The sequence below is a fragment of the Thermus scotoductus DSM 8553 genome (assembly GCF_000381045.1).
Classification (GTDB): Bacteria; Deinococcota; Deinococci; order Deinococcales; family Thermaceae; genus Thermus; species Thermus scotoductus.
Genome location: NZ_KB905731.1, coordinates 1 through 54,460, shown reverse-complemented (window position 1 = coordinate 54,460; position 54,460 = coordinate 1). Strand labels below are relative to the sequence as shown.

The following is a 54,460-nucleotide window of genomic DNA, read 5'->3' as shown; positions in this document are numbered from 1 at the left end:
TCTGGTCCAGGGCTGGGTAGAGAAAACCAGCGAACTGGATCTCCGCCACAGGTTGCATCCCTCCCATGGCGAGGCCAATGGCCAGGCCCAGGATGCCGCTTTCCGCCAGGGGGGTATCGAACACCCGGCCCTCGCCGTATTTGGCCTGGAGGCCCTCCGTAACCCGGAACACCCCCCCAAGCCGTCCCACGTCCTCCCCGAAGACCAAAACCCGCTCGTCCCCAGCCAAGGCCAGGTCCAGGGCCTCGTTGATGGCCTGGACCAGGTTCAGCACCCTGGCCTTTTCCGCTACCATAGCTCCTCCACGTGCTTCCCTTGCCTCAAGGCCTCCCAGGCCCGCTTCTGGTCAGGACCCATTTCCTTGTAAACGTGCTCCACAATCATCTCAGGGCTGGGCTCGGGAGCCTGGTCGGCCAAGGCCAGCTCCCGAGCAAACTCCTCCTCCAGCTCCCTCAAAAGAACCTCCTCCGCATCCCCATCCCAAAGCCCCGCCGCCTCCAGGGCCTTGCGGAGGCGCAGGATGGGATCCTTGGAGCGCCAGGCTTCCTCCTCCTCCCGGGTGCGGTAGCGGCTCGGGTCGTCGGAGGTGGTGTGGGGGGCCAGGCGGTAGGTGAGGGCCTCGAGGAGGGTGGGGCCCTCCCCCTTCCGTGCCCGTTCCACCGCCTTCCTGGCCTCCAGGTAAACGGCCACGGCGTCGTTGCCGTCCACCACCACCCCGGGAATCCCATACCCCTCCGCCCTCCTGGCGATGAAGTCCACCCGCATCTGCCGGCTCCGGGGCACGCTGATGGCGTAGCCGTTGTTCTGCACCAGGAAGAGGACCGGGGCATCAAAAACCGCGGCAAAGTTAAGCCCCTCGTGGAAATCCCCTTCGCTGGTCCCGCCATCCCCGATGGAGGTGGCCACCACCCAGTCCTCCCCCCGGTACCGGCCCGCCAGGGCCAGACCCACCGCCTGGGGAATCTGGGTGGCGATGGGGATATAGGGATTCACCGCCCGTACCTCCTCGGGAAAGCGCCAGCCTGCGGGGTGGGCCCGCCAGTAAAGGATCAGGACGTGGATGGGAAGCCCCCGGGCCAGGAGCAGGGCGGACTCCCGGTAGCTGGGCACCACCCAGTCCCTCTCCCCCAAGGCCAGGGCCACCCCCACCTGGGCCGCCTCCTGGCCCATAAAGGGGGCATAGACCCCAAGCCGCCCCTGGCGCTGAAGGGTCAAGGCCTTCTCGTCGAAAAACCGGGCCCGGCGCATGGCCCGGTAGAGGGCAAGGGCTTCCCCCTCCTTAAGGGGAAGCTCTCCCCTATCCAGGTACTGGACCACCTTGGGTTTCACGCAGGGGAGTTTACCACGGCGGCCAGGCGGTCCAGGGCCAGGGAGATCTCCTCCTCGCTCTTGCAGAAGGCAAAGCGGAAAAGCCCAGGAGGAGGGTCTTCCCGGTAGAAGGCGCTGGCGGGAATCAAGGCCACCCTGGCTGCTTCCACCAGCTGGAAGGCATCAAAGCCGGGAAGCTCGGCCATGAGGAAGTAGGTACCCTCAGGCTCGTAAGCCTTGAGGCCCATGGACCTGAGCCCGGAAAGGAGCAGGTCCCGCCTCTTCCGGTAGCCTTCCCGCAGGGCCTCGTAAAACCCCTCTTTCCGGGCCAGCCTCAAGGCCTCCGCCACCCCCGCCTGCAGGGGGCTTGGAGCGGAGAAGCTGGTCCACTGGCGCATCCCCGCCAGGGCGGGCATGAACTCCTTGGGCCCCACGATCCAGCCCACCCGGTAACCCGTGGCCTCGAGGCGCTTGCCGGCACTCCCCACGGTGAAGGTGCGCTCCGGGGCAAAGTCCCGCAGGCGCCTGGGCCTTTCCCCGTAGTAGAGCTCGTCGTAAACCTCGTCGGAGACCAGGAAAAGGTCGTACCTCCGGGCCAGCTCGGCCACGGCCCGAAGCTCCTCCTCGCCGAACACCAGGCCCGTGGGGTTCATGGGGGCGTTGAGGAGGAGGGCCCGGGTGCGCGGGGTGATGGCCTCTTCCAGGGCCTTTAGGTCCAGGCGGAAGCCCTCCTGGGTAAGCCCAAGGCGCACCAGCCGCACCCCGGCCCCGGCCAGGAAAGCGTCGGGCAGGTACACGTCAAAGAAGGGCTCCAGGACCACCACCTCCTCCCCCGGCCCCACCAAGCTCTGGAGGAGGACATAGAGGGCCTCCGTGGCCCCTGAGGTCACCACCACCGCCTCCGGCTCCACCCCGAACTCCTCGGCTAGGGCCTCCCGCAAGGGGGGAAACCCGGCGGGGGGAGCGTACTGGTCGTAGCGGCCCAGGGCCCGCCGCACCGCCTCGAGGAGGAAGGCAGGCGGTGGGTTGGAGGGAAAGCCCTGGCCCAGGTTTACCGCCCCAAGGCGCTGGGCGAGCTGGCTCATCCTGGGGAAGATGCTCTCCTTGGCCACCTCGGTGCGGGGGTGGAGGCGCATGGGGATAGGGTAGCGCAAAGTTATGCGCTGGGGGAAGGGCGGGCCTCCCCGAAGAGGTGGAGGAAGAGGGCCTCGAGGCTCGGCGTCCCCCGGGAGACCTCCAACACTTCCACGGGGAGGGTTCCCAAGACCTCCCGCAGCGCCTCCCACGGCCCCAGGAAGAAGAGGACCTCGGGGCCTTCCGCACTCCAGCCGGGGCCCAGGGCCTTGAGGAGAGCCTCCGCCTTGGGCTCGGCGAGGCGCACCCGGTACCCCTCCCCGGCCCAGTCCCGGAGGAGGGCCCGGGTGGGGCCCTGCCGCCGCACCTCCCCCCGGTGGAGGAAGGCCACCCGGTCGCTCACCCGCTCCACCACCTCGAGGTCGTGGGAGGTGAGGAGGATACCCCAGCCCTCCTTCTTAAGCTCCAGGAGGATCCCCTCAAACTCCCTCCGGCTCACGGGGTCCAGGCCCAGGGTAGGCTCGTCCAGGAGGAGGAAGCGGGGCTTGAGGGCCAGGGCCAGGGCCAAGGCCGCCTTCTGCTGCATGCCCCGGGAGAGGGAGGCGAGGGGGGCGTGGAGGCGGTCCTTTAGGCCGAAGCGCTCCAGCCAGGCCTCAAACCGGGGGCGGACTTCCTTTGGGGGAAGCCCCCGGATGCCCCCGAAGTAGAGGGCGTTCACCAGGAGGCTCAGGTTGACGTAGAGGTTGCGGCTTCCCTCCAGGAGGACGCCGAACTCGTGGCCCTGGGGCCTGCGCCGCGCCCCGCCCTCTTCCAGGACCACCTCTCCCGCGTCGGGGAGGAGGAGGCCGAGGACGACCTTGATGAGGGTGGTCTTGCCCGCCCCGTTGGGGCCCAAAAGGCCCAGGATCTCCCCGGCCCCAAGCTCCAGGCTCACCCCCTTGAGGGCCTCCAGCTTGCCGAAGCGCTTGTGGACGTTCTGCACCAAAAGCCGCATCAGTACCTCCCTAATAGGCCCCTCCGCCGCACCGCCGCGTAGACCCAGGCCATGGCGAAAAGCCCCGCCCCGAGAAAGAGGAGGGCCTGCACGAAGGCGAGGAGGAGAAGCCCGGGGAACGCCCCCTCCCCGGTGAGGGCGAGCTTCAGGAGCTGCGTCCCTGGGGCAAAGGGGAGGGGGGTCATCCAGGGAGCGAAGCGAACCAGGGAGAAGAAGTAGGGCAGGAAAAGGAACTGGACGATGGTGAAGAAGCCCTCCACCCGCTTGAAGTGAAGGGCGAGGGCCCCCATGCCCAGAGCGAAGCCTAGGGCGGCGAGGTAGAGAAGCAAAAGGCTCAAAGGCCACCAGGGGGCGGGGGCGAGCCGCACCCCGAGGAGAAGGGCGAGGGGAAGGAGGACAAGAGCGCTTGTGGTGATGCCCTGAAGTCCCCGTACGAGGGCGCGCAGGAGGAGCTGTCGGAGAAGCCCTCCCCGGGCCAGGCCCAGATGCTCCAGGGTGCCTAAGGCGGCCTCGGACTGGACGGAATAGGCGATGGACTGAAAGGTGCCCACCACCAGGTTGAAGGCGGCGAAGACCAGGAGGAGGGGGCCCAGGTCCAGACCTAGGCTCGCCAGCCCCTCGGGGGTCAGGTTCTCCAGGCCGAGGACCATGGAGTAGAAGAAGAGGACGGAGGCCAAAAGCCCCGCCAGGGTGTCAAACCAGTAGCGCCTGGTCAGGTTCCACTCCAGGAGAAACTCGCTCCAGAGTTGCCAGCAGAGCATCACACCTCCTAGAACCTCCCCAATATACCCCGCCTGCGCACCAGGCGGTACATGTAGGCCATGGCCCAAAGCCCCATGGCGAAGAGGAGGAGCCCTTGAAAGAGGGCCAGGCCCAACAGGCCCCAAGGCGCCTCCGCCCCTGAGAGGCTAAGCCGCAGGAGGTGCACCCCGGGGGCGAAGGGCAGGTGGGCCATCCAGGGCTCAAACCGGACCAGATAAAAGAAGTAGGGCAGGAAGAGGAACTGGACGATGGTGAAAAACTCGTCCACCTGCTTGAAGTACAAGGCAGTGGCCCCCATGAGGAGGCCGAAGCCCAAGGCGGCCAGGAAAAGGGGCAAGAACCCCAAAGGCCAGCGGGCCAGGGGGCCTAGGGTCACGCCGAAGGCCAAGGCCAAGGGTAGGAGGACCAAAAGGCTCCAGAGAACCCCGAATAGGCTTTGCACCAGGGCCCGAAGGAGGAGCTGGCGCAGGAGGCCTCCCCGGGCCAGGGCCATGTGTTCCAGGGTCCCCAGTTGCGCCTCGCCCTGGACCGTGTAGGCGATGGACTGGAAGGTGAACAAGGTGAGGTTGAAGGCCGTGAAGACCAGAAGCAGGGGGCCTGGGTCCAAGAAGCGGGCCTCCTCGGGGGTAAGCCGGCTAAAGCCCAAAAGGATTGCGTAGAAGTAGAGGAGGCTCCCCCCCAGGTTTGCCAGCGTGTTGAACCAGTAACGCCGGGTTCGGGCCCAAGAGAGCAGGAACTCGCTCCAAAGCGGCCAGAGCATGCAGACCTCGCTAAAGATGTGGACCCTGGGATAGCCTCTGGACGACATCCCAGGCCAGGGTGGGCTCACCGCCAAACCAGGTGACGAAGAACTTGCTGAGGCGGGGGGCTTTTTGAGCGAAGACCTCCAGGAGCTTGGCCTGAACCGCTTCGGTCATGCGGCTCACCCGGTGCCGCTGGAAGCAGTAGTCGCAGCCGAAGTTGCAGTCTATGGTGGGACAGATCGTTAGGCTCCAGGCCTCCGTGGTGTAGCGCTGCCGCAGGTGGAGGGTCTTAAGGTAGGCCAGCTCGTCAAAGTTCTCGGGAACGACGAAGCGGCCTTCCACGAGCCCCTGGTCTACAGGGTTCTTGGGGTCCAAGGGCTCCCCCTTGACCAGGGCCGTGTAGCGCGCCCATCCTTCTGAATCCAAGACGGCCAGGCCACCGGAGAGGGAGTTGAAGGCGAGCTTCTCGCCCGTGAGCAGGGTGTGGAAGTGGTTGAAGCGGCTCGGCTTATAGGCTGCCCCTCCCCGGGCTGGTGCCTGGGCGGGTTCATGGAGGTTCACCACGAGTAGCTGCAACATCCCGTCTTGCATGCCCTTTCACCCCTCTCGGCCATCCTCAGGCTGGCCTTAAGGTAGCAAGGGGATGGTAACGCTCGCGTAACTCAGAAGACTCTCATAAAGACCCCAGGGCGTTACGCGGAGGTTACGTAAGCCTGGGTAGCCTTTAAACATGCAGTTCCTGTGGCTTCTCCTCGCCCTCCTCGGGGGCTCTGGGGTCCTTCCCCAGTGCCTCGCCCCCCACTGCCCGCCCCCGGGGCTTGGGCTCTAAGCGCCACTTCGGCTTTGCAACATGGGATGCCCAAGCCGGGGCTGTGGGAATACCTTTTGGGGCCCCCACCGCGGCCAAAGCTGCGGTGGGGTACCTTAGAGGCCCCACTCCCTCCTGAGCCTTTCCACCCGGGCCTGGGCGATGGGAAGGCGGGGGTCTTGGGAGGGTAGCCTCTCCAGGAGGGCCTCCCAGACCCCCAGGTCCTCCCCCAGGCGCTCGGCCAGGAGGAAGAGGCTTTCCACCTCGCCCTGGGCCAAGACCGCCCGCCTCAGGGCCTCTTCCAGCTCCGCCCTCAGGGCCTCCACCCCCGGGGCCTGGCTCTGGGGGAGGAGGGGGCCCCGGTAGCGGGCAAGGGCCCCGCTCAGGTCTCCTTGACGCAGGGCCCCCCATACTTCCAAGAAGTCCGCCTGTAGGGCCTGGGCCAGGCGGTAGGGCCGGCTTTTCACGGCAAGCCCCCGTTGCCTCAGGCGGAGCACCTCCATGCGGAGGGCGGGCCCGTTGGCCTCCCCGTAGAGGGCCAGGGCCAGCTCCTCCCCCCTCCACCCCTCCTTCCGGGCGAGGAGGAGGACGAGGAGCTCCGCCTGGCGCAGGGGGAGGGGCTTGCCCCCAAGCCTTGGCTCTCCCAGGGCCTGGAAGTGGGCCGAGGGGCTTGCGGCCCAGAGGAGCTCCTGCCCCCTCCGGGAGAGCTCTCCCAGGAGGGGGTGGGGCCTTCCCAGGAAGAGGAGGCCCCGCATGGCCTCCTCCGCCACCTCCTCCAGGAGGAGGGGCAGGGTCTTGGCCACCCCTTCCTCGTCCTCCCGGTAGAGCCCTTCGGCCAAGGCGAGGAGGGCCTGGGTGAGGGGCTCCTTGGCCCAGGGCCTCGCCGCCAGGAGGAAGGGGAGGACCTCCTTCCCCAGGAGGCGCACCCCGGCGGGGGCGAGGTAGGGAAGGGCGGGAAGAGGGGCCTCGCCCAGGGCCTTCCGCAGGTAGGCCCTCCCCGAGGCCTCCTCCCCCTGGAGGAAGCGCAGGTGGGCCATGAGGAAGCGGGCGTAGAGCCCCGTGCCCCCCTCCAGGGCCAGGAGTTCCACCTGCCGGAGGAGGTCGGGGAGGGGAGGGTCCTCCTCGGCGAGGAGGGCGAGCCAGGCCCACTCCAGGAGGGCGAAGGGGCCAAAGCCCCGGGCAAGGGCAAAAGCGGCGTAGCCCAGGGCCTCCCTGAGGCGGCCAAGCCCCCTTAGGGCGCGGGCCAGGGCGAAGGCGAGGCGGGCCTCGGCCTTGGGGTCTCCCTGGAAGCGGTGGAGGGCCTCCTCCAGGGCCAGGGCCCCCGCCTTTGGAGGGAGGGCCAGGCCCAGGTGGTAGAGGGTGAGGGGGGTCTGGGCCCTTCGGGCGGCCTCCAGGGCCAGGGCGCGGTAGGCCCGAAGGTTCCCCTTACGGGCCTCTACGAAGCCTAGAAGGGCCAGGCGCTCGGCCTCCGGGAGGCCTTCTTGGGAAGTTTGGAGGAGGGCTTCCGCCTCCCGGTCCCGCCCTTCCTCCAGGAGGCGGAGGGCGGGGGCCAGGGGGCTTGCCGGGAAATCCAGGGCCATGGAGCCATTTTAGAGAAAGGAAGGGGTGTGGGGGAGCTATAATCCCCCGGTTTGCAAGATACGGGCTCTGCCCGTGACCAAACCGGGGATACATGGACTCCCCCACGTGCCCCTTTGGGGCACACAGCATGGTGGGCGGTCATTTTGTGGTATCATGTGTAAGTGCCGGAAGAGCGCACTACACGTCACAGCCATTACAACCTGAACTACCATCTGGTATTCACCCCCAAGTACCGCAGACATGCCTTCTTTGGCGAAGTGCGCGAACGGCTGATGCAGGTGTTGCGGGAGACGTGCTTGATGAGGGACTGGGTAGTGCTGGGAATGGAGGTCATGCCCGACCACGTGCATCTGTTCCTCTCCGTGCCGCCCAAGTGGGCCCCCTCGGACGTGGCGAAGATTCTGAAAGGCGTATCGGCTCGGCGCATCCTGCAAGAGTTCCCAAAGCTACGGCGGGGCAGGGGCGGCGGTCATTTATGGACGCCCTCCTTCTATGTGGGCAGCGCCGGGAACATCTCGGCTCAGGCCATCCAGCGCTACATCGAGTCCCAGCGCAAATACCAGGACGACGATGCTTAAAGCTTTCAAGTACCGCCTCTATCCGACCCAGCCCCAACTGCGGGACTTGGACCGGACGCTGATGCTGTGCCGCAGCCTGTACAACGCGGCCTTGCAGGAGCGTAGAGATGCCTACAAGAAGGCCGGGAGGACTGTCGGCTTCTACGAACAGAAGAGGTATCTGCCCGAGATACGCACCGAGCTGCCGGAGTACAAGGGCGTCCACTCCCAGGTCTTGCAGAACGTCATCGAGCGGGTGGACAGAGCCTTTCAGGGCTTCTTCCGGCGGGTCAAGGCGGGACAGAAAGCGGGCTACCCCCGCTTCAAGGGGAAGGGGCGCTACGACAGCTTCACCTTCCCCCAGGCGGGCACCACCGGGGTCAAACTCCAGGGGGGCGGGAAGCGGGTGCTCCTCTACGGCATCGGCTCGGTGAAGGTCAAGCTGCACCGCCCCTTGGAAGGCAGGCTCAAGACCGCCACGGTCAAACGAGAGGGAGAGCATTGGTACATCGTGTTTACCTGTGAGGTGGAGCCCAGACCCCTTCCCCCCAATGACCAGGCCATCGGGATCGACCTGGGCACCAACCCCCACTTCCTCGTCACCTCGGAGGGGGAGAGGGTCGAGGCCCCTCGGTACTTCCAAAAGGCGCAAGCCAAACTCGCCGCCGCCCAGCGCAGCCTTGCCCGTAAGAAGCGGGGCAGCAATCGCCGCAAGCAGGCCAGAAAGCGGGTTGCCAAACTGCACCGGAAAATTGCCAACCAGCGCAGGGACTTCCACCACAAGCTGGCCCGAAAACTCGTCAACCACTATGGAACCATCGCCCATGAAGACCTGAATATCCTCGGCTTGGCCCGCTCCCGCACCGCTAAGGGGGTGCTGGATGCAGGCTGGGCGCAGTTTCTTGCAATCCTCGCCTACAAAGCGGAGGAGGCTGGTAGGCGGGTCATTGGGGTAGACCCCAAACATACAAGCCAGGACTGTCCAGTGTGCGGTCATCGGGAAAAGAGGCCCCTGTGGGTCAGGGAGTACACCTGCCCCCAGTGTGGAACACTTCTCCATCGGGACGTGGCCGCAGCGCGAAACATCCTGGCTAGGGCTCGGACGGAGCCTGCGGGGACATGGGCGGCGTGGGCCGTCCCATGAGAACCGCGAAGCCTCGGACTTCAGTCCGAGGAGTCGTCACACGTGTGAGGGCCTGGGCTTCCGCCCCTGCGGCTCTGACCCTCGAGGTCCGCTGACGACACCTACCATATAAGGTGTACAGTGAAGACATGGAGAAGACGACCCTCTACCTCCCCCCTGAGCTTCACCGCGCCCTAAAGGAGGCCGCGCGGCGGGAGGGCAAAAGCCAGGCAGAGCTCATCCGGGAGGCCTTGGCCGCTTACCTTACCCAGCGCCAAAGACCCGCCTTTCGTTCCCTAGGCGTGGGCGAGGACGAGGAGCTCTCCGGGCGCGCCTCCGAGGGGTGGCTGGAAAGGGTCTGGTCCGAGCGATGATCACTCTGGACACCTCCGCCCTCTTCGCCCTCCTGAACCGGAAGGACCCGGACCACGGCCGCGTTAAGGCGCTCCTTCTTTCTGATCCAGGTCCCTACCTGGTGCCCATGGGCATCCTCGCCGAGATCGCCTACCTCGCGGAAAGGCGCCTGGGCCTTGGGGCCCTCGAGGCCTTCCTCCAAGACCTCGAGGCCGGGGCTTTCTCCCTGGAATGCGGGGAAGAAGACCTGCCCCGGGTCAGGGCGCTCGTGGCCCGGTACCGGGACCTGCCCTTGGGCTTTGCCGACGCCGCGGTCGTCGCCGTAGCCGAGCGGAACGGGGGCCTGGTCCTAAGCTTGGACCGGCACCTTCACGTGGTGGCGCAGGAGGGGACCATCCGGGTACTCCCCTAACCCGCGATCCGGAGGAGGGCGAGGAAGCTTTCAAGCTCCAGGCTCGCCCCGCCCACGAGCCCCCCGTCCACGTTGGGCATGGAGAGGAGGTCGGCGAAGTTCTTGGGGTTCACGCTCCCCCCATAGAGGATGCGCACCCGCTGGGCAAACCCCGGGCCGTACCGCTCCGCCAGGGCCTGGCGGATGGCCTGGTGCATGGCCTCGGCGTCCTGTGGGGTGGCGTTCCGCCCGGTGCCGATGGCCCAGACCGGCTCGTAGGCAATCACCAAGGCCTCAGGACCCGGGGGGTTCAGGCCCTCGAGGCTTCCCCTTAGCTGGGCCAGGGTATAGGGCACCGCCTCTCCCCTTTCCCTCACCTCCAAGGGTTCCCCCACGCAAAGGATGGGGGTAACCCCCTCCTCCAAAAGCCTTTTCGCCTTCTCCGCCACCAGGGTATCCGTCTCGTGGTGGTAGCGCCGCCTCTCCGAGTGCCCCACGATGGTGTAGCGGCACCCGAGATCGGAAAGCATCCGGGCGGAAACCTCCCCCGTATAGGCGCCTTCCCGGTGGGGGGAGACATCCTGGGCCCCGTAGGCCACCTGGGCACCGGAAAGCACCTCCCTGGCCACGGGAAGCATGGGAAAGGCAGGCAGCACCGCCACCTCGGACTCTAAAGGAGGCAGAAGCCTCCTGAGCTCGGCAAGCCAGACCCTAGCCTCCGAGGGCACCTTGTGCATCTTCCAGTTTCCTGCCACCAAAACCCTGCGCATGCCGCTATCCTACAGGAAAACCCCGCCCCAGGGGGCGGGGCCGGATTAGGTCTTCCTACTCCAGGACCTCAATCCCCGGGAGGGTGCCTTTCTCCAGGTACTCGAGGCTCGCCCCCCCTCCGGTGGACACGTGGCTGAAGCGCTCCTTGAGGCCCAAGCGGTTCACCGCCGCCACGGAGTCGCCCCCTCCCACCACGGTGAAGGCTCCTTCCAAGGCCGCCACCGCCCGGCCCACCGCCAGGGTACCCTGGTCGAAGGGCGGCACCTCAAAGACCCCCATGGGCCCGTTCCAGAAGACTGTTCTCGCCCCCTTCAAGGCCTCGGCGAAGGCCACCTGGGTCTTGGGCCCGATGTCCAAGCCCATATAGGGCACGGGAATGGCGTCCGCAGGGAAGGTGCGGGTTTCCACCCCAGCCTCGATCCGCTCGGCCGCCACCACATCCACGGGCAGGTGCACCCTTACTCCCAAGGATTCCGCCCGCCGAAGCAGGTCCTTGGCCAGATCCAGCCGGTCCTCCTCCACCAGGCTCTTTCCCACCTCGCCCCCAAGGGCCTTGATGAAGGTGAAGGCCATGGCGCCGCCGATGAGAAGGCGGTCTATGCGGGGAAGGAGGTTTTCTATGACCCCGATCTTGTCGGAAACCTTGGCCCCCCCGATGACCACCGCATAGGGCTTCTCCGGATCCCTAAGAAGGCGGGAGAGGGCCTTCACCTCCTTCTCCATGAGGAACCCCGCAAAGGAAGGGAGGAGCCTGGCCACCCCCACCACGCTGGCATGGGCCCGGTGGGCGCTGCCAAAGGCATCCAGAACAAAGGCCTCCCCCAGCCGGGCGTAGCGGGCGGCAAGATCGGGATCGTTCTTCTCCTCCCCTGGCTCGAAGCGCACGTTTTCCAGGAGAGCCACCTCCCCCGGGGCCAGGGCCTCAACCGCCTGGTGCGCCTGGTCGGAACCGGGGCTATGGGGCACGAAGCGGACGCCGGAAAGGTAGCGGCCCAAAGCCTCCGCCACCGGGGCCAGGGAGTACTTGGGGTCCACCCCCTTGGGCCGGCCCAGGTGGGAAAGGAGGACCAGGGAAGCCCCCTGGTCCAACAGGTGGCGCAGGGTGGGGAGGCTCTCCAGGATGCGGGTTTCGTCCTGAACCTTCCCCTCCTTGATGGGGACGTTATAGTCCACCCGCACCAGGATGCGCTTGCCCCGGGCATCCAGGTCCTTCAGGGTCCGCATTCACGCCCCTCTCTTCAGCACCAGTTCCACCAGGTCCGCCACCCGGTTGGAGTAGCCCCACTCGTTGTCGTACCAGGCGAAGACCTTGACCAGGTTGCCCAAGGCCTTGGTGAGCTTCCCGTCCACGATGGAGGAGTGGGGGTCCATGACGATGTCCTGGAGGACGATCTCGTCCTCGGTGTAGGCCAGGATGCCCTTCAAGGGCCCCTCGGCCGCCGCCTTAAGGGCAGCGTTCACTTCTTCAGCAGTCACCTCCCGCTTGAGAAGGGCGGTGATGTCGGAGATGCTCCCCGTGGCCGTGGGCACCCTCAAAGCACTTCCGTCGAAACGGCCCTTCAGGGAAGGAAGCACCAAGGCCGTGGCCTTGGCGGCCCCGGTGGTGGTGGGGATGATGTTGATGGCCGCCGCCCTCGCCCGGCGCAGGTCCTTGTGAGGCAGGTCCAGGACTCGCTGGTCGTTGGTGTAGGAGTGCACGGTGGTCATGAGGGACTTCTCCACCCCAAAGGCTTCTTCCAACACCTTCATCACCGGGGCCAGGGAGTTGGTGGTGCAGGAGGCGTTGGAGATGATGTGGTGCCGGGCGGGGTCGTACTGCTCATGGTTCACCCCCATAACGATGGTGATGTCCTCCCCCTTGGCCGGGGCGGTGATGATCACCTTCTTGGCTCCCGCCTCGAGGTGGGCCTTGGCCTTGTCGGCATCGGTGAAGACCCCGGTGGACTCTATCACCACGTCCACCCCCAGGCTCCCCCAGGGGAGCTCCTTGGGATCCTTTATAGCCGTGGCCCGGATGGCCTTGCCGTCCACGTAAATGTTCTCGTCATCGTAACCCACCTCGCCGGGGAAGCGGTGGTAAATGGAATCGTACTTGAGCAGGTGGGCCAGGGTCTTGTTGTCCGTCAGGTCATTGATAAGGGCCACCTCCACGCCCCGCCCATGGAGAATACGGAAAACCTGGCGACCGATTCTGCCGAATCCGTTGATGCCTACCTTCATAGCCTACCTCCTAGCGTGGCTCCTGCCCCCCTTGGTGTACCGGCGGGGTAAAGAGCCATGGCTTCAGTATAGCGGCTCTTCCATAAGTGAACAACCGCACTTGGCTTAAGCGAACTTTCCCCTTGACCCGTCAACCCGAAAAGCGTATTTTCGTTGACGACCACCCCGCGTGGTCCGGGAGGTACGAACGATGAAAACCGAGGTTCTCCCCTATCCACCCCTGGTTAAAACCCTCTGGCCCCACCGCACCCTGGCCCGGGACCTGGCCCTGATCCTGGCGGGTAGCCTCCTGGTGGCCCTGGCCGCCCGGATCAGCATTCCTTTGCCCTTCACCCCCGTGCCCATCACCGGCCAGACCCTGGCGATCCTCCTGGTGGGAGCAGCGTTGGGAAGCCGCCTTGGCTTCCTGTCCCTCTTGGCCTACCTGGCGGAAGGAGCCATGGGCCTACCCGTCTTTGCTGGGGGTACAGGGGGCTTGGCCAAGATTCTCGGCCCCACCGGGGGCTTCCTCCTGGCCTTCCCCCTGGCCGCAGGCTTGGTGGGGCTACTGGTGGAGCGGTTCGGCCTGGACCGGAGCTTCCTGGGAACCCTTTTGGCCATGCTGGCGGGCAACGCCCTGCTCTACCTGGTGGGGCTTCCCTGGCTTGCCGCCTGGCTCATGGGGGCAGGCAAGTTTGCGGGCACCGGCGCCCTTTTGGCCATGGGGCTTTTCCCCTTCATCCCCGGGGACCTGGTGAAAGCGGTGGTGGCGGCCTTGGTCCTGCCCTCCGCCTGGAAGGTCCTGGGAAGGCGCTAGCGTGCGGCTGGCCCTAGCCCACCTTGGAAGGCAGGAGAGCCTACCCAGGCTTTTAAAGATCCTCGTCCCCCTGGTGCACCAGGCCCGGGAGGAGGGGGCCTTGGCCCTCCTCCTCCCCGAGCTGGTCCTGGGGAGGCAAGGGGAAGAAGACCTTTCCCAAGCCCTCGAGGCCCTGGCCGGGGAAAGCCGCATGAGGGTGGTGGCGGGCTACCTGGCCCAAGGCCCAAGGAACCGGCTTGGCGTCTTCCCCCAGGGCCCCTTCTACGACAAGGTGCATCCCTTTCTGGCCCTGGGGGAGGAAGGGGACGAGGGCGTTGAGCCCGGGGAAGGCCCCGTGGTGTGGGAGTTCCAGGGACGCAGGTTTGGGCTTGCCCTCTGCTACGACCTGGACTTTCCCGAGCTTTTCCGTAGCTACGCCCTCATGGGGGTGGAGGCGTTTCTGGTGGGCTCCGCCTGGCCCGGAGAATACGGGGAGCTCCTCTTGGTCCTGGCCCGGGCCCGAGCCGCAGAGAACCAGGCCTATTTGCTCCTGGCCAACCGGGCGGACACGGGAAGCCCCTCCTTCGCCGTGGCCCCGGACGGGCACCTTTTGGGGCTTAAGGATGAGGAGGGGCTTCTGCTTTTTGACCTGGACTTTGCCTTCCTGGAGGCGTACCGCACCCGGTATCCCATCCTCCGCCACCGGCGGCCAGAAGCCTACCGCCTCTGATAGCCGGGGCCCCCACCCTGGCGAAAGCCAGGGTGGGGTGGTATAAGATGGCCTCCGTGCTGGAGAACCGCCGGGCACGGCACGACTACGAGATCCTGGAAACCTACGAGGCGGGGATCGTCCTGAAGGGAACCGAGGTCAAGTCCCTCCGCGCCGGTAAGGTGGATTTCACGGGCAGCTTTGCCAAGTTTGAAAACGGCGAGCTTTACCTGGAAAACCTTTACATCGCCCCCTATGAAAAGGGATCCTACACCAACGTGGACCCCAGGAGAAAGCGCAAGCTTCTCCTTCACCGCCACGAGCTCAACCGGTTAAGGGGCAGGGTGGAACAGAAGGGCCTCACCCTGGTGCCTCTGAAGATCTACTTCAATGAACGGGGCTACGCCAAGGTGCTCCTGGGCCTTGGCCGGGGCAAGAAGGCGTACGAGAAGAAGGCCGACGACAAACGGCAGGCGGTCCGGCGTGCCCTGGAGGAGCTATGAGGCCCTGGGGAATCCTCCTCTTGCTTCTTCCGGCCTTGGCCCAGGCACCCAAACCCCTCACGGTGGGGAGGGAGGTGGGCCAGGCCATCTACCCCGGAGGCCGGGGGTTGGCCTATGGGGAAGCCCGCCTGGTGGCCCGCGGGCTGGGTCTTTCCCTCTGGCAGGGGCAGGACCAACTGGCCTTGGGCCTGGGAAGCCGCTACAAGGTTTTCCCCCTGGTGGAAAACGAGGCCCAGGCCGCCGCCCGGGGGGCCGGCTGGAAACGGGGGCAGGAGGTCTTCGTACCCTTGCGGCCGTTAAGCGAGGCCTTGGGCCTGGAATACCGGGCCCAGGAGGGCATCCTTCTCCAACTGCCCTGGGCCAAGCTTTTGGGGGTGGAGCGGAGGCCGCTCCAGATCCTCCTTCGCTTCTCCCGGGAGGTGAACGCCCTGGTGGAGGGCAATAGCGTCCTCTTCCTCCTGGCCCAGGGAGAAGGAGCGGGCCTCAGCCAGGAAGCCCGGGGACTTCGCCTCACCCTGGAAACCCCACCCACTAGGCTTTACTACCCCGGAGGAGGCCAGGTGATCCTGGAGTGGAGCCCCCCAGCCAGACCCAGGCCCACGGTCCTCCTGGACCCCGGCCACGGGGGGAAGGACCCGGGCATCTCGGCAGGGGGGCTTTTGGAGAAGGACCTCACCCTCGACCTAGCCAGGCGGGTGGCCGCCCGCCTGCCCAACGCCCGGGTCTCCCGGCAAGGGGATGAAACCGTGCCCCTCGAGGCCCGCTTGAGCCTGGCCCAGGCAGCCTCGGTGGTGGTTTCCCTCCATGTCACCCAGGGCAGTGCGGTGAACCTCTACCTGCCCAAGGCCCGCTCCACCCCCTTAGCCCAAAACGCCGAAGCCCTCCTGGCCTCAGCCCCGGCAGAGCAAGCCACCTTGCTAAAGGTCTACGCCGGCGACCCACGGCGCCTGGCCGAGGCCCTGGAAAAGGCTTTTTCCGCCCTGGGCATCGTGCTGGCCCGGGCGGAGGGTCCTTACGCCCTCACCGACATTCCCGGGGCGGGAGTTGTCCTGGAGGTGGGAGTGGAACGGTTGAAGACCCCTGAGGCCCGCAACCAGGTGGCGGAGGCCATCGCCCAGGCCATCCGCACCTATCTGGAGTAGCCATGCGCCGACTCTTGACCTTCTGGAACCTCCTTGGCCTCGTCCTCTTCACCTTGGGAGCCTTGGTCTACTGGCAAAGCCAGGGATGGCGGGCTTCATCCGCCCTGCCCTTGCCCTCGGAGGAAGCCTCGGCCGCAAGCAGCCTGCCCGTGCTCCTCTACCTACCCAACCCGCCCCAGGGCCTCCTGAAGGAAACCCGTACCCTCGAGCTGGCCCCCGGGGATACCCCGGAAAACAAGGTCCTGGCCGCCTGGGCCGAGGCCCTTCAAGCCCCCAAGCCCCGGGCCCTCTACCGGTTGGGCGAGCTTTTCGTGGTGGATCTTCCCGCCGACTTTGCCCTGGGTCTGGATACCAGCCAGGAAGCCCTGCGCCTCTACAGCCTGGCCTATACCCTCCTTTCCACCTTCCCCCAGGCCCAGGAGGTGCGCTTCCTGGTGGAGGGAGAACCCAAGCCGGGCCTAGCCCATCTGGATCTAAGCCAGCCTTTCCGCCTGCCATGAGGGATACCTGGCGCATCGACCGCCTCGTCCTCCAGGGGTTCAAGTCCTTTGCGGAGCGCACCGCCTTGGACTTCCCGGACCCCATCACCGGGATCATCGGGCCCAATGGCTCCGGCAAGAGCAACCTGGTGGAGGCCTTGCGCTTCGTGACCGGAGCCCGCGCCCATGAGCTACGCGGGCAGGAACTGGGCACCTTTCTCTTCCATGGGGGCGAGGGCCGCCCGCCCCAGGCCATGGCGGAGGTCCGCCTGGAGCTTTCTCGGGGAAGGGAAAGGCTTACCGTGGAACGGCGCATCGAAGGGGACCGCTCCCTCTTTCGGGTGAACGGTCGCCCCTTAAGCGCCAAGGCCCTGGCCCTCCACCTTGCGGGCACGGGCCTCGGCCGAGGAGGGTACGCCATCGTGGGCCAGGGGGAGGTGGCCGCCCTCCTGGAAGCCCCCGAGGAAGTCCTGCTGGCCCACCTCGAGGAGGCCGCCGGGCTGAGGCCGGTGGCGGAAGCCGCCCGGGTGGCGGAGAAGGAGCTGCAAGAGGCAAGCCGCCTTCTGGAAGAACGCGAGCGGGAACTCCAGGAGCTTAAGGCCCAGGCAGAACGGCTTAGAGGGGAAGCAAAGCGGGCCAGGCAGGCCCAGGCCCTGGACCTCGAGGCCCTGGCCCTCAAGGTAAGCCTCCTGGAAGCCCGCATGGAGGAAGCCCAGGCCGAGATGGCGAGGGCCGAGGAGCGGCTTAAGGCCCTGGCCAGGGAGGAGGAAACCCTAGAGAGGGAGCGCCAAGCCCTGGAGCAAAGGCGCCTGGCCCTGGCCCGCGAAGAGGAATCCCTGCGCCAGGAGCTGGAAGCGGTGCGCCTGCGCCTAAAGGAGCGGGAGGGCTTCGAGCGGGAGCTTAAGGAACTCGCCCGGTTGCAAAGGGCCCTGGACCGTCCCCCACCTGAAGACCCTGGCCCCCCAATACCCCCTCCCCCCCGGCCCCTCGAGGATCTTCGCACCCAGCTTAGGCATTTGAAAGCGGAAGAAGCCCGCCTGCTGGCCGCCAAAAAGCGCCACGAGGAAGCCTTCCGCCGGTACCTGACGGAAACCGCCCGCTACGAGGAACGCCTGAAGGCCTACCAGGAAGCCCTGGCGGAACGCACCCGCTTGGAGGAGGAGCTTGCCCAAAGGCTTGAGGAACTTCGGGACCTCGAGGGGAAAATGGCCGAACGGAAGCGGTTGGAAACCCGCCTCGCCGAACTGCGCGCCCAGGCCCAGGGAGCCCTCAGGGAGGCCGAGCGGCTCAGGCGGCTTCTGGAGGCTGGCAGCGACCTGCACGAGGGACCCCGAAAGGTGCGGAAGCTTCCTGGGGTGCTGGGGGTGGTGGCGGACCTGGTGCAGCCCGAAGCGGGGCTGGAGCTGGCCCTGGAGGTGGCCCTGGGCCCCCGGCTCCAATGGGTCCTCACCCAGGACGAGGAGGCCGCCAAGGCCGCCATCGCCCTCCTGAAACGGGAAGGGGGCCGGGCCACCTTCCTGCCCCTAACCCTTCTGTCCCCGCCACCTCCTCCCTCTCCCCCTCCCGTGCCCGGCCTCCTGGGACCTGCCTTCCGCCTGGCCCGGCTCCGGCAGTCGGGCCTGCCCGAGGAGAAAATCCTCCTGGCCCTCTTGGGGGATACCCTGATCTTCGCCGACCTGGATGCAGCCCTGGCGTACCGAAGGGCTTCGGGCCGGGAAAGGGTGGTCACCCTAGAAGGCGAGGTGCTGGAGCGCCTGGGAGCCCTATCCGGTGGGCGCCTAAAGGGAGGTGGGGAAACCCTCCTCTTAAGGCGGCGCCTGGGGGACCTGGAAACCGAGCAGGAGCAGCTCGCCAGGGAGATCAAAGCCCTGGAGGAAGCCCTGGCCTCCCTTCTTCCCCATCGCCGACTGGAGGAAGCCCGGGCCCAGGTGGGAGCCCTGCAAGCCAGGCTTCGCTCCCCCCTACCCCCGCCTCCCCAACCCCCCACACCGCCTCAGGAAACCTGGGAGGAGGCCCGGCTTCTGGCCCTGGAGAAGGAAAGAGAGGAGCTGGAAGGAATCCTGGCCCAGGCGGAGGCCCACGAGCGCTGGCGCCTCCTCTCCCAGGCCCGGGAGGCTTGGGCGGCATCCCAGGAGGAAGTGCGCCGCACCCAGGCCAGGATGGAGGAACTGAAGGCCAAACTCGCCGCCACCCAGCCCCTTCTGGCCAAGGCCCAGGAACTAGAGGAACGCCTTAAGGCCGTGCGGGCGGAAAGGACAAACCTTGAGGACCAGCAAACCCGGGCCCTCACCCGGGCCAACAGCCTCTTGAGCGAGCGGGAAAACCTCCGCCTGCTCCTGGCCCGCAGGGAAGCCCTCCTGGAGGAACTGGGCCGGGAGAGGGCCTCCTTCCCCCCGCTAGACCGCCTACCCGGCACCCCCAGGGCCCTCCAGGCCAGGCTGGCCCAGGTGGAGCGGGAACGGGCAGCCTTGGGACCCGTAAACGCCCTGGCGGAAAGGGAGCTAATGGAGTTGGAAGCCCGCCTCGAGGCCCAGGCCAAAGAGGTGCAGGAGGCCACGGAAGCCCTCCTTCGCCTCGAGGCCGAGGCCAAGGCTGTGGAAAAAGCCTACGGGGAGAGGCTGAAGGAAAGCTACCAGGTTTTCCAAAATGCCTTTCAAAAATACGCCCTAGCCCTCCTCGGGGCCCGGGCCGAGGTGAAGCGGGAAGGGCAGGGGCTAAAGCTGGTGGTGATTCCGGCGGGAAAGCGCACCCAGGACCTCCGCCTCCTCTCCCTGGGGGAAAAGACCCTGGGAGCCCTCGCCTTCCTCTTCTCCCTGGGTGAACTCCAGGGTGGCCTTCCCTTGGCCGTGCTGGATGAGGTGGACGCCGCCCTTGACGAGGCCAACCTCGTCCGCTTCACCCGCTTCCTCAACTCAGGCAAGCAGTTCATCCTGGTCACCCATCAGAAGCGCACCATGGAAGCCTGCCACGCCCTCTATGGGGTCACCGCCCAAGGGGGCGTGAGCCGGGTGTTCTCCATCCGCAAGGAGGCTAGCCATGACCCTAAATGAGTACCAGCAGGAGGCCCAGAAAACCGCCCTTTACCCCGAAGCCTACCGGCTTCTTTACCCCACCCTGGGCCTGGCGGGGGAAGCTGGGGAACTGGCCAACAAGGTAAAGAAAATCCTCCGGGACCATGGAGGAAACCTCAGCCAGGCCGCCCGGGAGGATCTGGTGGCAGAGCTCGGGGATGTGCTTTGGTATGTGGCCCAGCTGGCCACCGACCTGGGGGTGGGCCTGGAGGAGGTGGCTCAAGGCAACCTGGCCAAGCTTCGCTCCCGCCTGGAACGGGGGAAACTGAGGGGCTCGGGGGATAATCGCTAGCGCAAGGGCGCCGACCCCTGCGCGAAGAAAGGGAAGACCTCAATCCCCCGGGGTAGGGTCCCCGGGGGATTGGCCTTCAGGCCTAGTCAAAGAGGTCGAAGATTTCCAAGAAGCCCTTTTTCTTGCGGTAGGGCTTCCCCTCCTTTCGGAAGTACGCCTCCCGCTCCTCCTCGTAGGCCCGGTCCACCTCCTTGGCCTCCGCCAGGAGTTTTTCCAGCTCCCCCCTATCCAGCCACACCCCCCCGCACTGGGGGCAGACGTCGATGAGGACCCCCCGCCTTTCCACCTCCTTCATGCCCACCTGGCAGCTTGGGCAAAGGAGAAGGGGCATCTACTCCTCCCTCCGGCCCATGAGGAGGCTGGCGTAGTAGAGGATGGTGGCCAAGGAGCTGGCCAAGGCAGCCACGTAGGTGAGGGCTGCCCAGGTGAGCACCTTTTGGGCAGGGGCCATCTCCTCTCGGGAGAGGAAGCCCATACGCCGCAGGAACTCCAGGGCCCGCCTGGAGGCGTCGAACTCCACGGGGAGGGTCACCAGCTGGAATAGGGCCACCGCCAGGTAGAGGTAAAGCCCAAGCTTAGCCAAACCAATGGCCCCCAGCATCAACCCGCCCACCACCAGGATCGGGCCCAGGTTAGTGCCCAGGCTGGCCGCTGGCCACAGGCTGGCCCGCACCCGAAGCCAGGTGTAGCCATGGGCATCCTGGACCGCATGCCCCACCTCGTGGGCGGCCACCGCCAGGGCCGCCAGGCTGGGCGAGGCGTAGTTGGGCTCGGAAAGCCGCACCGCCTTGGCGTGAGGATCGTAGTGGTCCGTGAGGGCCCCGGGCACCGGCTCCACCCGGACGTGGGTGAGGCCATGGGCATCCAGGATGGCCCGGGCCACCTCAGCCCCCGTAAGCCCCCGGCTGTTGGCCACCCGGCTGAATCGGGCGAAGGTAGCCTGAAGACCGCCTTGAATCACCAGGCTGGCCACGAAGACCAACCCCATGAGCAAGAGCGCCAGTATGTCCATTCCCGTCCACCTCCTTCCGAGGAGTAGCAAAAACCGAGGCCACCCATACAGGTGGTCTCGCCATGCGCCCTCAGGCGCCCCAGCCGACCGGGGATTGCTCCCGTACTGACGACCGGCTGGCCCCACAAGGGGCGGCTACTCCCCGCAGTTCCCGTTATACCAGACTCGGCCCTTTCTGGCAAGGAGCGGGGCGGGAATGTGCACGGACCCTCTTTACTCTCACTCGCTCAAGGGTATCCTGTGGGTGGGAGGTGAGGTATGGGCTACGCGCATCCCGAGGTTCTGGTGAGCACGGACTGGGTCCAGGAGCACCTGGAGGATCCCAAGGTGAGGATCCTCGAGGTGGACGAGGACATCCTGCTTTACGAAACCGGCCACATTCCCGGGGCACAGAAGGTGGACTGGCAACGGGATTTCTGGGATCCAGTGGTGCGGGACTTTGTGGACGAGGAGGGGTTTGCCAACCTCATGGAAAGGCTTGGGATCTCCAACGACACCACCGTGGTCCTTTACGGGGACAAGAACAACTGGTGGGCCGCCTACGCCTTCTGGTTCTTCAAATATAACGGCCACCAGGACGTGCGCCTCATGAACGGGGGGCGGCAAAAGTGGGTGGAGGAAGGCCGTCCCCTTTCCACCGAGGTTCCCACCTACCCCAAGGGGAGCTACCGGGTACCCTACCGGGACGAGTCCATCCGCGCCTACCGGGATGAGGTCCTCAAGCACATCCTCAAGGTTAAGGAGGGCAGGGGTGCCCTGGTGGACGTGCGGAGCCCCGAGGAGTACCGGGGGGAGCTCACCCACATGCCCAACTACCCTCAGGAGGGCGCCCTGCGGGCCGGCCACATCCCCGGGGCCAAAAACATCCCCTGGGCCAAGGCGGTGAACCCGGACGGCACCTTCAAGTCCGCGGAGGAGCTAAGGGCCCTCTACGAGCCCCTGGACATTACCCCGGACAAGGACGTGGTGGTCTACTGCCGCATCGCCGAGCGCTCCAGCCACTCCTGGTTTGTCCTCAAGTACCTCCTCGGCTATCCCCACGTGAAGAACTACGACGGCTCCTGGACGGAGTGGGGCAACCTGGTGGGGGTTCCGGTAGCCAAAGGGGAGGAATAGCTCAATCCTCGGAAGCCTCCCCCAGGGCCTGGGCGGCCAGCCGACGCCCCGTGGGGGTGTCCGCCAACCCCCCCAGGCCTGTTTCCTTGAGCTCCAAGGGCAGAAGGCGGCCGATGCCCGCCATGGCCAGGATCACCTCGTCGGGGGGGATCACGCTCCTTATCCCCGCTAAGGCCATGGAGGCGGCGCTCACCGCATGCACCGCATAAAAACCATTGCGCATCACGCAGGGCACCTCCACAAACCCCCCCACGGGATCGCAAACCAGGCCCAGGGTGTTCTGCAGGGCCAAGGCCGCCGCATGGGCAGAGGCCTCCGCACTCCCCCCGAGAAGCTCGGTAACGGCGGCTGCCGCCATGGCCGCCGAGGAGCCGATTTCCGCCTGGCACCCCCCGCTGGCCCCGGCGATGTAGATCTGGCGGTTGATGATCTTGGCCACCCCGGCGGCCAGGACCATGGGCATGAGGAGGTCCTCATCGGGGATGCCCAGGTGATCCGCCACTCCCAGCAAGGCCCCGGGAAGCGTCCCAGCGCTACCCGCCGTGGGAGCCGCCACAATCCGACCCATGCGGGCATTTTCCTCGTTGACCGCCATGGCGTAGGCCTGGACCCGCTTTAGAAGCGGATCCCGCAAGGGATCCGGGGCTTCCCACAAGGTCTTGGCATTCTTCCCCACCATTCCCGCCACGCTGGGGGCATCCGAGGCGAGACCCCTCCGGATGGAATCCCGCATGATGCCAAGGCGCTCCCGAAGCTTATCCAGGATGGTCTCGGGAGCCAGCCCGGTTTCCTCCACCTCCTCGCGGAGCAGGGCCTCCGACGCCCGGCCAGGAAGGGCGGCAAGGTCGTTCAGGGTCAAGGGCATAGCTTAAGTATAGGCTTTGGCCTCGTTTTTACACCGCAGGCCTATGCTAAGAGCCAGGATGGGCAACCCTGGATCCCGCCTCCGCGTGCTGATCGCCGACGACCACCCCCTCTTCCGCCTGGGGCTTAGGGCGGGCCTCGAGGGGGAAGGGCTCGTGGTGGTGGCCGAGGCCCAGGATGGAAAGGAGGCCTTGGAAAAGACCCTGGCCCTGAACCCGGAGGCAGTCCTCCTGGACCTGAGGATGCCCGTATTGGATGGGCTAGAGTGCACCCGAATGCTCCGGAAGAAGGGGTATTCCGGTCTCGTCGCCCTCCTCACCACCTACCAGGAGCCCGCCCTGGTGCGGGAAGCGTTTTTGGCCGGGGCTGACGCCTACTTTTCCAAGGAGCTCTCCGCTCCCGAGCTCAAAAGGCGCCTTCTCCGCGTGGCCCAGGGGGAGGAAAAACTGAAGCCCCCCGACCTGCCCAGCCTCACCTCGAGGGAGGAGGAAGTCCTCCGCCTCCTGGCCCAGGGGCTTTCCGTGAAGGAGATGGCCAAGGCCCTGGGCCTTTCCCCGGACACGGTGAAGGACCACCTGGAAAGCCTCTACGGCAAGCTTCTGGCCCGAAACCGGGTGGAAGCCCTGGAAAAGGCAAGGTCCCTGGGATTCCTGGCGAAGAAATAAGGAAGGGCAGGCAAGCCCACCCTTCCCATAGCCCCCGGTTTACTCGGCGGAGGGTTCCCCTTCGGAAGCCGCCTCTGTAGCGCCCTGGGCAGCTTCCGCCTCCTCCTTGGCCACCCGGGCCCTTTCCTGGTCCTGGCCGATGCGCTTGCGGTCGGCGCGGAGCTTGCGGCGGATCTCCCTTTCGGAAAGCTCGCGGATGAAGTAGAGCTTGGCCCGCCGGGCCCGGCCCCGCTGGACGATCTCGATCTTCTCGATGAGGGGGGAGTTCAGGGGGAAGATGCGCTCCACCCCCACGCCGTAGCTCACCTTACGCACGGTGAAGCTGGTGTTGTACCCGTTCCGCTTGATCTTGATGACGATGCCCTCAAAGTTCTGCACCCGGGTGCGGTTGCCTTCCTTTACCCGGTAGGCCACCCGCACGGTGTCGCCGGGCCGGAACTCCGGGAGATCGGTGCGGGTATACTTGGCCTCCACTACCTTAAGCAGCGCTCCTCGGTTCATGTTCTCCTCCCTCCCAGAGGAACCCCGAGGGGTTCATGGGCAACAGACCTAAGTCTAGCCCTCGCGGTCCATTTCCGCAAGCCAGGCCACCTCGAGGGGCCCAAGCCTGGCCTCCCGCACCAGCTCTGGCCTCACGGAAAGGGTCTTCCTCAGGGCTTCCTGCCTGCGCCAGCGGTCCACCTCCGGGTGGTTTCCCGAAAGGAGAACCTCCGGCACCCGAAGCCCGCGGAACTCCGGGGGACGGGTGTAGTGGGGGTGGTCCAGGAGCCCGCGGACAAAGGAATCCCTCCGGTGGCTTTCCGGATCCCCGATCACCCCCGGAATAAGCCGGGCAGTGGCCTCCAGCACCGCCAAGGCCGCCACCTCCCCCCCCATGAGCACGTAGTCCCCGATGGAAAGGGAGCGGGTCACAAAGGCCTCCACCCGGGCGTCAAACCCCTCGTAGCGCCCGGAAAGAAGGACCAGGTGATCCCTTTGGGCCAGCTCCTCCGCCACCCGCTGGGTGAAGGGTTCCCCCGCCGGGGAAAGGAGGATCACCTCATCCGCAGGCAAAACGGCCTCCAAGGCCGCCACCGCCACATCCGGGCGGATCACCATTCCCGCCCCGCCGCCATAGGGAGTGTCGTCCACGGTGCGGTGCCGCCCCAGGCCATAGGCCCTGAGGTCCACCACCTCCACCTGGATGAGACCCCGCTCCTGGGCCTTCTTCAGGAGGGATTCCGAAAGCCAGGGGCGTATGAGACCGGGGAAAAGGGTGAGGATAGTGTAGCGCATTCAGTCAAAGAGGCCGGGGATGGGCTCCACGTGGATGCCCTCCTCCTCCACCCGCACGTAGGGCGCCTGCAGGGGTACCAGGCGTTCCGTCTGGTCGCGAAGCCTTTCCCCCACGCCCTTGATCACCAGGACATCCTGGGCTCCTGCGTCCAGGATGTCCACCACCTCCCCCATCTTCAAGCCCCCCACGTAAACGGGTAGGCCAATCAGGGCAAAGTAATAGTACCGGCCCTCCTCGAGGGGGGGAAGTTCCTCCACCTCGGCATACACCCGGAGGCCCACCAATGGCTCGGCCAGCTCCCGGCTGGAAACCCCCGCCAGGTGAACCACCAGGTCATCCCCCACCTGGTAGAGATCCTCCACCGCCCGCCAGCCATGCCCTTCCACGTAGACCCGCTCCAGGTGAGCCACCACCGGCTCACCCCGGAACTTCAGACCCCCGCGTAGGGCATAGGGGGCACCGAACCGACCGATTTCCACCAGGCGCATCCCTAATCCATTATGCCAAAGCCCCGCGGGCCTAGCGCACCTCCACCCCCACCTTGCGCTTGGCGTAGGCCCTTACCAGGGTGCGGATGGACTCAATGACCCGGCCCTGCTTGCCGATGAGCCGACCCTTATCCTCAGGGGCCACCTCCACCACGTAAAGGGGACCTTCCCGGGTACGCCTTTCCTGCACCCGAACCCGCTCCGGCTGGTCCACCACGCTCTTGGCCAAATACTCCACCAAGTCCTTCATGGCCTCATGTTAAGGCAAAGGCGCCGGGTGGGTACACCCACCGGCGCCCTCAGGGGCCTTAACCCCTAGCCTTCCTTCCGAAAAACCCCCGCCTGCCGGAGAAGCCTCCGGGCGGTGTCCGTGGGCTGGGCCCCTACGGAAAGCCAATACTTGGCCCGCTCCACGTCCACCTTCAGCCACTCGGGAGTGGTCTTGCGGGGATCGTAGTACCCGATCTTTTCGATGTAGGCGCCGTCGCGCTTCCTACGGCTATCGGTGACCACGATGCGGTAGTGAGGGTTGTGCTTGGAGCCGAAACGAGAAAGCCGGATCTTTACCATTCTTTCCTACCTCCTGAACATTCCCATGAGTCCCCGGCCCTTGTTCTTCTCCAGGGACTTCATTAGGGCCTTGGTCTCCTCAAAGGCCTTGATGAAGCGGTTGATCTCCTGCACGCTGGTGCCGCTTCCCCTGGCGATGCGCTTGCGGCGGGAGGCGTTTAGGATGCGGGGGTCCTTGCGCTCCTCGGGGGTCATGGAAAGAACGATGGCCTCCAGGCGCTTGATGGCCTTATCGTCCACCTGGACCCCGGCGGGCAAGGCCTTACCCACCCCGGGAAGCATGGCGAGGATCTCCGAGAAGGAGCCCAGGCGCTTCAAGTTCTGCATCTGCTTGAGGAAGTCCTCCAGGGTGAGCTCCTTGGCGGACTTGGGGGTTTCGGCCTCGAGGCCCGCAGCCCGAACCTTCTCCGCCAGGGTGGCCACATCCCCCATGCCCAGGATCCGGCTCGCCAGCCGGTCAGGGTAGAAGGGTTCCAGGCCCTCGGGGCGCTCGGAAACCCCGGCGAAGTAGATGGGCTTCCCCGTCACGTGCCGGGCGGAGAGGGCCGCCCCACCCCGGGCATCCCCATCCAGCTTGGTGAGGATGAGCCCCGTGACCCCCACCCGTTCGTCGAAGGCCTTGGCCACCGAAAGGGCCTCCTGGCCGGTCATGGCATCCAGGACCAGAAGCACCTCGTCGGGGTTCATGGCCTTCTTGAGTCGGGCCAGCTCCGCCATCAAGGGCTCGTCGATCTGCAGGCGCCCGGCGGTGTCCACCAGGATGAGGTCGCGAACCTCCTGCCTGGCCCTCTCCTCCACCCTACGGCGGATGGACTCGGGGCTCTCCCCATCCTGCACCTCCAGGACCGGGACCCCGATCTTTTCCCCCAGGATGCGAAGCTGCTCCCGGGCTGCCGGGCGCTGGGTGTCGGCGGCCACCAGGAGGGGCCTCCTTCCCTTCCCCTTGTAGAAAAGGGCCAGCTTGGCCGCGGTGGTGGTTTTGCCGGAGCCCTGGAGGCCCACCAGGAACCACAGGTTCTGGTTCTTCAGGGTGGGGAAGCGGGGTTCCCCGCCCAAGGCCTCCTTGAGGGCCTCGTAGACCGTGGCCAGCACCACCTCGGCCGGGGTCAGGCTTTCCAGGACCTTCTGGCCCAGGGCCTTCTCCCGGACGCTTTCCACAAAGGCCCTCGCCACCTCCAGGTTCACATCGGCGTCCATCAGGGCCCGACGGATCTCCCTGAGGGTGGCCTTCAGGTCCTCCTCGGTGATACGGCCCCGTCCCCTTAAGCGGTCTATGGCCTCCTGCAGTCTTCCTGCCAGCTTCGCAAACATGAGCCTCCCGGCCGCCAGGCCGGGCTTTAGAATAGGCCAGACCCCTTGAGCGTGTCAACCTCAATTTTTCCCACATTTCTAGTGGGCACGGTTGACGGCCCCGACCGGGAACCCTAGGCTAAGGAAGGTATGCTAGGGGCTTTGCCCTCGAGTCCTAGGCCCTGAAGGCCGCCCAGCAGGCGGCCTTCAGGAGAAAGGAGGCCGCCTGTGGAGATGACCCTTTCCCCTCTGCGCCAAGCCCTGCAAGAAGGCGACACCCTCAAGCTTCGCAAGCTCCTGGAGGAAACCCATCCCCAGGACCTCTTGGCCGTGTGGGATGACCTCGAGGGGGAACACCGCTACGTGGTCCTCACCCTCCTTCCCAAGGAACGGGCTGCGGAGGTTTTCGCCAACCTCCCCGCGGAGGAGCAGGCGGAATATCTGAAAACCCTCCCCCCCTGGCGGGTGCGGGAGCTCTTAGAGGAGCTCTCCCTGGACGACTTGGCCGACGCCCTCCAGGCGGTGGAGGAGGAGGACCCCGATCTAGTCCACCGCCTCAAGGAGGCCCTGGATCCCGAAACCCGGGCTGAGGTGGAAGAGCTGACCCAGTACGAGGAGGATGAGGCAGGCGGCCTCATGACCCCCGAGTACGTGGCGGTGCGGGAGGGCATGACCGTGGAGGAGGTCATCCGCTTCCTGCGCCGGGCCGCCCCTGATGCGGAAACCATCTACTACATTTACGTGGTGGACGAGGCGGGCCGCCTCAAGGGCGTCTTGTCCTTAAGAGACCTCATCGTGGCTGACCCGAAGACCAAGGTGGCGGAGATCATGAACCCCAAGGTGGTCTTCGCCCGCACGGACACCGACCAGGAAGAGGTAGCCCGCCTCATGGCCGACTACGACTTCACCGTCTTGCCCGTGGTGGACGAGGACGGGGTGCTGGTGGGCATCGTCACGGTGGACGACGTGCTGGACGTTTTAGAAGAGGAGGCCACCGAGGACATCCACCGCATGGCGGCGGTGGACGTGCCGGACTTGGTGTACAGCCAAGCCTCCCCCATCGCCCTCTGGATGGCCCGGGTGCGCTGGCTGGTGATCCTCATCCTCACGGGCATGGTGACCAGTTCCATCCTCCAGGGGTTTGAAAACCTCCTGGAGGCCGCCACCGCCTTGGCCTTCTATGTCCCCGTACTCCTGGGCACGGGGGGCAATACCGGCAACCAGTCCGCCACCCTCATCATCCGGGCCCTGGCCACCCGGGACCTGGACCTCAGGGACTGGCGCCGGGTCCTGACCAAGGAAGCCCTGGTGGGAAGCCTGCTCGGCCTCACCTTGGCTGCCCTCCTCGTGGGCAAGGTTTTCCTGGACGGGCATGCCGCCTTGGCCCCGGTGGTAGCCTTGGCCCTTTTCCTCCTGGTGCTCTTCGCCAACCTGGTGGGGGCCATGCTCCCCGTGGTGTTGAGGCGGCTTGGCGTGGATCCTGCCCTGGTTTCCAACCCCCTGGTGGCCACCCTTTCCGATATCTCGGGCCTCCTCATCTACCTCTCGGTGGCCCGACTTCTGCTGGAGTTGGGATGAATCGGCTCCGCATGGTGGTGGAGTGGAGCAAAGGAAGCTCCTTCCGCTATGCCTGGAAGGATGGGAACCTCGCCCTGGTGGCCGTGGACCAACCGGCGCCGGTGAACTATGGTCTCATCCCTGGCCTCATCAACCCCGCCGACGGGGAAGAGGTGGATGCGGTTTTCCTGGGTCCTCCCCTTCCCCCAGGAACCCAGGTGGAGGGGGAAGTGGTGGGCATAATGTGGCTGGCGGATGGGGACCACAAGATCCTCCTCGAGGCCCAGGGGCAAGGGCCAAGCCCAAGGGAAGCCCAAGAACTCCTCGCCTGGTTCCACCCAAGCCGCAAGCCCCTTCTCCTCGGCCCACAGGAGGCCAGGGACTGGCTGAAGGCGTTGCTCAGAGGATAAGCATAGCGTCCCCCAAAGAGTAAAACCGGTAGCGCTCCGCCACCGCAAGCCGGTACGCTTCCATGGTCTTTTCGTAGCCCAAAAAGGCGGCCACCAGCATGAGCAGGGTAGAACGAGGCAGGTGGAAGTTGGTGAAAAGAGCGTCTATGACCTGGAAGGCGTAGGGCGGACGGATGAAAAGCCGGGTCTCCCCTATCCCCGGCACCACCCCAATCCCTTTCTGGAAGGCGCTTTCCAGGGCTCGGACCACGGTGGTGCCCACCGCCACCACCCTCCGGCCCTCCTTCTTGGCCCGGTTGATGGCTTCTGCGGTTTCCTCAGGGATTTCGTAGGGCTCAGGGTGCATCTCGTGCTTCTCGGGATCCCCCTTCACCGGGCGGAAGGTGCCGGGGCCCACGTGCAGGGTTAGGAAGCAGAGCTCCACCCCCATGCCCCTCAGGCGGGCCAAAAGCTCCAGGGTAAAGTGGAGCCCGGCAGTGGGGGCGGCCACGGAGCCCGGACGCCTGGCGTACACGGTCTGGTAGCGTTCCGGAGGGATTTTGGCCTTGATATAAGGGGGCAGGGGTACCTCCCCTACTTCCTCCAGGTGGGCCATCAGGTCCCCCTGGAAGCGAAGGAGCCGCACCCCATCCTCCTCCACCCCCACCACCTCCGCCTCGAGGTCCGGAACCACGCGGAGGTCCCGGGGAGACAGAAAGCGGAGCCTGGTGCCGAGCTTGGCCTTGCGGCCGGGCCCCACCAGGGCTTCCCAAAGCCCCGGAGCCCGCTCCCGCACCAAGAGCACCTCCACCCTTCCCCCCGTGGGCCTTTGGGCCAAGAGGCGGGCGGGGATCACCTTGCTCTCGTTAAAAACCAACACATCTCCCGGGCGAAGGTATTCGGGAAGGTCCCTGACCTGGCGGTGCTCGGCACGAAAGGGCCCTTCCCGATGGACCACCAGCATCCGGGCCCTATCCCGGGGCTCTACCCCCTCCTGGGCGATGAGTTCTTCGGGCAGAAAGTAGTCGTAGGCCTCGAGGCTCATCGCTCGGTGTTCCTAGGCTCCATGAAGGCATTCGGGATATCGGGAAGGTGCACGAAGCGGTCCACAGCATCGATGAGCTTCTGGGCGGTGGTCTCCCGAAAGGCGATCACCTCCACCCGGATGCCCCGTTCCATGAGGACCTCGAGGATCTCCACAAAGTCCCCATCCCCGCTTCCCAGGACCACCACGTCCAGGTAAGGCATAAGCCTCACCATGTCCGCGGCGATACCCATGTCCCAGTTCCCCTCGTAGATGGGCTTGCCACCCTCACCCAGCTCCTTCACCGTGAGGTACATGCGCCGTACCCGGTAGCCGATGGTGGAAAGCTTGTAGATGAAAGGCCAGGCGGAGGTATCCCCTTCCTTTTCCACCACGTAGGCCGTAGCCCGCACCAACCGTCTGCCCCCCACGGCGAAGCGCAGGAGACTCTCAAAGTTCACGTTGCGCTCGTAGTAATCCCGGGCAGAATGGTAGAGGTTCTGGGTGTCCACAAAGACGCCCACCCGCTGGTCGGGATACTGGCCAAGCTCCATCGGCTTCTATCTTACCCCGCGTTCCTAAGGCCTGCCGCCACCCCCAGGATGGAGAGGAGAAGGGCTTTTTTCAAGGCTTCATCCCCCCGTCCCCCGGGGCTGCGGTAGCGGCGGAGGAGCTCCACCTGCACGAAGTTGATGGGGTCCACGTAGGGATTGCGCAAGGCGATCTGTCTTTCCAGGGTCCTTTGATTGTGGAGGAGGGGAGCCTGAAAGATACCCTCCAGGAGGGACACGGTCTTCTGATACTCCTGGGCGATGCTGTGGAAGAGGGGGTGTAGTTTTTCCGGCACCAAGCGCAGGTACAGGGCCGCTACCCCAAGGTCCGCCTTGGCCAAGGCCATGGCAGCGCTCTCTAAGGTGGAGGCGAAAAAAGGCCACTCTCGGTACATCCGCCTGAGAAGGTCCAGGGGCAAGGCCTCCAAGGCCGTAAGCCCGTACCAACCGGGCAAAAGCAAGCGCACCTGGGTCCAGGCCATCACCCAGGGGATGGCCCTGAGGTCGCGGATCTCCCGCACCCGGCCGTGGCGGTACACAGGACGGCTGGCGATGGGGAGTTCCCCAATCTCCCGAATGGGGGTGAAGGCCTCGAAAAAGGGGAAGAAGCCCTCCTGGGCCAAGAGGGCCCGGTAGCGGCGCATGCTTTCCTCCCCCGCCTGCCATAGGGCCTCGCGCCACTCAGGTCTAGGCTCCACCCCCTCGCCCAAGGCCGCCTGGGCGAAGTGAAAGAGGAGTTGCTCCAGGTGGCGCACAGCCAGCTCAGGATGGCTGTAGCGGTCCGCCAGAGCCTCCCCTTGCTCCGTGAGGCGGATGCGGTGCCCCACGCTCCTGGGAGGCAGGCTGGCAATGGCCCGGCCCGCAGGCCCCCCGCCCCGGGCGGTGGAGGTGCCCCGGCCGTGAAAGAAGTAGACCGGTAGACCAAACCCCTCCCCCACCTTGGCCAGAGCCTCCTGGGCCTCGTAAAGGGCCAGGTTGGCAGCCAGAAAGCCGGCATCCTTGTTGGAGTCGGAGTAGCCGATCATCACCTCCACTCCGCCCCGGCCCCGGGCATGGACCAGAAAGACGGGGTTTTGCAGGAGACGGGCCAGCACTTCCGGAGCCCGGCGGAGGTCTTCAAGGGTCTCGAATAGGGGCACCACGTCAAAGGGTAGAGCTGCCCCCGGCCGGTAAAGCCCCACCTCCCGCGCCAAGAGAAACACCACCAGGATGTCAGCAGGATGGTGGGTCATGGACACCACATGGGCTCCCTTGTCCTGCCAGGCCCGCAGGGCCCCTAACGCCACCCGCAGGGCCTCTCCCTGGGGCTCATGGCCCACGGGCAGGAGGGGACGGGCGCTCCTCAGCTCCTCGGTGAGGAGGGCCTCCTGAGCCTCGGGGGGCAAGGAAAGGAAATCGGGGTGGACCCCCCCAACCCTGAGGAGTTCCGCCGCTGCCTCCAGGAGTTTCCCGGACTCCTCCCTCAGGTCCAAGGGCGCAAGCTCCAAGCCGAAGGCGAAAAGGCGGGCCTCGAGGGGACGGAGGAAGGAGGCTGCCACCTGTTCCAGGCCCACGGAAACCAGGCCCTCCTCCGCCACCCTCAGGGCTCGCAAAAGCTCCTCCGTGCTCACCTCACCCTTCTCCAGGCGGGTATAAAGCCTGGCGAAGAACCGCCGGTAGGGCTCCCCGGGGAAGCGCTCCGTCCCCTCTCCTCCCTCCCGCACCCCCCTGGGCACGGGAATCCTGGTCTCGGAAAGGGAAAGGTCCCGCACCAGGTTTTCCAGCTCCAGCAAGAACCGCTCCCGGGCCACCTGGCGGGCATACCGCGCAGCAAAGGCGGTTACCTCAGGGGTGACGAAAGGGTTGCCATCCCGGTCCCCCCCGATCCAGCTCCTGAAGCGTACCGGGCTCTTCAGACGGGGACGTTTGCCATACACCTTCTCCAAGGCGGCCTCGAGGCCCTCCACCACCTGGGGCACCGCCCGCCAGAGGGTGGTGGGCAGGTAGTAAAGCCCTCCCTTGATCTCGTCCTCCACCGTGGGCCTGGCCTTGCGCACCTCCTCGGTGGCGTAGAGCAGGGCCACCCTGGCCGCCAAGCGGGAACGGTCTTGGGCCTCCAGCTCTTCTTGTAGTTTTTCCAGATGGTGCCTTAGGGTCCGCCTGCGGGTTTCGGTGGGATGGGCAGTAAAGGTGAGCCATAGCTCCAGGCGGTTCAGATGGGCTTCCACTTCCTCCAGGGAGAGCCCCCTTTCCTTCAAAGCCTTGGCCAGGGCCAAGAAGCCCTCGGGCCTCGGGTTTTCCAGGGTTTCCGCCTGGGCCCTAAGGCGGTTCACCCGCACCCGGTGCCTTTCCTCCGCCAGGTTCACCAGGTGGAAGTAATGGGTAAAGGCCCGCACCAAGGCCTCGGCCTCCTCGAGGGAAAGCCCCTCCACCCGCTTCAAAAGGGTGGCCCTCGCTCCTTCGTCCCCCTGTCGTCGGGCCTTGGATAGGAGGCGCACCTCCTCCACAAAGGCGAAAAAACGCTCCCCCGAAATCGCCCGGATGGCCTCGCCCAGAAGGCGGCCTAAAAGGTCCACCTCTGCCCGCAATAGGTCAAAGGTATCCTCCTTCGCAGGCTTCACGGCTCCTCCCACACGTAAGGGCCTATGGAAACCCCTTTGCCGCCCTCCAAAACCAGCTCGGTGGCGTGGAAACGCGCCCTTCCCTGGGCAGCCCGAAAAGGCTGGGGCCTGCCCGTAAGGAAGCGGGCCAGGAAGGTCTCCACCTCCCCGCCGATGATGGATGCATACGTGCCGGTCATGCCCACGTCGGTCTGGTACAGGGTGCCCTTCGGCAGGCGCATGGCATCCAGGGTGGGCACGTGGGTGTGGGTGCCCAGCACGGCCGTGACCCGCCCATCCAGGTAGTGGGCCAGGGCCATCTTCTCGCTGCTGGCCTCGGCATGCACCTCCACCAGGATGTAATCCGCCTTCTCCTGGGCTAAAAGGGCATCCAGGGTGCGGAAAGGATCGTCCAGGGGATCCATGAAGATCCGGCCCATCACCTGCACGAAAAGAAGGCTCTCCCCACCTGCGCTAAGCCGCCACCACCCCCGCCCTGGGGTGCCAGGAGGGTAGTTGAGGGCCCGCACCACGGGTTCCCGTTCCAAGAGCTCGTAGACCTCCTTGTGATCCCAAGCGTGGTTTCCCAGGGACACCAAGTCCACCCCCGCCTCGCGTAGGAGGCGGTAGGAACGCCGGTCCAGACCCTTACCCCGGGCGGCGTTCTCCCCGTTGGCTATGACCAGGTCGTACTGGTCCCGGATGTCCGGCAGGTGGAGGCTCACCGCCCTCAGGCCGGGCTCAGCCATTACGTCGCCGATGAAGAGGACCCGCATGGGGGCATTATACGCACCCATGCGGGTCCTTTCAGGTTCAGCCTACCTTGATGTACGCGTACCCCTTGGCCTGAAGTTCTCCCAAAGCCCCCACCCCGGAAGGCACACACCCTAAGGATAAGCCCAGCCCCTCTAACGGGGGCTGGGCGCTTATTCCGGGTTATCCCCAGGCTTTCCTCGAGCCGCTAGCCTATGCGGTGCGCTTCTGCAATAGATAAACCACACCGTAGCCGATGGCCGCCAGGACCAGCAAGGGGATGGCGAACCGCAAAAGCTCCCAGATGAGGCCGGAAAGGGCCAGAAGCACCCGGCCCAAGAAGGTGAAGACCCATCCCCCCACCCAGAGGGCCAAAAGCACCCCCACCACCACCAAGAGGCCCAAAACCACCCATTCCAGGATGTCGCGCAGGCTCCGTTCCATACTCTCAGCATACACTGGAATGGTGGAGCGGTACCGCCTGGAGGAAGGCATTGTGGTAGGCCGGAAGGCCCTGCTTCAAGGGGACCTCCTTTTGCGGTTCCTCACTCCCAAGGGAAGCCTGGAAGCCGTGGCCCGCAAGGGGGTGCGCCCTTCGGGGCGCTCGGGCAGACTCTCCCTGTTCCACCATGTGCGCTTCCAGCTTTATGCCAAGGAGGAGGGCCTTCCCACCCTCACCCAGGCGGAACTCCTGGGCCGCCTCCACGGCCTGGAGGAACCCCGGCGCTTCCTTCTGGCCTCTTTTCTGGCGGAGCTCTCCTACCGCCTGGCCTCCCCGGAGGCCGCCCCCAGGATCTACCCGGTCTTCATCTCCGGCCTGAGGGGCATCGCCAAGCACCCCAGGCCCCTTCTGCCCCTGGTATGGGCGGGATGGCGGGTGGTGAAGGCCGGGGGCTTAAGCCCACACCTCCTGGGGCCTGGCCTATATCTGAAGGCAGGCCGCCTGGTTCACGGGTCCGGCCCGTACGGGGAGGAGGGCATCTACCTGGGGGAAAAGGGCGTGGAGGCCCTCAGGGCCATCCTCCATCTTCCGGGTAGCGAGGCCCTTTCCTACCTGGAAGAAGCTCCCCTGGAAAGGCTATGCCTAGCCTTGAAACACCATGCGGAAGAGGCCCTAGGCCCCCTCAAGGCCACACCTGCGCTTACCGCCGAACTATAGGGGCTTGATCTCCAGGATGGTGTAGACCTGGGCTCCCTTCTTGCCCCTTATCTCCACCACGTCCCCCACCTTCTTACCCAAAAGGGCCTGGCCAAGGGGGGACTCGTCCGAGATCTTGCCGCTGAAGATATCCGCCTCGTGGCTACCCACGATGGCCAACGAAAGCCTTTCCCCGGATTCGGTTTCCAGCTCCACCTGGCAGCCCAGGGCCACCTGGTCGTAGGAGCCGTTCCCCTCCACCACCACCGCCCGGGCCAAGAGGTCTTCCAGCTGGGCAATGCGGGCCTCGTTCTGCCACATGGCCCGGCGCGCCTCGTCGTAACCGGCGTTCTCCCTTAAATCCCCTTCCTCCAGGGCCTGTTCAAAGTCGGCGGAAATCTCCTGCCGCTTGGTGGTCTTCAGGTGATGCAGCTCCTCCTGAAGGCGCCTAAAGCCTTCTGGGGTGAGGTAGACCGGCTTCTTCATCCCATCCCTCCGCGTAAAAAGGGGCACCAGCCCATGGCCATGGGCTGGAGGTACCGCTATTCAGTATAGCAGGCGGGGAGGAAGCGCTCCATCAGGGGAAGCAACTCTTTGGGCAAGGACCCCACCGGCAAAAGCCCCACCCCGCTTCCCGCCAGGAGCAAACTGCCCCTTACCCCTTCCTCCTCCCCTCCCCGGCGGCGCAGGGAAAGATGGGGAGGAAGGGGAGGAGGCTCCGCCAAGGGGAGCTCCCAGGGGTACAAGCGGGCCCGCTCCACCCTAAGCCCCAGCTCCCGGGCGGCCTCGGCCACCTTCCTGCGGGTGATGCCCTCGAGGCCCCCCTCCAAGAGAAGGAGCGCCCCATCCCGGTAAAGGAGCGGGCTGGTGCGGCTTCCGTCCACCACGTAGCCCTCGCCATCCTGCAAAAGCCCCTCAAAGGCCCCTTGTCCCTCCGCCTCCTTCAGGGCCAGGCGGTAGGGCAGGTAGTTTCCGGTCTTGAAGCGGGCCAGGTCGGGGTGGACCCGGTAAGGGGTGAGGGCCACCTTCACCCCCTCCTCATAGGCCGCCAAGGGGGGCGGGGTATACGGACGAGCCTCGGAAAGCCACACCCCCTCCCCCACGGTGAAGCGGAGGCGGAAACAGGGAAGGTGGGCGAACTCCTTGGCCAGGGCCTCGAGGTCCTTCAAAAACACTCCATCCCCTGGGTAGGGAAGCCCCAAGGCCAAAGCATGCCTGCGCAGGCGAAAAAGATGCTCCTCCAGCCAAAGGGGTCGGCCCCTTTCCACCCTCAAGGTGGTGAAAACGCTAAGGCCATGGTATAAAAACCCCTCCGGAAGGGGCTCGCTGAAAGGCTCCCCTTTCAGGAGAACCCGCCTCAGGCCTCCTTGAGAAACCGGGCCAAGAGCTCCATCCCCCACGGGGACAGGATACTCTCCGGGTGGAACTGCACGCCGTAGGCCCGCCTGCCATCCCAGATGGCCATGGGCACCCCATCCCCAGTCCAGGCCAGGAGGCGCACCCCTCTGGGAAGGTTCCTTATGGCCAAGGAGTGGTAGCGGGCAAAGGGAAGGGGGTTGGGCAGGCCCTGAAAGAGGCCTTCTCCCCGGTGGTGGATGGCATGGGCCTCCCCGTGCACGGGGGCTTCCCGGTAGAGTTCAGCCCTCAGGGCCACCCCCAGGGCCTGGTGGCCCAGGCAAACCCCCAAAAAAGGCATCCCTTCCGCCAAGGCCCTATGGGTCCACTCCAGGACCCTACCCGCCGTAAAGGGGTCCTTGGGTCCTGGCCCCACCACCAGGTGGCTGAATCCCCGGAGGTTCGGAGGCTCCTCCTGGTCCACCACGACCACCTCCGCCCCCAGGGCCCGCAGGTAGTCCACGAGGTTGTAGCTAAAGGAATCGCGGTTTTCCAGGAAGAGGACCCTGGCCCGTACCCTCCGGGGAGGGGGTGGCGGGGCCCATGAAGCCGAAACCCTTGGCGTTTCGGGCTTAGCTCCAGGCATGCCCCGGTCCAAAGCCAAAAGAAGACTCTCTGCCTTGTGAAGCGTTTCCCGGTATTCCGCTTCCGGCTCTGAACCGATCACGATGCCCGCCCCCGCGGAAAAAAGCACCTCCTCCCCCACCTGCTGGAAGGAGCGGATGAGGATGTTGAAGTCCGCTCCCCGGCCCGACACGTACCCCAGGCTTCCCGTGTAGGCCCCCCGGGGTACGGGCTCCAGCTCGCGGATGGCCTCCATCACCGTGGACTTGGGAGCCCCGGTGATGGTGCCTCCCGGGAATAGGCTGGCGAAAACCTGGCCCAAGGAGGCCCGGGTATACCCCTCCACCTCGGAGACCAGGTGCATCACATGGGCGTAGCGTTCCACCGTAAATAGCTCCCGCACCCTCACCGTCCCCGGCAAGGCCACCCGGGCCAGGTCGTTGCGCAGGAGGTCCACCAGCATGGCGTGCTCCGCCCGTTCCTTGGGGGAAGAAAGGAGTTCCCTTTCCAGGGCCAGGTCCTCCTCCTCTCTCCTCCCCCTTGGCCGGGTGCCGGCGATGGGACGGGCCCGGATGCGGCCACCCACCTTCTGGAAAAGCCTCTCCGGGCTTCCCGAGACCACCGCCCAACCCTCTCCTTCCAAAAGGCCCATGAAGGGAGAAGGGTTCAAAAGCCGCAAGCGCGCGTAAAGGAGAAGGGGGTCCACGGCCCCCAGCAGGCGGAAGCGGTGGGAAAGGTTCACCTGGTAGACCACCCCGGCCCGGATCCTCTCCTGAACCGCCTGGACTCCCTGCAGGAAAGCCTCCCGGGGGAAATCGGAAACCAAAGGATGCGGGGGCAAAGGTGGAGAGGTGTAAGGTAAAGGCCCAAGGGGCAATGAAGGCCTTTCCACAAGCCGCCCCTGCAAAAGGGCAAATCCCTCGGGATAGTAAAAGAAGGCCGCCTCGGGCAGGCCCGGCAAGGGCCCATGGGTGGCGAGGCCCAAGTGGCGGGCAAACTCGTAGGCAAAAAACCCCATCCAGGCCGGGAAATACCCTTTCCCCAGGCCTTTCTCCAGGTAGGCGAAGATGTCCAGGGCCTCTCCCACCCGCCTCCCATTCAGGTAAAGCCAGCCCTCCCACACCTCGAGGCGGTGCGCTGGCTTTAAGCCCAAAAGGGAAAGCCGGGAAAAGGGCGCCCTTATCCCCAGGGACTCCAGCAGGGCTGGCCGTAGGCCCAGGCACCTGGCGGCGTGGTAAAGGCCCAGCACGGGGCCAAGTATACCAGGCTTGGGGGGATGGCCAGATTCCGCTTCCCCAGTGAGGCTTACCTCAAGGCCGGGAGCAGGCTCCCCTTTAATCCACGTTGAAATACCGCGCCTCCGGGTGGTGGACCACGATGGCGCTGGTGGCGTGCTCGGGATCCAGCTGGAAGTTCTCCGTGAGGCGCACCCCAACCCTGCCGAAGTCCATGAGCCGGTCCAGCTTGGCCTGGTCCGCCAGGTCTGGGCAGGCGGGATAACCAAAGGAGTAGCGGGCTCCCTGGTAGCCCTGCTGGAAGAGCTTGCGGATCTCAGTGGCATCCTTCCCGGCGATACCCCACATCTGGCGCATCCTTTTATGCCAGTACTCCGCCAGGGCCTCGGTCATCTCCACGCTGAAGCCATGCACGAAAAGGTAGTCCTGGTAAGCCCCAGCCTCAAAAAGCGCCTTGGCCTTCCTGGAAGGCTCCTCCCCCATGGTTACGAGCTGCACCCCCAGGACATCCCTGGCCCCCGCTTCATAGGCGGGAAGCCACCTTTCTTCATCCCCAAAAGGAGGAGCGAAGCGGGGACGGAAGTAGTCCACCAGGCTGAGGCCCCCGCCCTTCTGCCGGGGGAAGGCAAAGCGTTCCAAAACCTCCCCGGTCTCGGGGGAGAACACCAAAAGCTCCTCCCCCTCCCGGGCCACGGGAAAGAAGCCGTAGAGGACCTTGGGCCTGAGCCACCCCTCCTCCATGGCCTCCCTAAGCAGCCTCCGGAAGACCGGCTCCGCCTCCCGCTCCACCAAAGCCTGCCACGCCTCCCGGGAAAGCCCTTTGCGGCTGTACCCCCACTGGCCGCGGTAGAGGGCGAGCTTGTTCACGTAGTGGGCGATGGTGGCCAGGTCCAGGTTCTCCTCCACCCGCACCCCGAAGAAGGGAGGGCGGGGAACGGAAGGAGCCTCCCCCACAGGATTCGCCTTGGGTACCGCCTTGGGAGCCTCCACCCTGGGCTTTTGGGCCTCCTTCCTTACCAAGGTGGCCTCCCCGCTGGTGAGGGCTTCCATGAGCCTAAGGCCCTCGAAGGCATCCTCCGCGTAGTAGACGTTGGGGTAGATGGCCTTAAGCTCCTCCACATAGGAGCGGGTCAGGGCCGCCCCCCCCAGGATCACCGGCAGGGTATACCCCCTATCCCGCATGTACTCCAGGTTTTCCTTCATGACCACGGTGCTCTTCACCAGGAGGCCCGACATGCCTAAGGCGTGGGGCCTGTGCGCCTCCACCGCCTTGAGCATCTCCTCGATGGGCACCTTGATGCCCAGGTTGACCACCTGGTAGCCGTTGTTGGTGAGGATGATATCCACCAGGTTCTTGCCGATGTCGTGCACATCCCCCTTCACCGTGGCCAGCACCATCTTCCCTCGGCCTTCGCCCCGCCGTTCCATGTGGGGCTCGAGGTGGGCCACCGCCCGCTTCATCACCTCGGCGGCCTGGAGCACAAAGGGAAGCTGCATCTTTCCTGCCCCGAAAAGCTCCCCCACCTCCTTCATGCCCGAAAGGAGGGGGCCGTTGATGAGGTCCAGGGGCTTGTGGCCGAGGCTCAAGGCCTCGTCCAGGTCCGCCTCGAGGCCCGCCTTCCTGCCCTCCACCACCCGGCGCTTCAGCCTCTCCAGAACGGGCAGGGCCTGGAAGGCATCCTCCTTGAGGGCCGGGTCCTCCCGGTGGGTTTCAAAGTAGCCCATGAAGGCCAAGAGGGGATCAAATCCCTCCCGCCTCCGGTCATAGATCAGGTCCAGGGCCAGGGCGTAGGCCTCCTCGGGGATCTGGCTGATGGGAAGGATCTTGCCCGCATCCACGATGGCGGCGGTCAGGCCCTTGTTACGGGCCTCATCCAGAAAGACCGAGTTTAAAATCCGCCTGGCCCTGGGCTTCAGCCCAAAGGAAACGTTGGACACCCCCAGGATAAACCCCACCCCCGGAAGCCTCTCCCTAAGCTCCTCCATGGCCAAAAGGGTTTCCTTGGCCAAAGGGCGGCTTTCCTCGTCCCCTTGGGTGATAGGGAAGGTGAGGAGGTCAAAGAGGAGGTCCTCCGGGCGGAAGCCGTGGTGCTCGGTGAGGCGCTCGTACATGCGCAAGGCCACCTGCACCTTCTCCTTCTGGGTCTTGGCCATGCCCTTTTCGTCGATGGTGAGGACCACCAAGGCCGCCCCGTGGGCCTTGGCCAGGGAGGCCACCCGGTCAAACTTCTCCAGGCCGTCCTCGAGGTTAGCGGAGTTCAAAAGGACCCGGCCCGGAAGGTGTTTAAGGGCAAACTCCATGGCCAAAGGGGAGGTGGAGTCCACCATGAAGGGCACGGTGACCGCGGTGGCCAAGTGGGGAAGGAGCCAGGCGAGGTCCTGAAGCTCATCCCTTCCCGTCCAGGCCACGGAAAGGTCCAGGGCGTGGGCACCCTCCTCCACTTGCTCCCGGGCCAGGGCCAGGATGCCCTCGAGGTCCCGGGCAAAGAGCATCTCCCGAAACCGTTTGCTCCCCGTGGCGTTCAAGCGCTCTCCCACCAGGAAAACGCTTGCCTCCTGGCGCAGGGGAACCGCCTGATAGAGGGAGGCCACCTGGGGGGGGAAGGTTTCCTTTCGCTTGGGAGCAGGTTTTCCCTTCACCACCTCCGCCACCTTGCGGATGTGCTCCGGCCCCGTGCCGCAACACCCGCCCACGGCGTTCACCCCGTACTCGGTGACGAACTTGAGGTGCCACCTGGCCAGCTCCTCCGGGGTCAGGTCGTAGACCACCTTGCCCCCCTCGTTCCGGGGCAGGCCGGCGTTGGGCAGGCAGCTCACGAAGCGGGTGGCGTTCTCGGCGAAGTAGCGGATCTTGGCGTCCATGAGGTCGGGGCCCGTGGCGCAGTTCATGCCCACCACATCGATGGGCAGGCTCTCCAACGCCGCCAGGGCCGCTTGCTCGTCGGTGCCCACCAGCATGGTGCCCGTGGCCTCCATGGTCACCTGGACCTGCAAGGGTACTTCCCTACCCACCTCGGCCATGGCCTCCCGGGCCGCCAGGACCGCACAGCGCACCTGGAGGATATCCTGGGCGGTTTCCAGAAGGATCAGGTCCACCCCGCCCCTAAGAAGCCCCCGCACCGCTTCCTGATAGGCGGTAAAAAGCTCATCCCAGGAGATCTGCCCCAGGGAGATGAGCTTGGTGCCCGGCCCCAAGGCCCCCGCCACGAAGGCCCCATAAGGCTCGGCCACCTCCTTGGCAATCCGGGCCCCCAGGTAGGCAAGCTCCTCCGCCTCCTCCTCGAGGCCATACTCCGCCAGCACGTGGCGCAAGGCGCCAAAGGTGTTGGTCTCAATCACCTCGGCCCCGGCCTCGAGGTACGCCCGGTGGATCTCCTGGATCACGTCAGGCCGGGTGCGGTTCAGGACCTCCGGGCAGCCAAAGTAGGCTTCCCCGCCGTAGTCCTCGGGGGTAAGCTCCCGCTTTTGTAGCTCGGTGCCCATGGCCCCGTCAAAAACCAGGGGTCTCTGCAAGAGGGCCTTGAGGTAAGGGAACTTCTCCGCCCGGGCCTCCTTGTTGTAACCCAGCCGCACTAAGGGGGCATCCCCAAAGCCCGCCCCTCCGAGGTGGTGGCGGCAACCAGGGCTACAGGTGTGGACCTCCACCATATCCCGCTAGTGTAGCGAAAAAAGGCGGGCTATGCTAGGCCCATGGACCCCTTCGGCATCCTCTACACCGACCTCTACCAGCTCACCATGGGCCAGGTCTACTTCCGGCTTGGCCTTCACGAAAGGGAAGCCCTCTTTGAAGCCTTCTATCGCAAAAACCCCGACTACGGGGCCCACCAGGCAGGCTACACCGTTTTCGCGGGGCTGGATCCCCTCCTAAGCTGGCTGGAGGAAGCGCGCTTTGGGGAACCGGAGCTCGAGGCGTTGCGCACCCTGAAGAGTCGTAGCGGGAAACCCCTTTTCGGCGAGGATTATCTCCGCTACCTCAAGGAGATGGAGGGCTTTTCGGGCCTTACCCTCAGGGCTCTTCCGGAAGGTCGCGTGGCCCATCCCCAGGTGCCCCTTATCAGCGCAGAAGGCCCTCTTCTCCAGGCCCAGCTCCTGGAAACCGCCCTCTTAAACCGCATCAACTACGAAACCCTCATCGCCACCAAGGCGAGCCGGGTGCGGGAAGCTGCCGGGGAAGCGGTGGTGCTGGAGTTCGGCCTCCGCCGCGCCCCCGCCAAAGGAGGGGAGGCCGCCACCCGAGCGAGCCTCATCGGGGGGGCCAACCGGTCCAGCGCCGTGAGCCTTTCCCACCTCCTTGGGCTTCCCTCCTCGGGTACCCATGCCCACAGCATGGTCCAGGCCTTCTTGGCCCTGGGCCACTCCGAGGAGGAAGCCTTCCAGGCCTTCGCCGAGGTTTTCCCCGACGACACCATCCTCCTGTTGGATACCGTGGACACCTTGGATTCGGGTCTTCCCAACGCCATCCGGGTCTTTGAGCGGTTGCGGCGCAAGGGGCACAAACCGGTGGGGGTGCGCATAGACTCCGGGGACCTCGCTTACCTGGCCATACAGGTGGCCAAGGAGCTGGACAAGGCGGGCTTCCCCGAGACCCTCATCGTGCTTTCAGGAGACCTGGACGAGCTGGTCATCTGGCAGATCAAAAGCCAGATCCAGGAGGAAGCCCCCCGCTACGGGGTGGATCCCGACCGGCTTTTAAAGCGCCTGGTCTACGGGATGGGGACCAAGATGGTGGTCTCCTGGGGATACCCTGCCCTGGGAGGGGTGTACAAGCTGGTGGCCATCCGGGAAAACGGCACCTGGGCCCCGGCCATCAAGATCTCGGATTCCCTGGAAAAGGTGCTGAACCCCGGGCACAAAAAGGTCTTCCGGGTCTACGACCATAGGGGCCTGGCCACCGCCGATCTTCTCGCCACCTTTGACGAGGAGATCCGGGAGGACAGGCCCCTGGTCCTCCGCCATCCCACCGACCCCACCAAGCGGCGCCTGTTAAACCCAGGAGAGTTCACGCTGGAGCCTCTCTTAGAAGAGGTCTTCCGGGGAGGGCGCCTCTTTCCTCCCCTTCCCATAGAGGTCCTACAGGAAAGGCGAAAGAAGGACGTGGAACGCCTGGACCCCGGGGTGCGCCGCCTGGTAAACCCCCACGTCTACCATGTCTCCCTCAGCGAGAGGCTCTTCGCCCTGAAGGAGGAACTGGTGGCCCGCCTAGGCCAGGGGTAGCTCCCTAGGAGGCCTGGCGGAGTTTGGCCTCCTCGAGGGCCTTCAGGGGCTGGTCCAGGTGGGGAAGGTCGATCACCAGCTCGCGGACCCCGCTTCCCGGGGCCTCAAACATGAGGTCCACCATGGTCTTCTCCAGGATGGCCCTGAGGCCCCGGGCCCCTGTGCCCCGCTTCAGGGCCCGGCGGGCGATCTCCTTCAGGGCCGCCTGGGTAAAGCGAAGCTCAATCCCCTCCAGGCGCATGAGTTCCTGGTACTGCTTCACCAAGGCGTTCTTCGGCTCGGTGAGGATGCGCACCAGGTCGTCTTCCGTAAGGGGATGAAGCTGGACGATGAGGGGGGCCCGCCCCACAAATTCTGGAATCATGCCGAACTTAACCAGGTCCTCGGGGATGACCTCTAAGGGCTCCTCGTGGGCTTCCTTGGTCTTGCCACGGGTAAAGCCAATGGTGGTGCGCTCGGTGCGGGCCTTGACGATGTTCTCCAGCCCCTCAAAGGCCCCGCCCAGGATGAAGAGGATGTTCTTGGTGTTCACGGGAATGAACTCCTGGTGCGGGTGCTTGCGCCCTCCCTGAGGAGGCACGTTGGCGATGGTACCCTCGATGATCTTCAACAGAGCCTGCTGCACCCCTTCCCCGGAAACGTCCCGGGTCAAGGAGGGGTTTTCCGACTTGCGGGCGATCTTGTCGATCTCGTCGATGTAGACGATGCCCATCTCCGCCCGCTCCACATCAAAGTCGGCGTTCTGCAGAAGGCGGAGGATGACGTTTTCCACGTCCTCCCCCACGTACCCCGCCTCGGTCAGGGTGGTGGCGTCGGCGATGGCAAAGGGCACATCCAGGAAACGGGCCAGGGTTTCCGCCAGGAGGGTCTTACCCGTACCCGTGGGGCCGATGAGGAGGATATTGGACTTACCGATCTCCGCCTCCGGATGGAGGAGGCGCTTGTAGTGGTTGTAGACGGCCACGCTCAAGGCCCTCTTGGCCGCCTCCTGCCCCACCACGTACTGGTCCAGGTGGGCCTTGATCTCCTGGGGCTTGGGAAGGCGTGTTGGCCCCTTGGGCCCCCGCTTCTCCTGGCGCAAGAGCTCCTGGGCCCGCTCCACGCAGTCCTCGCAGATGTAGACCTCGGCGATGGGGCTTTCCAGAAGCCGCCCCGTCTCTGGGGGGCGAAGGCCACAAAAGCTGCAAAAGGGCCTAGGCTTCCTCACGGGTCACCACCTGGTCAATAAGCCCGTACTCCATGGCCTCCTGGGCCGAGAGATAGTAGTCGCGATCGGTATCCTTCTCCACCTTCTCCAGGGGCTGGCCAGTGTGCTTGGCCAGGATCTCGTTCAAAAGCTTCTTGGCCTTCAGGATCTCCTGGGCCTGGATGGCGATGTCGCTGGCCGTGCCCCGGACCCCGCCCCAGGGCTGGTGGATCATCACCTTGGAATGGGGCAGGGCGTAGCGCCGGCCCTTCTCCCCGGCGGCCAGGATCACCGCGGCCATGCTGGCCGCCATGCCGATGACGATGGTGGAAACCGGGGCCCGGACGAACTGCATGGTGTCGTAGATGGCAAGCCCGGCATCCACCTCGCCCCCGGGGGAGTTGATGTAGAGGCGGATCTCCTGATTGGGATTCTGGGCATCCAGGAAAAGTAGCTGGGCCACGATGATGTTGGCCACCTGGGAGTCTATGGGGGTGCCCAGGAAGATGATGCGATCCTTGAGAAGCCGTGAGTAGATGTCGTAGACCCGCTCGCCGCGGGCGGTCTGCTCTATGACGTAGGGTATGACCATACCAGTCCCCATTGTAGCGGCAAGCCCAGGGGGAAAAGCCCCCTGGGCCACCATGACGCTCCTACAGGAGCTTGGCCAAGGCCTCCTTCACGGCTTTGTCCTGGATGTAGGCCGCCCGCAAGCGGGCAAGGCCCCTCTCCCCAAACTCCCGCCTCAGCTCCTGCAAGGAGATTCCGTAGGAGCGGGCCACCGCCTGCAGGTAGGCCTGCCACTCCTCCTCGCTCACCTCGGGCTTGAGCTCCTCCGCCAGGCGCTCCTTGGCCAAGGACCGCTTCACCCGCTTCAAGGCCTCCTGCCTCAGCTCCTCCCGGAACTTCTCAAACTCCCCCTTCTCCTCCAGGGCCTTGAGGTAAGCCTCGAGGGGAATCCCCTGCCGAGCGAGGTCCTCCGCCAGGTGCTCCAGGAGGTGGCGCTCCTCTGCCTCCAGCATGGAAGGGGGTATTTCCGCCTCCAACCCCTCGGCGAGCTTCTCCAGGAAGGCCCGCTCCCGCGCCTCCTGGTACCGGGCTTCTGCCTGGCGCTTTAGGCTTTGGCGCACCTTCTCCCTTAAATCCTCTAAGCTCTCGGCCTCCAGGGTCTTGGCGAACTCCTCATCCAGTTCCGGAAGCACCAGGGTCTTGACCTCCAGGATCTCGGTGCGCACCTCCCGCACCTTCTCCCCCTTCTCGTTCAAGACGGGGACCATGACCACCTCCCCCGCCCGCTTGCCCAAAAGGGCCTCCCGCACGTGGGGAAGGGCCTTGGAGAGGTCAATGGGGAACTCCGACCCCTCCTCGGTGCGCACGAAGACGTGGTCCTTCTCCTGGGCCTCCCGGTCCACAGGCACCAGCTCGGCGTAGCGATGGCGGAGCTCCTCCAAGGCCTTGTCCACCATCTCTTCCGTGACCTCCTCCTGGGCCACCTGGAGGTCAAAGCTCCGCCAGTCGGGAAGCTGCACCTCGGGGTAGTTCTCCACCTCGGCCACGTAGCGAAAACCCTCCCCCTCGCTCAGCTCCTCCTCCACCACCCTCGCCGCCACGGGCAAGAGGCCCAGCTCCTGCACCGCAAGGGGATAAGTCTCCTCCACCAGGCGCTCCTTGAGGTCGGACAGGAGCTCTTCCCGCCCGATGCGGGCCTCCACCACCTTCAAGGGGGCCTTTCCCGGGCGGAACCCCGGGATCCTCACCCGCTTGGCCACGTCCCTAAGGAGGGCCTGGTACCTTTCCTCCACCTTCTCCTTAGGTACCTCCACCCGGACCTTTACCCGATAGCCGGAACGTTCCAGGATTTCCGCCACGCCTCACCTCGCGCTTCAAAAAGGGGCCCCGCCCTTGTGGTGCGAGGAGCGGGACTTGAACCCGCACGGGTTACCCCACCGGATCCTAAGTCCGGCGCGTCTACCGGTTCCGCCATCCTCGCAAAAGGAGGGCGAGGCCCCCCTTTAAAATACCACCCCTTGCGGGGTGGCGGGATTGGGGTGAGCGATGGGACTTGAACCCACGACCCCCGGATCCACAGTCCGGTGCTCTAACCAGCTGAGCTACGCTCACCACGCTCAGCATCCGCCATTCTAAGGGCCTAACTACCCTCCGTCAAGGCCTGCAACCCGCCCTCCAGGCTCATGGCCTCGTACCCTTCCGCCTCCAGATACAGGGCCGCCACCTGGCTGATGAGCCCCTTCTCGCACACCAAGAGCAAGGGAACCTTGGGCAGGTGGTGCTCCCCCGCCTGGATTTTCTCCAGGGGCACCCACTCCGCGGGAAAGGGCAAGGGGGTATGGCGCTTGTCCGCCGGGCGGACGTCCACCACCTTCACCCCCTGGTTCAGGAGGGCCGGGAGTTCCTCGGGTTTGACCCTGCGCATACCCTTGATTGTACCAGGCGAAGGCGGGACCTCTGCGCAAAGTTATGCAGTTAAGCCCGGGTACTTTGCATAAGAAGTGGCATTCTCCTTGGACAACCCGGGCCAAGTATGTTATCCTCGCCCATTGGGTACGCGATGCCGCCGAGAAGAGACCTCAAGAAAATCCTCATCATCGGTTCCGGGCCCATCACCATCGGCCAAGCTGCGGAGTTCGACTACTCGGGCACCCAGGCGGTGAAGGCCCTCAGGGGGGCAGGGTACGAGGCCATCCTGGTGAACTCCAACCCCGCCACCATCATGACCGATCCCGAGCTGGCCGAGCGCACCTACCTGGAGCCCCTCACCCTGGAATACCTGGAAAGGGTGATCGCCGAGGAGCGCCCGGATGCCCTTCTCCCCACCTTGGGGGGGCAGACCGCCTTGAACCTCTCCATGGCCCTTCACGAGGAAGGGGTACTTGCCCGCTACGGGGTGGAGCTCATCGGGGCCAAGGCCGAGGCCATCAAAAAGGGAGAGGACCGGGAGGAGTTCCAAAAGGCCATGCGCAAGATTGGCCTCGAGGTGCCTCGAGGCCAGATGGTGGGGAGCGTGGAGGAGGGCCTCCACTTCGCCCGCGAGGTGGGCTACCCGGTGGTGGTCCGCCCCTCCTTTACCCTGGGGGGCACCGGGGGCGGTATCGCCCGGAACGAGGCCGAGCTAAGGGAGGTCCTCGGCCGGGGCCTTCTCCTCTCCCCGGTGCACACCGCCTTGGTGGAGGAATCGGTTTTGGGCTGGAAGGAGTTTGAGCTGGAGGTGATGCGGGACCATGCGGACACCGTGGTCATCATCACCAGCATCGAAAACGTGGACCCCATGGGGGTCCACACCGGGGACTCCATCACCGTGGCCCCTGCTCAAACCCTCTCCGACGCGGAGTACCAACGGATGCGGGACGCCGCCAAGGCGGTGATCCGGGAGATCGGGGTAGACACCGGAGGTTCCAACATCCAGTTCGCCGTGGACCCCAAGACGGGCCGCCAGGTGGTCATCGAGATGAACCCCCGGGTCTCCCGTTCCAGCGCCCTCGCCTCCAAGGCCACGGGCTTCCCCATCGCCAAGATCGCGGCCCTTCTGGCGGTGGGCTACCGCCTGGACGAGCTTCCCAACGACATCACCCGCAAGACCCCGGCCTCCTTTGAGCCCACCATCGACTACGTGGTGGTGAAGATCCCCCGCTTCGCCTTTGAGAAGTTCAAGGACCTCCCCAACACCCTGGGGGAGCTTAAGGACGAGCTCGGCACCCAGATGAAGTCCGTGGGGGAGGTGATGGCCATCGGCCGCACCTTCAAGGAAGCCCTCATGAAGGCCCTGAGGGGTCTAGAACGGGACGTCAGGGCCCTGGCCCAGGTGCGCACGGAGGACCTGGAGAAGAAGCTCTACCCCAACCCCGACCGCATCTATGCGGTCATGGAGCTCCTGCGGCGGGGGATGCCCATAGAGGACCTGTACCAGGCCACCCGCATCGACCCGTGGTTCCTGTACCAGATACAGGAAATCGTCCAGGCCGAGGGGTGGCTCCAGCTTCATCCCCCCAAGGACCGGGAGGACTGGCGCTTCTATAAGGGCCTGGGGCTCACCGATGCCCGCATGGGCGAGCTCCTGGGCAAGGGGGAAAAGGAGGTCCGCCAGGAGCGGAAGGCCCTGGGGGTGGTGCCCGTCTACAAGACCGTGGACACCTGCGCCGCGGAGTTCGAGGCCTACACCCCCTACCACTACTCCACCTACGAGCTGGAGGACGAGGTCTGGCCCTCCAGCAAACCCAAGGTGGTGATCCTGGGCTCGGGGCCTATCCGCATCGGCCAGGGGGTGGAGTTTGACTACGCCACGGTGCATGCGGTCTGGGCCCTGAAGGAGGCAGGGTACGAGACCATCATGGTGAACTCCAACCCCGAAACGGTGTCCACCGATTACGACACCGCCGACCGCCTTTACTTTGAACCCCTGACCCTCGAGGATGTCCTGAACCTGGTGGAGCATGAGAAGCCCATCGGGGTCATCGCCACCCTGGGCGGCCAAACCCCCTTGAAGCTGGCCAAGGGCCTCGAGGAAGCCGGGGTAAAGCTCCTCGGCACTCCCTTCGCCGCCATCCACAAGGCGGAGGACCGCCACGAGTTCAACCGGCTTTGCCGGGAGCTGGGTATCCCTCAGCCTGAGGGCCGGGTGGCAGCCGCCCCCGGGGAAGCCCTGGAGCTTGCCGAGGAAGTGGGCTACCCCCTCCTGGCCCGGCCCAGCTACGTCCTGGGGGGGCGGGCCATGCGGGTCCTCCAGAGCCGTGAGGAGCTAGAGCACTACCTGGAGGAGGTCTACGAGCCCCTTCAGGACAAGCCCTCCATCCTCCTGGACCGGTACCTGGAGGGGGCCTTGGAGCTGGATGTGGACGCCCTTTCCGACGGGGAAGAGGTGATGATCGCCGGGGTGATGGAGCATGTGGAGCGGGCTGGAGTGCACTCGGGAGACTCCGCCACGGTGCTCCCCCCGGTGCACCTTTCCCCAGGCGCTTTGGAAAAGGTCAGGGCCTACACCCGGAAGCTGGCCTTGGCCCTGGGGGTGAAGGGCCTTTTGAACGTGCAGTATGCCGTTTTGGGGGAGGAGGTGTACATCCTCGAGGCCAACCCCCGGGCAAGCCGCACCGTCCCCTTCGTTTCCAAAGCCATCGGGATACCCCTGGCCAAGCTGGCCGCCCTCATCGCCGTGGGGAAAACCCTGAGGGACCTGGGGATCCGGGACCTGGACCCCATACCCCCCTACTACGCGGTGAAAGAGGTGGTCATCCCCTGGCTCAAGTTCCCCGGGGTCATCCCGGTTTTGGGTCCCGAGATGCGCTCCACCGGGGAAAGCATGGGCCTGGACGAGGACCCTTACCTGGCCTACTACAAGGCAGAGCTGGGCGCAGGCCAGAGGCTTCCCCTAGAGGGGCGGGTGCGCTTCATCCAAGAAGGGCTTCCCCCCAAGGAAGCCCGTCGGCTGGAAGAACTCCGGCAAGTCTACCTCGAGGCGGGCTTTACCCTCTCCGAAGGGGAATATGACCTCCTCATCAGCCCTGTCCCCCACCCCGAGTTGAGGCGGGCGGTGGAAAAGGGCCTTCCCTTCATCACCACCTTAGAGGGTGCTTGGTGGAGCTTAAAGGCCATTCTAAAGGCCAGGGAAAAAGGCCCCGAGGCCAGAAGCCTACAGGAATGGCACGGCATCTTGCAGAAAGCCTGAGGGCAAGGAGGCCCAGCAGTGTACAATGAAGGCCAATGAAGCTCATCGTGGCCATCGTGCAGGATACCGACGCCCCCGGGCTCACCAAAGCCCTCTTGGAGCGGGGCTTGCAGTCCACCAAGCTGGCCTCCACTGGCGGCTTTCTGCGGGAGGGGAACACCACCTTGCTGATCGGGGTGGAGGACGAAAGGGTCCAAGAAGTGCTGGAGCTGATCCGGGAAAAATGCCGCACCCGCACCCGCCTGGTCACCCGGGGTTTTCCCCTTTCCGAGGCCCCCGACCCGTTCCTGGCCCAGCCGGTGGAGGTGCAGGTGGGCGGGGCCGTGGTCTTCGTCCTGCCGGTGGAAGGGTTTTTCAAGGTGTGAGGGGCTAGGCCCTGTGCCTTGGCCTGTGGGTATCCTTCGTACCCTTGCGGGATCCCACGGGGCTTCCAATCCCTGTGAGCTGGAGAAGGTCCTGGACTCCAGGGCCCTGGCCCGCTAAAGTGTTTGGGATGGAAGGTGAGCTCTTTCTTCTTAAGGACGCCAAAGGCCGAGCCTTCCTGATTCACCTTAAGGAGGGTGGAGTCTTCCACCACCACCGGGGCACCGTGCCTCACGAGGAAATCCGCAAGGCCGGCCCGGGGGGAAGGGTGTGGACCCACCTGGGGGAGGAGCTTTCCGTCCACCACCCCACCCTGGAGGAGTACCTCCTCCACATGCGGCGTAGCGCCACCCCCACGTACCCCAAGGACGCCAGCGCCATGGTGACCCTTTTGGATCTGGCCCCGGGGATGCGGGTCCTCGAGGCGGGCACGGGCTCCGGGGGACTCACCCTCTTCCTGGCCCGGGCGGTGGGGCCCACGGGACTCGTGGAAAGCTACGAGAAACGGCCCCAGCACCTGGCCCAGGCGGAGGCCAATGTGAAGGCCTTCTGGCAGGTGGAAAACGTGCGCTTTCACCTGCAAAGCCTGGAGGAGGCCCAGTTGGAAAGGGAAAGCTTCCACGGGGTGGCCCTGGACCTCATGGAACCCTGGAAGGTCCTGGCCAAAGCCACGGAGGCTCTTAAGCCCGATCGTTTCCTGGTGGCCTACCTCCCCAACATCACCCAGGTGCTGGAGCTGGTACAGAGGGTAGAGGGCCTGCCCCTCAAGCTGGAGCGGGTCCTGGAGGTAGCCTGGCGGGAGTGGGAGATCCGGCTTCCCGTGGCTCATCCCCGGTTCCAGCAGGTGGGGCATACCGCCTTTTTGGTGGTCTTTAGAAAATGGAAGGATTGCTGATCCACGCCTTCCTGCGGGAGCTACGAAAGGAGCTTCCCGCTTTAAACCTGGGCCTGGCCTTTCCCGAGGAAGGCAGTCTGGCCATCCTCCTCAAGGGTCAATCGGGCCGCATCTTCAACCTGGTGGCCCGCTACCGCCCCCCGGCCCCCAGCCTGGCCCTGGAGGAGGGAAGCCTCTTGGGAGAGCCCAAGACCCCTTTCCAGCGGCAGGTCCAGGCCCGGGTGAAGGGCCCCCTGCGGGAAGCGGAGCAGATCAAGCTGGACCGGGTGGTCCTCTTCCGCTTTGCCGGGGAAAAGGGGTTCGTGGATACCCCACCCGCCACCTTGGTCCTCGAGGCCACGGGGCGGAACGCCAACCTTATCCTTTTGGATGAAGAAGGGATGATCCTGGGGGTAGACCGCCCCATCACCCGCGAGGTGAACCGCTACCGCCAGGTAAAGCCCGGCCTGCTTTACGTGCCCCCACCCCCTTACGAGAAGCTGGATCCCAGGACCCTGACCCTGGAGGAACTCCGGGTCCTTCTGGGAAAACCCCTTAAGGAAGTGGTGCGCCATGTGGATGGGATAGGGCTGGAGCTCATGCGGGAGCTGGCCAAAAGGGCGGCCCTCACCCCGGAAACCCCCTTGGACGAGGCTGGCCTGGCCAGGGTTTTCCAGGCGCTAAAGGATCTTGTGGAGAATCCCGCCCTGGGCACCGCTCTTTCCCAGGAGCTCCGGGAAAAGTGGGCCGAGGAGGAGAAAGAAGCCTTGAGGAAGCCCCTCCTCGAGGCTCTAAAGCAGGAGCAGAAGACCCTTTCGGCAAGGCTTGCCGACTACCACCGGGCCCTCGAGCGCCTGGAGGAAGCGGAAAGCCTGCGGCAGAAAGCCGATCTCCTCCTGGCCCGGCTTAAGGAGGTACCCCGGGGTGCGGAAAAGGCGGTTCTGGAAGGGTTTGACGGCAAGCCGGTGGAGATCCCCTTGGACCCCACCCTATCCCCCCAGGAAAACGCCAGGAAGCTCTACGACCGGGCCCGCCGCCTGGAGGAGCTGGCGGAAAGGGCCCTAGAGCTCATCCCGCAAACGGAGGAGAAGCTAAAGGCTCTGGAGAGGGAGATGGAGCGGGTCAGGCAGGCGGACCTCCAGGAGCTTTTGGACTTTTCCCGAAAACCTAAGGAGAGGAAAGGACCCAGGCTTGGCCTGAGGTACACCTCCCCCTCGGGCTATCCCGTTCTGGTGGGCAGAAACGCCAAGGAAAACGACCTCCTCACCCGTATGGCCCACTCCGAGGACCTGTGGTTCCACGCTCAAGGGGTGCCGGGAAGCCACGTGATCCTTAAGGCGGAGGGAAGGAATCCCCCCCTGGACGACCTTCTCTTTGCCGCAAGGCTCGCCGCCTACCACTCCAAGGCCAGGGGGGAAAACCAGGTCCCCGTGGACTACACCCGCAAAAAGCACGTGTGGCGCCCCAGGAAGGCGGCACCCGGCCAGGTGCTCTACACCCATGCCAAGACCCTCTTCGTGGAGGGGACGCTTCCCAAAGAGGCATCGGAAGGGTAGACTTGGCCTTTGTGAAAAGGGTGATGTTCCACGCCAAGATCCACCGGGCTACGGTTACCCATGCGGACCTCCACTACGTGGGCTCGGTCACCGTGGACCAGGATCTTTTGGATGCCGCCGGCATCCTGCCCTACGAACAGGTGGACATCTACGACATCACCAACGGGGCCCGGCTCACCACCTACGCCCTACCCGGGGCTAGGGGATCAGGGGTGGTGCAGATCAACGGGGCCGCCGCCCACCTGGTGCGCCCAGGGGACCTGGTGATCCTGGTGGCCTACGGCATCTTTGAGGAGGAGGAGGCAAGGAACCTCAAACCCACCGTGGTCCTGGTGGACGAGACAAACCGGATCGTTGAGGTGCGACGGGGATGAGGCGGCTTCGGCTTTATCTAGACCTAATCCGCTTCGAGCACACCCTCTTCGCCCTTCCCTTTGCCTACGGGGGGATGCTTCTTGCGGCGGGGGGCTGGCCGGGCCTTCGCACCTTCCTCCTGGTCACCCTGGCCATGGTGGGGGCCCGGACCATGGCCATGGCCTTAAACCGCCTTATAGACTGGAAGATCGACGCCTTAAACCCCAGGACCCAGAACCGGCATCTGCCCAAAGGACTGGTCAAACCCTGGGAAACCCTTTTTTTGGCCCTGGTGGGCCTCCTCCTGTTGACCCTCGCCGGGCTATCCCTTAATCCCCTCACCGCCCGTCTCCTTCCGGTGGCGGTCTTCTTCCTCACCATCTACAGCTACACCAAGCGCTTCACCTGGCTTTGCCACTACGTGCTGGGCCTCACCATCGGGGCTGCCGCCGCAGGTGGCTGGATCGCCGTCACGGGAAGCTTCCACCCCACCGCCTACTGGCTCTGGGCAGGGGTGGGGCTTTGGATCGCCGGGTTCGACATCCTCTACGCCACGCAGGACTACACCTTCGACCGCGCTTACGGGGTAAAGAGCATCCCGGCCCGCTTCGGCATCCCCTTGGCCCTCTGGATTGCCCGGGCCACCCACCTTACCGCCTGGCTGGCCTTCCTCCTGGCTGGCCTTAGCTACGGGGCGGGAAGCCTCTACTTTTTGGGTCTCCTCTTGGTGGGAGGGCTCCTCTTCTACGAGCACCGCCTGGTGAGCCCCCAGGACCTAAGCCGGGTGGACCTGGCCTTTTTCCAGGCCAACGTGGGGGTGAGCCTGGGGATGTTCCTCTTTATCGTGCTGGATCTCTGGATGTGACGACTCCCCGGACTAAAGTCCAGGGCTTCTCGGGATTGCTCCCGAAGGCCCCGTCCAGGCCCAGAAAGACCTTGACTCCGTATCGGCAAGCGAGCGCAATGCTTCTGGCTCTGCCACGGGTGTTCGTTTGGAGTTTTACCCATCGGACTACCCGATGGAACCCCCTACTCCAAGTTTCAAGGTCCACGGGGAACTTTGTCCCCAAGAACATTGTACCAAATCCGTGTCCACCTGTGGTGGACGTGGGG

General features: G+C 65.3%; 56 protein-coding genes and 2 tRNA genes (1 of these 58 cut by a window edge). 23 read left to right on the top strand and 35 right to left on the bottom strand.

Annotated features, from left to right (window positions below):
- The 8 genes from F604_RS0101785 to F604_RS0101750 form a co-directional block, all read right to left on the bottom strand.
- Positions 1-295, bottom strand: partial view of an alpha-ketoacid dehydrogenase subunit beta gene (locus F604_RS0101785; RefSeq protein ID WP_019550170.1) — the beginning only. 701 nt of this gene lie to the left of the window's left edge; 295 of the gene's 996 nt are visible here — the first part of the coding sequence; it begins with the start codon at positions 293-295; its stop codon lies beyond the left edge, outside the window.
- On the bottom strand, positions 289-1,329 hold the full coding sequence (gene pdhA, locus F604_RS0101780; RefSeq protein WP_019550169.1) for a pyruvate dehydrogenase (acetyl-transferring) E1 component subunit alpha: 1,041 nt from the start codon (positions 1,327-1,329) through the stop codon (positions 289-291). Before pdhA ends, F604_RS0101785 begins: the two co-directional genes overlap by 7 nt.
- The gene (locus F604_RS0101775; protein WP_026328912.1) at positions 1,326-2,444 is read right to left on the bottom strand and encodes a pyridoxal phosphate-dependent aminotransferase; all 1,119 of its coding nucleotides are present in this window, start codon (positions 2,442-2,444) and stop codon (positions 1,326-1,328) included. The genes pdhA and F604_RS0101775 overlap by 4 nt, the downstream gene beginning before the upstream one ends.
- 20 nt (positions 2,445-2,464) lie before the next feature.
- Positions 2,465-3,376 carry an ABC transporter ATP-binding protein gene (locus F604_RS0101770; protein ID WP_015717243.1) on the bottom strand — a complete coding sequence of 304 codons (912 nt, stop codon included), beginning with the start codon at positions 3,374-3,376 and terminating at the stop codon, positions 2,465-2,467.
- Positions 3,376-4,137 (bottom strand): hypothetical protein, encoded by a 762-nt coding sequence (locus F604_RS0101765; protein ID WP_019550167.1) that lies wholly within the window; start codon positions 4,135-4,137, stop codon positions 3,376-3,378. The genes F604_RS0101770 and F604_RS0101765 overlap by 1 nt, the downstream gene beginning before the upstream one ends.
- A gap of 8 nt (positions 4,138-4,145) precedes the next feature.
- On the bottom strand, positions 4,146-4,898 hold the full coding sequence (locus F604_RS0101760; protein WP_019550166.1) for an ABC transporter: 753 nt from the start codon (positions 4,896-4,898) through the stop codon (positions 4,146-4,148).
- A gap of 10 nt (positions 4,899-4,908) precedes the next feature.
- Positions 4,909-5,460 (bottom strand): radical SAM protein, encoded by a 552-nt coding sequence (locus F604_RS0101755; protein WP_019550165.1) that lies wholly within the window; start codon positions 5,458-5,460, stop codon positions 4,909-4,911.
- A 345-nt stretch (positions 5,461-5,805) separates the two neighbouring features.
- Positions 5,806-7,269 carry an ATP-binding protein gene (locus F604_RS0101750; protein WP_019550164.1) on the bottom strand — a complete coding sequence of 488 codons (1,464 nt, stop codon included), beginning with the start codon at positions 7,267-7,269 and terminating at the stop codon, positions 5,806-5,808.
- Between the two features lie 162 nt (positions 7,270-7,431).
- On the opposite strand from F604_RS0101750, the gene tnpA reads away from it, so the two are divergent.
- From tnpA to F604_RS0101730, 4 genes are all read left to right on the top strand, one after another.
- A complete protein-coding gene (gene tnpA, locus F604_RS0101745; RefSeq protein WP_019550163.1) occupies positions 7,432-7,848 on the top strand; it encodes an IS200/IS605 family transposase in 417 nt (138 codons plus the stop codon).
- Positions 7,841-8,971 carry an RNA-guided endonuclease InsQ/TnpB family protein gene (locus tag F604_RS0101740; RefSeq protein ID WP_019550162.1) on the top strand — a complete coding sequence of 377 codons (1,131 nt, stop codon included), beginning with the start codon at positions 7,841-7,843 and terminating at the stop codon, positions 8,969-8,971. The genes tnpA and F604_RS0101740 overlap by 8 nt, the downstream gene beginning before the upstream one ends.
- A gap of 128 nt (positions 8,972-9,099) precedes the next feature.
- On the top strand, positions 9,100-9,324 hold the full coding sequence (locus F604_RS0101735) for a ribbon-helix-helix domain-containing protein (RefSeq protein WP_008632330.1): 225 nt from the start codon (positions 9,100-9,102) through the stop codon (positions 9,322-9,324).
- The gene (locus F604_RS0101730; protein ID WP_008632333.1) at positions 9,321-9,716 is read left to right on the top strand and encodes a type II toxin-antitoxin system VapC family toxin; all 396 of its coding nucleotides are present in this window, start codon (positions 9,321-9,323) and stop codon (positions 9,714-9,716) included. The genes F604_RS0101735 and F604_RS0101730 overlap by 4 nt, the downstream gene beginning before the upstream one ends.
- Here F604_RS0101730 and tpiA read toward each other — a convergent pair.
- The 3 genes from tpiA to gap are packed head-to-tail and all read right to left on the bottom strand — an operon-like array spanning position 9,713 to position 12,686.
- The gene (tpiA, locus tag F604_RS0101725; protein ID WP_015717250.1) at positions 9,713-10,465 is read right to left on the bottom strand and encodes a triose-phosphate isomerase; all 753 of its coding nucleotides are present in this window, start codon (positions 10,463-10,465) and stop codon (positions 9,713-9,715) included. The genes F604_RS0101730 and tpiA overlap by 4 nt on opposite strands.
- Before the next feature lie 55 nt (positions 10,466-10,520).
- Entirely contained in the window at positions 10,521-11,690 is a 1,170-nt protein-coding gene (locus F604_RS0101720) for a phosphoglycerate kinase (RefSeq protein WP_019550161.1), read from the bottom strand.
- On the bottom strand, positions 11,691-12,686 hold the full coding sequence (gap, locus tag F604_RS0101715) for a type I glyceraldehyde-3-phosphate dehydrogenase (protein WP_019550160.1): 996 nt from the start codon (positions 12,684-12,686) through the stop codon (positions 11,691-11,693).
- A 190-nt stretch (positions 12,687-12,876) separates the two neighbouring features.
- On the opposite strand from gap, the gene F604_RS0101710 reads away from it, so the two are divergent.
- The 7 genes from F604_RS0101710 to F604_RS0101680 are packed head-to-tail and all read left to right on the top strand — an operon-like array spanning position 12,877 to position 19,657.
- Positions 12,877-13,482, top strand: a complete 606-nt coding sequence (locus F604_RS0101710; protein WP_019550159.1) for a biotin transporter BioY — start codon at positions 12,877-12,879, stop codon at positions 13,480-13,482.
- A gap of 1 nt (position 13,483) precedes the next feature.
- Positions 13,484-14,191 carry a carbon-nitrogen hydrolase family protein gene (locus tag F604_RS0101705; RefSeq protein ID WP_019550158.1) on the top strand — a complete coding sequence of 236 codons (708 nt, stop codon included), beginning with the start codon at positions 13,484-13,486 and terminating at the stop codon, positions 14,189-14,191.
- Positions 14,192-14,238: 47 nt separating this feature from the next.
- Complete coding sequence (smpB, locus tag F604_RS0101700) at positions 14,239-14,673, top strand: SsrA-binding protein SmpB (RefSeq protein WP_019550157.1); 435 nt, start codon at positions 14,239-14,241, stop codon at positions 14,671-14,673.
- The gene (locus F604_RS0101695) at positions 14,670-15,815 is read left to right on the top strand and encodes an N-acetylmuramoyl-L-alanine amidase family protein (protein WP_019550156.1); all 1,146 of its coding nucleotides are present in this window, start codon (positions 14,670-14,672) and stop codon (positions 15,813-15,815) included. Before smpB ends, F604_RS0101695 begins: the two co-directional genes overlap by 4 nt.
- Positions 15,816-15,817: 2 nt before the next feature.
- Positions 15,818-16,315, top strand: coding sequence for a GerMN domain-containing protein (locus F604_RS0101690; RefSeq protein WP_019550155.1), 498 nt, complete (start codon positions 15,818-15,820; stop codon positions 16,313-16,315).
- Positions 16,312-19,344, top strand: coding sequence for an AAA family ATPase (locus F604_RS0101685; protein ID WP_019550154.1), 3,033 nt, complete (start codon positions 16,312-16,314; stop codon positions 19,342-19,344). Before F604_RS0101690 ends, F604_RS0101685 begins: the two co-directional genes overlap by 4 nt.
- A complete protein-coding gene (locus tag F604_RS0101680) occupies positions 19,331-19,657 on the top strand; it encodes a nucleoside triphosphate pyrophosphohydrolase family protein (RefSeq protein WP_019550153.1) in 327 nt (108 codons plus the stop codon). The genes F604_RS0101685 and F604_RS0101680 overlap by 14 nt, the downstream gene beginning before the upstream one ends.
- An 82-nt stretch (positions 19,658-19,739) precedes the next feature.
- Here the strand turns inward: F604_RS0101680 and F604_RS0101675 are convergent, their stop codons facing one another.
- The gene (locus F604_RS0101675) at positions 19,740-19,988 is read right to left on the bottom strand and encodes a TFIIB-type zinc ribbon-containing protein (RefSeq protein WP_015717260.1); all 249 of its coding nucleotides are present in this window, start codon (positions 19,986-19,988) and stop codon (positions 19,740-19,742) included.
- Complete coding sequence (locus F604_RS0101670; RefSeq protein WP_019550152.1) at positions 19,989-20,669, bottom strand: zinc metallopeptidase; 681 nt, start codon at positions 20,667-20,669, stop codon at positions 19,989-19,991.
- A 258-nt stretch (positions 20,670-20,927) separates the two neighbouring features.
- On the opposite strand from F604_RS0101670, the gene F604_RS0101665 reads away from it, so the two are divergent.
- Complete coding sequence (locus F604_RS0101665; RefSeq protein WP_019550151.1) at positions 20,928-21,785, top strand: sulfurtransferase; 858 nt, start codon at positions 20,928-20,930, stop codon at positions 21,783-21,785.
- Between the two features lies 1 nt (position 21,786).
- Here the strand turns inward: F604_RS0101665 and sdaAA are convergent, their stop codons facing one another.
- Positions 21,787-22,650 (bottom strand): L-serine ammonia-lyase, iron-sulfur-dependent, subunit alpha, encoded by an 864-nt coding sequence (sdaAA, locus tag F604_RS0101660; protein WP_015717273.1) that lies wholly within the window; start codon positions 22,648-22,650, stop codon positions 21,787-21,789.
- A 43-nt stretch (positions 22,651-22,693) separates the two neighbouring features.
- Between sdaAA and F604_RS0101655 the strand changes: the two genes are divergently transcribed.
- A complete protein-coding gene (locus F604_RS0101655; protein ID WP_019550150.1) occupies positions 22,694-23,314 on the top strand; it encodes a response regulator in 621 nt (206 codons plus the stop codon).
- Positions 23,315-23,353: 39 nt separating this feature from the next.
- On the opposite strand, the gene rplS is transcribed toward F604_RS0101655, so the two are convergent.
- From rplS to ffh, 6 genes are all read right to left on the bottom strand, one after another.
- Positions 23,354-23,815 (bottom strand): 50S ribosomal protein L19, encoded by a 462-nt coding sequence (rplS, locus tag F604_RS0101650; protein ID WP_015717275.1) that lies wholly within the window; start codon positions 23,813-23,815, stop codon positions 23,354-23,356.
- A gap of 54 nt (positions 23,816-23,869) precedes the next feature.
- Positions 23,870-24,589, bottom strand: a complete 720-nt coding sequence (gene trmD, locus F604_RS0101645; protein ID WP_019550149.1) for a tRNA (guanosine(37)-N1)-methyltransferase TrmD — start codon at positions 24,587-24,589, stop codon at positions 23,870-23,872.
- Positions 24,590-25,078, bottom strand: coding sequence for a ribosome maturation factor RimM (gene rimM / locus F604_RS0101640; RefSeq protein WP_019550148.1), 489 nt, complete (start codon positions 25,076-25,078; stop codon positions 24,590-24,592).
- Positions 25,079-25,109: 31 nt separating this feature from the next.
- The gene (locus F604_RS0101635; protein ID WP_015717278.1) at positions 25,110-25,328 is read right to left on the bottom strand and encodes a KH domain-containing protein; all 219 of its coding nucleotides are present in this window, start codon (positions 25,326-25,328) and stop codon (positions 25,110-25,112) included.
- Between the two features lie 65 nt (positions 25,329-25,393).
- Positions 25,394-25,648, bottom strand: a complete 255-nt coding sequence (gene rpsP / locus F604_RS0101630; protein ID WP_015717279.1) for a 30S ribosomal protein S16 — start codon at positions 25,646-25,648, stop codon at positions 25,394-25,396.
- A 6-nt stretch (positions 25,649-25,654) separates the two neighbouring features.
- Complete coding sequence (ffh, locus tag F604_RS0101625) at positions 25,655-26,959, bottom strand: signal recognition particle protein (protein WP_019550147.1); 1,305 nt, start codon at positions 26,957-26,959, stop codon at positions 25,655-25,657.
- Between the two features lie 213 nt (positions 26,960-27,172).
- On the opposite strand from ffh, the gene mgtE reads away from it, so the two are divergent.
- A complete protein-coding gene (gene mgtE, locus F604_RS0101620; RefSeq protein WP_420804981.1) occupies positions 27,173-28,516 on the top strand; it encodes a magnesium transporter in 1,344 nt (447 codons plus the stop codon).
- On the top strand, positions 28,513-28,905 hold the full coding sequence (locus F604_RS0101615; protein WP_019550145.1) for an inorganic diphosphatase: 393 nt from the start codon (positions 28,513-28,515) through the stop codon (positions 28,903-28,905). The genes mgtE and F604_RS0101615 overlap by 4 nt, the downstream gene beginning before the upstream one ends.
- Here the strand turns inward: F604_RS0101615 and queA are convergent.
- The 5 genes from queA to F604_RS0101590 all read right to left on the bottom strand — a co-directional run bounded on the left by queA (position 28,895) and on the right by F604_RS0101590 (position 34,235).
- Positions 28,895-29,929, bottom strand: a complete 1,035-nt coding sequence (queA, locus tag F604_RS0101610) for a tRNA preQ1(34) S-adenosylmethionine ribosyltransferase-isomerase QueA (RefSeq protein ID WP_019550144.1) — start codon at positions 29,927-29,929, stop codon at positions 28,895-28,897. The two genes, F604_RS0101615 and queA, sit on opposite strands and share 11 nt — an antisense overlap.
- A complete protein-coding gene (locus F604_RS0101605; RefSeq protein WP_019550143.1) occupies positions 29,926-30,462 on the bottom strand; it encodes a LabA-like NYN domain-containing protein in 537 nt (178 codons plus the stop codon). Before F604_RS0101605 ends, queA begins: the two co-directional genes overlap by 4 nt.
- Positions 30,463-30,473: 11 nt before the next feature.
- Positions 30,474-33,059 carry a phosphoenolpyruvate carboxylase gene (locus tag F604_RS0101600; RefSeq protein WP_038044469.1) on the bottom strand — a complete coding sequence of 862 codons (2,586 nt, stop codon included), beginning with the start codon at positions 33,057-33,059 and terminating at the stop codon, positions 30,474-30,476.
- A complete protein-coding gene (locus F604_RS0101595) occupies positions 33,056-33,814 on the bottom strand; it encodes a TIGR00282 family metallophosphoesterase (protein ID WP_019550141.1) in 759 nt (252 codons plus the stop codon). The genes F604_RS0101600 and F604_RS0101595 overlap by 4 nt, the downstream gene beginning before the upstream one ends.
- Before the next feature lie 190 nt (positions 33,815-34,004).
- On the bottom strand, positions 34,005-34,235 hold the full coding sequence (locus tag F604_RS0101590; RefSeq protein WP_015717287.1) for a hypothetical protein: 231 nt from the start codon (positions 34,233-34,235) through the stop codon (positions 34,005-34,007).
- Between the two features lie 19 nt (positions 34,236-34,254).
- On the opposite strand from F604_RS0101590, the gene recO reads away from it, so the two are divergent.
- Positions 34,255-34,950: a DNA repair protein RecO gene (recO, locus tag F604_RS0101585; RefSeq protein ID WP_019550140.1), complete on the top strand. Its 696-nt coding sequence runs from the start codon at positions 34,255-34,257 to the stop codon at positions 34,948-34,950.
- On the opposite strand, the gene greA is transcribed toward recO, so the two are convergent.
- From greA to metH, 4 genes are all read right to left on the bottom strand, one after another.
- A complete protein-coding gene (gene greA / locus F604_RS0101580) occupies positions 34,945-35,415 on the bottom strand; it encodes a transcription elongation factor GreA (RefSeq protein ID WP_015717289.1) in 471 nt (156 codons plus the stop codon). The genes recO and greA overlap by 6 nt on opposite strands.
- A gap of 56 nt (positions 35,416-35,471) precedes the next feature.
- Positions 35,472-36,290: an aminotransferase class IV gene (locus F604_RS0101575; RefSeq protein WP_026328909.1), complete on the bottom strand. Its 819-nt coding sequence runs from the start codon at positions 36,288-36,290 to the stop codon at positions 35,472-35,474.
- The gene (locus F604_RS0101570) at positions 36,287-38,137 is read right to left on the bottom strand and encodes a chorismate-binding protein (protein ID WP_019550138.1); all 1,851 of its coding nucleotides are present in this window, start codon (positions 38,135-38,137) and stop codon (positions 36,287-36,289) included. The genes F604_RS0101575 and F604_RS0101570 overlap by 4 nt, the downstream gene beginning before the upstream one ends.
- A gap of 85 nt (positions 38,138-38,222) precedes the next feature.
- On the bottom strand, positions 38,223-41,771 hold the full coding sequence (gene metH, locus F604_RS0101565; RefSeq protein WP_019550137.1) for a methionine synthase: 3,549 nt from the start codon (positions 41,769-41,771) through the stop codon (positions 38,223-38,225).
- A 42-nt stretch (positions 41,772-41,813) separates the two neighbouring features.
- On the opposite strand from metH, the gene F604_RS0101560 reads away from it, so the two are divergent.
- Positions 41,814-43,337 carry a nicotinate phosphoribosyltransferase gene (locus F604_RS0101560; RefSeq protein ID WP_019550136.1) on the top strand — a complete coding sequence of 508 codons (1,524 nt, stop codon included), beginning with the start codon at positions 41,814-41,816 and terminating at the stop codon, positions 43,335-43,337.
- 4 nt (positions 43,338-43,341) lie between these two features.
- Here F604_RS0101560 and clpX read toward each other — a convergent pair whose 3' ends face one another.
- The 6 genes from clpX to F604_RS0101530 all read right to left on the bottom strand — a co-directional run bounded on the left by clpX (position 43,342) and on the right by F604_RS0101530 (position 46,957).
- Positions 43,342-44,544 carry an ATP-dependent Clp protease ATP-binding subunit ClpX gene (gene clpX / locus F604_RS0101555; protein WP_019550135.1) on the bottom strand — a complete coding sequence of 401 codons (1,203 nt, stop codon included), beginning with the start codon at positions 44,542-44,544 and terminating at the stop codon, positions 43,342-43,344.
- Positions 44,531-45,115 (bottom strand): ATP-dependent Clp endopeptidase proteolytic subunit ClpP, encoded by a 585-nt coding sequence (clpP, locus tag F604_RS0101550; protein WP_026328907.1) that lies wholly within the window; start codon positions 45,113-45,115, stop codon positions 44,531-44,533. The genes clpX and clpP overlap by 14 nt, the downstream gene beginning before the upstream one ends.
- Positions 45,116-45,176: 61 nt before the next feature.
- Positions 45,177-46,391 carry a trigger factor gene (gene tig, locus F604_RS0101545; protein WP_019550133.1) on the bottom strand — a complete coding sequence of 405 codons (1,215 nt, stop codon included), beginning with the start codon at positions 46,389-46,391 and terminating at the stop codon, positions 45,177-45,179.
- 37 nt (positions 46,392-46,428) lie between these two features.
- Positions 46,429-46,513 (bottom strand) — tRNA-Leu (locus tag F604_RS0101540).
- 54 nt (positions 46,514-46,567) lie between these two features.
- Positions 46,568-46,644, bottom strand: a tRNA-His gene (locus tag F604_RS0101535).
- Between the two features lie 28 nt (positions 46,645-46,672).
- On the bottom strand, positions 46,673-46,957 hold the full coding sequence (locus F604_RS0101530; RefSeq protein WP_019550132.1) for a rhodanese-like domain-containing protein: 285 nt from the start codon (positions 46,955-46,957) through the stop codon (positions 46,673-46,675).
- A 135-nt stretch (positions 46,958-47,092) separates the two neighbouring features.
- Between F604_RS0101530 and carB the strand changes: the two genes are divergently transcribed.
- From carB to mqnP, 6 genes are all read left to right on the top strand, one after another.
- Positions 47,093-50,200, top strand: coding sequence for a carbamoyl-phosphate synthase large subunit (carB, locus tag F604_RS0101525; RefSeq protein ID WP_019550131.1), 3,108 nt, complete (start codon positions 47,093-47,095; stop codon positions 50,198-50,200).
- Positions 50,201-50,235: 35 nt separating this feature from the next.
- The gene (locus tag F604_RS0101520) at positions 50,236-50,565 is read left to right on the top strand and encodes a cyclic-di-AMP receptor (protein WP_015717299.1); all 330 of its coding nucleotides are present in this window, start codon (positions 50,236-50,238) and stop codon (positions 50,563-50,565) included.
- A 128-nt stretch (positions 50,566-50,693) separates the two neighbouring features.
- Complete coding sequence (locus tag F604_RS0101510) at positions 50,694-51,458, top strand: tRNA (adenine-N1)-methyltransferase (RefSeq protein ID WP_038044467.1); 765 nt, start codon at positions 50,694-50,696, stop codon at positions 51,456-51,458.
- Positions 51,443-52,993, top strand: a complete 1,551-nt coding sequence (locus tag F604_RS0101505) for an Rqc2 family fibronectin-binding protein (RefSeq protein WP_019550128.1) — start codon at positions 51,443-51,445, stop codon at positions 52,991-52,993. The genes F604_RS0101510 and F604_RS0101505 overlap by 16 nt, the downstream gene beginning before the upstream one ends.
- Before the next feature lie 23 nt (positions 52,994-53,016).
- The gene (panD, locus tag F604_RS0101500) at positions 53,017-53,367 is read left to right on the top strand and encodes an aspartate 1-decarboxylase (RefSeq protein WP_026328906.1); all 351 of its coding nucleotides are present in this window, start codon (positions 53,017-53,019) and stop codon (positions 53,365-53,367) included.
- Positions 53,364-54,212 (top strand): menaquinone biosynthesis prenyltransferase MqnP, encoded by an 849-nt coding sequence (gene mqnP / locus F604_RS0101495; RefSeq protein ID WP_015717303.1) that lies wholly within the window; start codon positions 53,364-53,366, stop codon positions 54,210-54,212. The genes panD and mqnP overlap by 4 nt, the downstream gene beginning before the upstream one ends.
- Positions 54,213-54,460: the final 248 nt, after the last annotated feature.

Excerpts from the sequence above, each read along its gene's own strand:
- F604_RS0101755 (WP_019550165.1), bottom strand. The coding sequence starts at position 5,460 with ATGTTGCAGCTACTCGTGGTGAACCTCCATGAACCCGCCCAGGCACCA.
- mgtE (WP_420804981.1), top strand. The coding sequence starts at position 27,173 with ATGACCCTTTCCCCTCTGCGCCAAGCCCTGCAAGAAGGCGACACCCTC.
- F604_RS0101685 (WP_019550154.1), top strand. The coding sequence starts at position 16,312 with ATGAGGGATACCTGGCGCATCGACCGCCTCGTCCTCCAGGGGTTCAAG.
- F604_RS0101695 (WP_019550156.1), top strand. The coding sequence starts at position 14,670 with ATGAGGCCCTGGGGAATCCTCCTCTTGCTTCTTCCGGCCTTGGCCCAG.
- F604_RS0101750 (WP_019550164.1), bottom strand. The coding sequence starts at position 7,269 with ATGGCCCTGGATTTCCCGGCAAGCCCCCTGGCCCCCGCCCTCCGCCTC.
- F604_RS0101635 (WP_015717278.1), bottom strand. The coding sequence starts at position 25,328 with ATGAAGGACTTGGTGGAGTATTTGGCCAAGAGCGTGGTGGACCAGCCG.
- clpP (WP_026328907.1), bottom strand. The coding sequence starts at position 45,115 with ATGGTCATACCCTACGTCATAGAGCAGACCGCCCGCGGCGAGCGGGTC.
- F604_RS0101670 (WP_019550152.1), bottom strand. The coding sequence starts at position 20,669 with ATGGACATACTGGCGCTCTTGCTCATGGGGTTGGTCTTCGTGGCCAGC.
- F604_RS0101520 (WP_015717299.1), top strand. The coding sequence starts at position 50,236 with ATGAAGCTCATCGTGGCCATCGTGCAGGATACCGACGCCCCCGGGCTC.
- F604_RS0101560 (WP_019550136.1), top strand. The coding sequence starts at position 41,814 with ATGGACCCCTTCGGCATCCTCTACACCGACCTCTACCAGCTCACCATG.
- recO (WP_019550140.1), top strand. The coding sequence starts at position 34,255 with ATGGTGGAGCGGTACCGCCTGGAGGAAGGCATTGTGGTAGGCCGGAAG.
- sdaAA (WP_015717273.1), bottom strand. The coding sequence starts at position 22,650 with ATGCCCTTGACCCTGAACGACCTTGCCGCCCTTCCTGGCCGGGCGTCG.
- F604_RS0101710 (WP_019550159.1), top strand. The coding sequence starts at position 12,877 with ATGAAAACCGAGGTTCTCCCCTATCCACCCCTGGTTAAAACCCTCTGG.
- F604_RS0101720 (WP_019550161.1), bottom strand. The coding sequence starts at position 11,690 with ATGCGGACCCTGAAGGACCTGGATGCCCGGGGCAAGCGCATCCTGGTG.
- F604_RS0101760 (WP_019550166.1), bottom strand. The coding sequence starts at position 4,898 with ATGCTCTGGCCGCTTTGGAGCGAGTTCCTGCTCTCTTGGGCCCGAACC.
- F604_RS0101530 (WP_019550132.1), bottom strand. The coding sequence starts at position 46,957 with ATGCGCAGGGTCAAACCCGAGGAACTCCCGGCCCTCCTGAACCAGGGG.
- F604_RS0101605 (WP_019550143.1), bottom strand. The coding sequence starts at position 30,462 with ATGGAGCTTGGCCAGTATCCCGACCAGCGGGTGGGCGTCTTTGTGGAC.
- F604_RS0101655 (WP_019550150.1), top strand. The coding sequence starts at position 22,694 with ATGCTAAGAGCCAGGATGGGCAACCCTGGATCCCGCCTCCGCGTGCTG.
- F604_RS0101735 (WP_008632330.1), top strand. The coding sequence starts at position 9,100 with ATGGAGAAGACGACCCTCTACCTCCCCCCTGAGCTTCACCGCGCCCTA.
- mqnP (WP_015717303.1), top strand. The coding sequence starts at position 53,364 with ATGAGGCGGCTTCGGCTTTATCTAGACCTAATCCGCTTCGAGCACACC.
- F604_RS0101505 (WP_019550128.1), top strand. The coding sequence starts at position 51,443 with ATGGAAGGATTGCTGATCCACGCCTTCCTGCGGGAGCTACGAAAGGAG.
- carB (WP_019550131.1), top strand. The coding sequence starts at position 47,093 with ATGCCGCCGAGAAGAGACCTCAAGAAAATCCTCATCATCGGTTCCGGG.
- smpB (WP_019550157.1), top strand. The coding sequence starts at position 14,239 with ATGGCCTCCGTGCTGGAGAACCGCCGGGCACGGCACGACTACGAGATC.
- F604_RS0101740 (WP_019550162.1), top strand. The coding sequence starts at position 7,841 with ATGCTTAAAGCTTTCAAGTACCGCCTCTATCCGACCCAGCCCCAACTG.
- F604_RS0101765 (WP_019550167.1), bottom strand. The coding sequence starts at position 4,137 with ATGCTCTGCTGGCAACTCTGGAGCGAGTTTCTCCTGGAGTGGAACCTG.
- rpsP (WP_015717279.1), bottom strand. The coding sequence starts at position 25,648 with ATGGTAAAGATCCGGCTTTCTCGTTTCGGCTCCAAGCACAACCCTCAC.
- rimM (WP_019550148.1), bottom strand. The coding sequence starts at position 25,078 with ATGCGCCTGGTGGAAATCGGTCGGTTCGGTGCCCCCTATGCCCTACGC.
- F604_RS0101510 (WP_038044467.1), top strand. The coding sequence starts at position 50,694 with ATGGAAGGTGAGCTCTTTCTTCTTAAGGACGCCAAAGGCCGAGCCTTC.
- F604_RS0101690 (WP_019550155.1), top strand. The coding sequence starts at position 15,818 with ATGCGCCGACTCTTGACCTTCTGGAACCTCCTTGGCCTCGTCCTCTTC.
- panD (WP_026328906.1), top strand. The coding sequence starts at position 53,017 with ATGTTCCACGCCAAGATCCACCGGGCTACGGTTACCCATGCGGACCTC.
- trmD (WP_019550149.1), bottom strand. The coding sequence starts at position 24,589 with ATGCGCTACACTATCCTCACCCTTTTCCCCGGTCTCATACGCCCCTGG.
- queA (WP_019550144.1), bottom strand. The coding sequence starts at position 29,929 with ATGAGCCTCGAGGCCTACGACTACTTTCTGCCCGAAGAACTCATCGCC.
- F604_RS0101730 (WP_008632333.1), top strand. The coding sequence starts at position 9,321 with ATGATCACTCTGGACACCTCCGCCCTCTTCGCCCTCCTGAACCGGAAG.
- gap (WP_019550160.1), bottom strand. The coding sequence starts at position 12,686 with ATGAAGGTAGGCATCAACGGATTCGGCAGAATCGGTCGCCAGGTTTTC.
- F604_RS0101675 (WP_015717260.1), bottom strand. The coding sequence starts at position 19,988 with ATGCCCCTTCTCCTTTGCCCAAGCTGCCAGGTGGGCATGAAGGAGGTG.
- F604_RS0101775 (WP_026328912.1), bottom strand. The coding sequence starts at position 2,444 with ATGCGCCTCCACCCCCGCACCGAGGTGGCCAAGGAGAGCATCTTCCCC.
- F604_RS0101595 (WP_019550141.1), bottom strand. The coding sequence starts at position 33,814 with ATGCGGGTCCTCTTCATCGGCGACGTAATGGCTGAGCCCGGCCTGAGG.
- metH (WP_019550137.1), bottom strand. The coding sequence starts at position 41,771 with ATGGTGGAGGTCCACACCTGTAGCCCTGGTTGCCGCCACCACCTCGGA.
- F604_RS0101665 (WP_019550151.1), top strand. The coding sequence starts at position 20,928 with ATGGGCTACGCGCATCCCGAGGTTCTGGTGAGCACGGACTGGGTCCAG.
- tpiA (WP_015717250.1), bottom strand. The coding sequence starts at position 10,465 with ATGCGCAGGGTTTTGGTGGCAGGAAACTGGAAGATGCACAAGGTGCCC.
- F604_RS0101770 (WP_015717243.1), bottom strand. The coding sequence starts at position 3,376 with ATGCGGCTTTTGGTGCAGAACGTCCACAAGCGCTTCGGCAAGCTGGAG.
- F604_RS0101615 (WP_019550145.1), top strand. The coding sequence starts at position 28,513 with ATGAATCGGCTCCGCATGGTGGTGGAGTGGAGCAAAGGAAGCTCCTTC.
- rplS (WP_015717275.1), bottom strand. The coding sequence starts at position 23,815 with ATGAACCGAGGAGCGCTGCTTAAGGTAGTGGAGGCCAAGTATACCCGC.
- ffh (WP_019550147.1), bottom strand. The coding sequence starts at position 26,959 with ATGTTTGCGAAGCTGGCAGGAAGACTGCAGGAGGCCATAGACCGCTTA.
- greA (WP_015717289.1), bottom strand. The coding sequence starts at position 35,415 with ATGAAGAAGCCGGTCTACCTCACCCCAGAAGGCTTTAGGCGCCTTCAG.
- F604_RS0101590 (WP_015717287.1), bottom strand. The coding sequence starts at position 34,235 with ATGGAACGGAGCCTGCGCGACATCCTGGAATGGGTGGTTTTGGGCCTC.
- F604_RS0101680 (WP_019550153.1), top strand. The coding sequence starts at position 19,331 with ATGACCCTAAATGAGTACCAGCAGGAGGCCCAGAAAACCGCCCTTTAC.